The organism is Mesorhizobium sp. M4B.F.Ca.ET.203.01.1.1 (assembly GCF_004791025.1).
In the GTDB taxonomy this organism is placed as follows: Bacteria; Pseudomonadota; Alphaproteobacteria; order Rhizobiales; family Rhizobiaceae; genus Mesorhizobium; species Mesorhizobium abyssinicae.
On record NZ_SRUO01000004.1, the window covers coordinates 269,425 to 326,664 of the forward strand.

51 protein-coding genes (2 of these 51 cut by a window edge) are annotated in these 57,240 nt (G+C 64.9%); 26 read left to right on the plus strand and 25 right to left on the minus strand.

Annotated elements, in window-relative coordinates:
- On the minus strand, positions 1–148 hold the 5' portion of the coding sequence (locus EN846_RS11220) for a hypothetical protein (protein ID WP_127392425.1). 476 nt of this gene lie to the left of the window's left edge; 148 of the gene's 624 nt are visible here — the first part of the coding sequence; it begins with the start codon at positions 146–148; the stop codon falls past the left edge of the window.
- Positions 149–164: 16 nt separating this feature from the next.
- On the minus strand, positions 165–860 hold the full coding sequence (locus EN846_RS11225; protein ID WP_127392426.1) for a TetR/AcrR family transcriptional regulator: 696 nt from the start codon (positions 858–860) through the stop codon (positions 165–167).
- An 85-nt stretch (positions 861–945) separates the two neighbouring features.
- On the opposite strand from EN846_RS11225, the gene EN846_RS11230 reads away from it, so the two are divergent.
- From EN846_RS11230 to galE, 3 genes are all read left to right on the plus strand, one after another.
- A complete protein-coding gene (locus tag EN846_RS11230; protein WP_187331187.1) occupies positions 946–1,425 on the plus strand; it encodes a carboxymuconolactone decarboxylase family protein in 480 nt (159 codons plus the stop codon).
- A 935-nt stretch (positions 1,426–2,360) separates the two neighbouring features.
- The gene (locus tag EN846_RS11235; protein WP_245478165.1) at positions 2,361–3,389 is read left to right on the plus strand and encodes a UDP-glucuronic acid decarboxylase family protein; all 1,029 of its coding nucleotides are present in this window, start codon (positions 2,361–2,363) and stop codon (positions 3,387–3,389) included.
- Complete coding sequence (gene galE / locus EN846_RS11240; RefSeq protein WP_127283589.1) at positions 3,386–4,471, plus strand: UDP-glucose 4-epimerase GalE; 1,086 nt, start codon at positions 3,386–3,388, stop codon at positions 4,469–4,471. Before EN846_RS11235 ends, galE begins: the two co-directional genes overlap by 4 nt.
- A gap of 193 nt (positions 4,472–4,664) precedes the next feature.
- Here the strand turns inward: galE and EN846_RS11245 are convergent, their stop codons facing one another.
- Positions 4,665–5,162: a DUF995 domain-containing protein gene (locus EN846_RS11245; RefSeq protein WP_245478163.1), complete on the minus strand. Its 498-nt coding sequence runs from the start codon at positions 5,160–5,162 to the stop codon at positions 4,665–4,667.
- 400 nt (positions 5,163–5,562) lie between these two features.
- On the opposite strand from EN846_RS11245, the gene EN846_RS11250 reads away from it, so the two are divergent.
- The 3 genes from EN846_RS11250 (at position 5,563) to EN846_RS11260 (ending at position 8,605) form a co-directional block, all read left to right on the plus strand.
- The gene (locus EN846_RS11250; RefSeq protein ID WP_127392427.1) at positions 5,563–6,489 is read left to right on the plus strand and encodes a lysylphosphatidylglycerol synthase domain-containing protein; all 927 of its coding nucleotides are present in this window, start codon (positions 5,563–5,565) and stop codon (positions 6,487–6,489) included.
- Positions 6,486–7,529, plus strand: coding sequence for a glycosyltransferase family 2 protein (locus EN846_RS11255; protein WP_127283587.1), 1,044 nt, complete (start codon positions 6,486–6,488; stop codon positions 7,527–7,529). Before EN846_RS11250 ends, EN846_RS11255 begins: the two co-directional genes overlap by 4 nt.
- 92 nt (positions 7,530–7,621) lie before the next feature.
- A complete protein-coding gene (locus tag EN846_RS11260) occupies positions 7,622–8,605 on the plus strand; it encodes an NAD-dependent epimerase/dehydratase family protein (protein WP_127309363.1) in 984 nt (327 codons plus the stop codon).
- A 258-nt stretch (positions 8,606–8,863) separates the two neighbouring features.
- Here EN846_RS11260 and EN846_RS11265 read toward each other — a convergent pair whose 3' ends face one another.
- From EN846_RS11265 to EN846_RS11275, 3 genes are all read right to left on the minus strand, one after another.
- Positions 8,864–11,308, minus strand: a complete 2,445-nt coding sequence (locus EN846_RS11265; protein WP_127392830.1) for a sulfatase-like hydrolase/transferase — start codon at positions 11,306–11,308, stop codon at positions 8,864–8,866.
- Between the two features lie 234 nt (positions 11,309–11,542).
- The gene (locus tag EN846_RS11270) at positions 11,543–12,283 is read right to left on the minus strand and encodes a hypothetical protein (protein WP_127283584.1); all 741 of its coding nucleotides are present in this window, start codon (positions 12,281–12,283) and stop codon (positions 11,543–11,545) included.
- A gap of 145 nt (positions 12,284–12,428) precedes the next feature.
- Positions 12,429–12,947 (minus strand): hypothetical protein, encoded by a 519-nt coding sequence (locus EN846_RS11275; protein ID WP_245493338.1) that lies wholly within the window; start codon positions 12,945–12,947, stop codon positions 12,429–12,431.
- 234 nt (positions 12,948–13,181) lie between these two features.
- Here EN846_RS11275 and EN846_RS11280 point away from each other — a divergent pair, with 234 nt between their 5' ends.
- On the plus strand, positions 13,182–15,851 hold the full coding sequence (locus EN846_RS11280) for a DUF6212 domain-containing protein (protein ID WP_187331189.1): 2,670 nt from the start codon (positions 13,182–13,184) through the stop codon (positions 15,849–15,851).
- 126 nt (positions 15,852–15,977) lie between these two features.
- Positions 15,978–16,265: a hypothetical protein gene (locus EN846_RS11285; protein ID WP_127283581.1), complete on the plus strand. Its 288-nt coding sequence runs from the start codon at positions 15,978–15,980 to the stop codon at positions 16,263–16,265.
- Positions 16,266–16,293: 28 nt separating this feature from the next.
- Here the strand turns inward: EN846_RS11285 and EN846_RS11290 are convergent, their stop codons facing one another.
- Positions 16,294–17,298, minus strand: a complete 1,005-nt coding sequence (locus EN846_RS11290) for a glycosyltransferase family 2 protein (RefSeq protein ID WP_127393851.1) — start codon at positions 17,296–17,298, stop codon at positions 16,294–16,296.
- A gap of 141 nt (positions 17,299–17,439) precedes the next feature.
- Between EN846_RS11290 and EN846_RS11295 the strand changes: the two genes are divergently transcribed.
- The 3 genes from EN846_RS11295 (at position 17,440) to EN846_RS11305 (ending at position 22,175) form a co-directional block, all read left to right on the plus strand.
- Entirely contained in the window at positions 17,440–20,730 is a 3,291-nt protein-coding gene (locus tag EN846_RS11295; RefSeq protein WP_128346258.1) for a DUF6212 domain-containing protein, read from the plus strand.
- A gap of 82 nt (positions 20,731–20,812) precedes the next feature.
- Positions 20,813–21,589, plus strand: coding sequence for an OmpA family protein (locus EN846_RS11300; protein WP_127392977.1), 777 nt, complete (start codon positions 20,813–20,815; stop codon positions 21,587–21,589).
- A gap of 7 nt (positions 21,590–21,596) precedes the next feature.
- Positions 21,597–22,175 (plus strand): cation transporter, encoded by a 579-nt coding sequence (locus EN846_RS11305; RefSeq protein WP_127392978.1) that lies wholly within the window; start codon positions 21,597–21,599, stop codon positions 22,173–22,175.
- A 76-nt stretch (positions 22,176–22,251) separates the two neighbouring features.
- Here the strand turns inward: EN846_RS11305 and EN846_RS11310 are convergent, their stop codons facing one another.
- Together EN846_RS11310 and EN846_RS11315 are read right to left on the minus strand one after the other, a co-directional pair.
- Positions 22,252–22,842: an NAD(P)H-dependent oxidoreductase gene (locus EN846_RS11310; RefSeq protein ID WP_127392979.1), complete on the minus strand. Its 591-nt coding sequence runs from the start codon at positions 22,840–22,842 to the stop codon at positions 22,252–22,254.
- A 109-nt stretch (positions 22,843–22,951) separates the two neighbouring features.
- A complete protein-coding gene (locus EN846_RS11315; RefSeq protein WP_127285222.1) occupies positions 22,952–23,320 on the minus strand; it encodes an antibiotic biosynthesis monooxygenase family protein in 369 nt (122 codons plus the stop codon).
- A 95-nt stretch (positions 23,321–23,415) separates the two neighbouring features.
- On the opposite strand from EN846_RS11315, the gene EN846_RS11320 reads away from it, so the two are divergent.
- Complete coding sequence (locus EN846_RS11320; RefSeq protein ID WP_127392980.1) at positions 23,416–23,892, plus strand: MarR family winged helix-turn-helix transcriptional regulator; 477 nt, start codon at positions 23,416–23,418, stop codon at positions 23,890–23,892.
- Positions 23,893–24,090: 198 nt separating this feature from the next.
- Positions 24,091–25,251, plus strand: coding sequence for a hypothetical protein (locus EN846_RS11325; protein WP_128346259.1), 1,161 nt, complete (start codon positions 24,091–24,093; stop codon positions 25,249–25,251).
- A 45-nt stretch (positions 25,252–25,296) separates the two neighbouring features.
- Here EN846_RS11325 and EN846_RS11330 read toward each other — a convergent pair whose 3' ends face one another.
- The 8 genes from EN846_RS11330 to EN846_RS11365 form a co-directional block, all read right to left on the minus strand.
- Complete coding sequence (locus EN846_RS11330; RefSeq protein ID WP_127392981.1) at positions 25,297–26,295, minus strand: Rieske 2Fe-2S domain-containing protein; 999 nt, start codon at positions 26,293–26,295, stop codon at positions 25,297–25,299.
- Positions 26,292–27,437 carry a GNAT family N-acetyltransferase gene (locus EN846_RS11335; RefSeq protein ID WP_245493339.1) on the minus strand — a complete coding sequence of 382 codons (1,146 nt, stop codon included), beginning with the start codon at positions 27,435–27,437 and terminating at the stop codon, positions 26,292–26,294. Before EN846_RS11335 ends, EN846_RS11330 begins: the two co-directional genes overlap by 4 nt.
- A complete protein-coding gene (locus tag EN846_RS11340; protein ID WP_135858045.1) occupies positions 27,434–28,690 on the minus strand; it encodes a F390 synthetase-related protein in 1,257 nt (418 codons plus the stop codon). The genes EN846_RS11335 and EN846_RS11340 overlap by 4 nt, the downstream gene beginning before the upstream one ends.
- Entirely contained in the window at positions 28,687–29,526 is an 840-nt protein-coding gene (locus tag EN846_RS11345; protein WP_127394192.1) for an MBL fold metallo-hydrolase, read from the minus strand. Before EN846_RS11345 ends, EN846_RS11340 begins: the two co-directional genes overlap by 4 nt.
- Positions 29,523–30,506: an NAD(P)-dependent oxidoreductase gene (locus tag EN846_RS11350; protein WP_127394191.1), complete on the minus strand. Its 984-nt coding sequence runs from the start codon at positions 30,504–30,506 to the stop codon at positions 29,523–29,525. The genes EN846_RS11345 and EN846_RS11350 overlap by 4 nt, the downstream gene beginning before the upstream one ends.
- Positions 30,507–30,508: 2 nt before the next feature.
- Positions 30,509–31,498, minus strand: coding sequence for a 3-oxoacyl-[acyl-carrier-protein] synthase III C-terminal domain-containing protein (locus EN846_RS11355; protein ID WP_135858047.1), 990 nt, complete (start codon positions 31,496–31,498; stop codon positions 30,509–30,511).
- 177 nt (positions 31,499–31,675) lie between these two features.
- A complete protein-coding gene (locus EN846_RS11360) occupies positions 31,676–32,125 on the minus strand; it encodes a DNA polymerase III subunit chi (protein WP_127392418.1) in 450 nt (149 codons plus the stop codon).
- Between the two features lie 19 nt (positions 32,126–32,144).
- Positions 32,145–33,629 (minus strand): leucyl aminopeptidase, encoded by a 1,485-nt coding sequence (locus tag EN846_RS11365; RefSeq protein WP_127392417.1) that lies wholly within the window; start codon positions 33,627–33,629, stop codon positions 32,145–32,147.
- A 348-nt stretch (positions 33,630–33,977) separates the two neighbouring features.
- Between EN846_RS11365 and lptF the strand changes: the two genes are divergently transcribed.
- The 6 genes from lptF to rsmA all read left to right on the plus strand — a co-directional run bounded on the left by lptF (position 33,978) and on the right by rsmA (position 41,752).
- Positions 33,978–35,174: an LPS export ABC transporter permease LptF gene (gene lptF, locus EN846_RS11370; protein ID WP_127392416.1), complete on the plus strand. Its 1,197-nt coding sequence runs from the start codon at positions 33,978–33,980 to the stop codon at positions 35,172–35,174.
- 2 nt (positions 35,175–35,176) lie between these two features.
- On the plus strand, positions 35,177–36,259 hold the full coding sequence (lptG, locus tag EN846_RS11375) for an LPS export ABC transporter permease LptG (RefSeq protein WP_127392419.1): 1,083 nt from the start codon (positions 35,177–35,179) through the stop codon (positions 36,257–36,259).
- On the plus strand, positions 36,259–38,670 hold the full coding sequence (locus EN846_RS11380) for an LPS-assembly protein LptD (protein ID WP_187331191.1): 2,412 nt from the start codon (positions 36,259–36,261) through the stop codon (positions 38,668–38,670). Before lptG ends, EN846_RS11380 begins: the two co-directional genes overlap by 1 nt.
- A 185-nt stretch (positions 38,671–38,855) precedes the next feature.
- Positions 38,856–39,779, plus strand: a complete 924-nt coding sequence (locus EN846_RS11385; RefSeq protein ID WP_127287107.1) for a peptidylprolyl isomerase — start codon at positions 38,856–38,858, stop codon at positions 39,777–39,779.
- 89 nt (positions 39,780–39,868) lie between these two features.
- A complete protein-coding gene (pdxA, locus tag EN846_RS11390; protein WP_127392414.1) occupies positions 39,869–40,897 on the plus strand; it encodes a 4-hydroxythreonine-4-phosphate dehydrogenase PdxA in 1,029 nt (342 codons plus the stop codon).
- A gap of 24 nt (positions 40,898–40,921) precedes the next feature.
- Entirely contained in the window at positions 40,922–41,752 is an 831-nt protein-coding gene (gene rsmA, locus EN846_RS11395) for a 16S rRNA (adenine(1518)-N(6)/adenine(1519)-N(6))-dimethyltransferase RsmA (RefSeq protein ID WP_127392413.1), read from the plus strand.
- Between the two features lie 213 nt (positions 41,753–41,965).
- On the opposite strand, the gene gmk is transcribed toward rsmA, so the two are convergent.
- From gmk to fabD, 7 genes are all read right to left on the minus strand, one after another.
- Positions 41,966–42,640: a guanylate kinase gene (gene gmk / locus EN846_RS11400; protein WP_245478501.1), complete on the minus strand. Its 675-nt coding sequence runs from the start codon at positions 42,638–42,640 to the stop codon at positions 41,966–41,968.
- Positions 42,641–42,645: 5 nt separating this feature from the next.
- Positions 42,646–43,536, minus strand: a complete 891-nt coding sequence (locus EN846_RS11405) for a YicC/YloC family endoribonuclease (protein ID WP_127285716.1) — start codon at positions 43,534–43,536, stop codon at positions 42,646–42,648.
- A gap of 228 nt (positions 43,537–43,764) precedes the next feature.
- Positions 43,765–45,000: an endolytic transglycosylase MltG gene (mltG, locus tag EN846_RS11410; protein ID WP_127311673.1), complete on the minus strand. Its 1,236-nt coding sequence runs from the start codon at positions 44,998–45,000 to the stop codon at positions 43,765–43,767.
- A gap of 201 nt (positions 45,001–45,201) precedes the next feature.
- On the minus strand, positions 45,202–46,464 hold the full coding sequence (gene fabF / locus EN846_RS11415; protein WP_127393661.1) for a beta-ketoacyl-ACP synthase II: 1,263 nt from the start codon (positions 46,462–46,464) through the stop codon (positions 45,202–45,204).
- A gap of 34 nt (positions 46,465–46,498) precedes the next feature.
- Complete coding sequence (locus EN846_RS11420) at positions 46,499–46,735, minus strand: acyl carrier protein (protein WP_006203723.1); 237 nt, start codon at positions 46,733–46,735, stop codon at positions 46,499–46,501.
- A gap of 213 nt (positions 46,736–46,948) precedes the next feature.
- The gene (gene fabG / locus EN846_RS11425; RefSeq protein ID WP_127285713.1) at positions 46,949–47,686 is read right to left on the minus strand and encodes a 3-oxoacyl-[acyl-carrier-protein] reductase; all 738 of its coding nucleotides are present in this window, start codon (positions 47,684–47,686) and stop codon (positions 46,949–46,951) included.
- Between the two features lie 59 nt (positions 47,687–47,745).
- Complete coding sequence (gene fabD / locus EN846_RS11430; protein ID WP_127393660.1) at positions 47,746–48,687, minus strand: ACP S-malonyltransferase; 942 nt, start codon at positions 48,685–48,687, stop codon at positions 47,746–47,748.
- Between the two features lie 269 nt (positions 48,688–48,956).
- Between fabD and EN846_RS11435 the strand changes: the two genes are divergently transcribed.
- A complete protein-coding gene (locus EN846_RS11435) occupies positions 48,957–50,885 on the plus strand; it encodes an LTA synthase family protein (RefSeq protein WP_128346509.1) in 1,929 nt (642 codons plus the stop codon).
- A gap of 21 nt (positions 50,886–50,906) precedes the next feature.
- On the opposite strand, the gene EN846_RS11440 is transcribed toward EN846_RS11435, so the two are convergent.
- Positions 50,907–52,538, minus strand: coding sequence for a pilus assembly protein (locus EN846_RS11440; protein WP_127393176.1), 1,632 nt, complete (start codon positions 52,536–52,538; stop codon positions 50,907–50,909).
- Positions 52,539–52,979: 441 nt separating this feature from the next.
- Between EN846_RS11440 and rpsF the strand changes: the two genes are divergently transcribed.
- From rpsF to EN846_RS11470, 6 genes are all read left to right on the plus strand, one after another.
- Positions 52,980–53,471 (plus strand): 30S ribosomal protein S6, encoded by a 492-nt coding sequence (gene rpsF / locus EN846_RS11445; protein WP_127311714.1) that lies wholly within the window; start codon positions 52,980–52,982, stop codon positions 53,469–53,471.
- Positions 53,471–53,719 carry a 30S ribosomal protein S18 gene (rpsR, locus tag EN846_RS11450; RefSeq protein WP_006203718.1) on the plus strand — a complete coding sequence of 83 codons (249 nt, stop codon included), beginning with the start codon at positions 53,471–53,473 and terminating at the stop codon, positions 53,717–53,719. Before rpsF ends, rpsR begins: the two co-directional genes overlap by 1 nt.
- 216 nt (positions 53,720–53,935) lie before the next feature.
- The gene (rplI, locus tag EN846_RS11455) at positions 53,936–54,520 is read left to right on the plus strand and encodes a 50S ribosomal protein L9 (RefSeq protein WP_127393175.1); all 585 of its coding nucleotides are present in this window, start codon (positions 53,936–53,938) and stop codon (positions 54,518–54,520) included.
- A 275-nt stretch (positions 54,521–54,795) separates the two neighbouring features.
- Positions 54,796–56,085, plus strand: a complete 1,290-nt coding sequence (locus EN846_RS11460; protein WP_127393174.1) for a cyclopropane-fatty-acyl-phospholipid synthase family protein — start codon at positions 54,796–54,798, stop codon at positions 56,083–56,085.
- A gap of 92 nt (positions 56,086–56,177) precedes the next feature.
- Complete coding sequence (locus tag EN846_RS11465; protein WP_127310952.1) at positions 56,178–56,501, plus strand: YnfA family protein; 324 nt, start codon at positions 56,178–56,180, stop codon at positions 56,499–56,501.
- Positions 56,502–56,504: 3 nt separating this feature from the next.
- On the plus strand, positions 56,505–57,240 hold the 5' portion of the coding sequence (locus EN846_RS11470; protein WP_127310953.1) for a small ribosomal subunit Rsm22 family protein. The gene runs 233 nt beyond the window's last position; the window shows 736 of its 969 coding nt (coding positions 1–736); its start codon is at positions 56,505–56,507; its stop codon lies off the right edge, out of view.

The window sequence follows — 57,240 nt, forward strand, 5'->3', positions numbered from 1 at the left end:
CAAGCGGGATCGTCACCGGCCGGAAGCGGCCTTGCTCGTAGACCCGCCAGGTGCCGATCTCGTGGCCGGAGAAATTGCTCATCGCCCAGGGATAGAGGACGCCGATGGCGACGCCGGCGAGGAGAACAAGAACGAAGAGAAAGCGCATCGAGGGCCTTGGCTAGCTAATTGCTGTGGCCGCGATCGCTTCCAGCTTTTGCGGTCGCGGCCCGGGCACCATCGCGAATCCGCTCCATCTCGTCCAGCAGCATCTCCAGGCCGAGATCGAAGGTCTTGTCGAAACCGGTGGTGCCGAAATAGGCCCCGGCCGCCACGACGCTGGGAAAATCCCGCGCCATCTCCTCGCTGCTGACGGTGGTGACGGCCGACGGGCCCTTGGCATAGCCGGCGGTCTCGTCGAGGATCCCCCCCATCAGGTAATAGCCAGCGGCACGGAACAGCCGGGCGCTGAGCTCGGGCCCGAAGCCGCCCGCCTCGAACAGGCCGATGATGCTGTTCAGCTTGGCCAGACATGGCGGCGAGTTCATGCGGTAGACGACGATGAACGGCGCGAAGGCCGGATGCTCGGTCGCGACGCGGCGGAACTCCTGCATGCCGATGCGGACCCGTTCGCGCCAGGGCAGGCCGTCGCCGGGGATCACCAGCGCGTTCATCTGCCGGTCGACCAGCGCCTCATAGAGATGCGCCTGCGAAGGATAGTGATGATAGATGCTCATCGCCTCGCAGCCGAGCGCCGCGGCGAGTTTTCGCATCGAAAAGCCGGAAAGGCCCTCCCGTTCGATCACCTCGAAGGCGGCGTCCTCGATCATCTCGCGGGACAGCCGGCCGCGCGCTCGCTTTTTTTTGATCGATGAGTCCATGGCGTCGCTTGACAGCTTACACTGTAAGGTTCATTTTCTGCCCTACCTTACATCGTAAGGCTAACAAACACCAGAGGAGAAAAACATGTCGGCCCGTCGCACGCTTTCGATCACACAGTCCTCCCTTCGCCTTGCCTCCGCATCCATGCTGGCTACCGCTTGCGCGCTGACCCTGACCCTGGCCTCGGCGCCCGCCCAGGCCGACGACTACGACGCCACCATCAAGGACATCCAGTCGACCATGGGCGGCGTGCCAAGCTTCGTGAAGCAGTTCCCGAAGGCCGGTCTGCCCGGCGCCTGGGCCGAGGTCAAGGCCATCGAGCTCAGCGACAAGACGGCGCTGCCGCCCAAGGTCAAGTCGCTGATCTCGCTGGCGGTCGCCGCCCAGATCCCGTGCAACTACTGTATATGGTCGGACACGCAGGACGCCAAGCGCGCCGGCGCCACCGACGAGGAGATCCAGGAGGCTGTGGCGATGGCTGCGCTAACCCGCCACTGGAGCACCATCTTCAACGGCATGCAGGTCGATTTCGAGCAGTTCAAGAAGGAAATGGGCGGCGAATAGGAGAGGAATGGGGCGGCGGGCAGCCCGCCGGCAGCAAGGATCTGGTTGATCGACAAGGCCCGTCATCGGCGGGCCTTGCTTGCTGCCGCCGATGGCTACCGCGCTCTTCCTCCAACTCGCGCGGCGCGGCATGCTGCGCCCTTCGGTCGCCGGATCAAGCCCGGCCGTTCAATGCATCCCAGAGTGGCAGACCTCACGCCGTTCCGGTTGAAACCGGGCCGCGGCGCCCGGATGACGGGCACGCCCGCCTGCCCGGCGAGATATGCGGCAGTCGCCGTCCGGCGCCGTCGCGCCTGTTTGCGATCCGGGCGAGTGCTGACAGAAATCGCGCCAACTCTTTACCGACATAGAACGGAGCCTGGTCAAGAAAACCTGTATTTCCCAAGATTGAGCAAAGCACATCCGCAGCGCACGGAAAGACAGACACCCGCTGCATTTGCCGGTTCGATAAGTCGACACCTTCAAGTCCGCTGGCCCCTTCGCCAACAAGCTTTGCGAGGCTCCCAGAGAGCCTGCCTCGCCGGGGGCCGCAGCCGATTTCGCCCACCATTCCGGACCGGCAGGCAGCCCGATTCGTAAGGTGCATGATTAACCAATCACCAATGTATGAGGTTAACGGATCGCTAATTTAGTTGACTACAATCGCCATAGGTATATTTTTATATGCGTTGGGTGTGCAATTTGGGCGAGCAAGATCGGCGATGGTGGCAACCAGACGCGTGATCGCGATTCACGGGGCATAGCGGGCTGAGCGGCAACCAATAAGCCGTACGGCACTGCTCCCGCAAACTCAGACGTTTTTACGCACATCATGGGTGATGGCGCCTCGGCTTACGCTGAGGGTCGCTACTGTTTCGGGACTTGGTCGAGCAACGCTCTTGCTTGGCCGGGGTGGTGGTGCGCGTGCTGCGTAAGGGGGAGTCATGAGCAGGGTGATGAAGGTCGTGAAGCTCGACCCAAGGGGTGGTCGCAAGGGTGCCAATACCGATCGCGGCCGGGCGCTGGTCGCTGGCGGCGCCGGGTTCCTGGGTTCGCATCTGTGCGAGAGGCTGCTGCATGACGGATACGAAGTCGTCGTCCTCGACAACTTCCACACCGGAAAGCGCTACAACCTCAACGGCATGCATCGCGATCCGTTCTTCACCTGCATCAAGCACGACATCGTCGACGCCTTGCCGATGGATCTCGCCGTCGACGAGATATACAACCTCGCCTGCCCCGCCTCTCCGCCGCACTATCAGGCCGATCCGATCCATACATTCAAGACGAGCGTGCTGGGCTCCATCAACCTTCTGGAACTCGCCCGGCGGCACAATGCCAAGATCTTCCAGGCTTCGACGTCGGAGATCTATGGCGACCCGCTGGTGCACCCGCAGCCCGAAAGCTATTTCGGCAACGTCAACACGCATGGCCCGCGCTCCTGCTATGACGAGGGCAAGCGCTCGGCCGAGACGCTGTTCTTCGACTATTCGAGGACATACGGTATCGACGTGCGCGTCGCGCGCATCTTCAACACCTATGGCCGCCGCATGCAGCCCGATGACGGGCGGGTGGTGTCGAACTTCATCGTCCAGGCGCTGCGCGGCGAAGACATAACCGTCTACGGCAGCGGCATGCAGACGCGCTCGTTCTGCTACGTCGACGACCTCATCGAAGGCTTCATCCGGCTGATGAACGCCCCAACTTCGCCCGCCCATCCGGTCAATCTCGGCAACCCCGTCGAATTCACCATCATGGAACTGGCAGAGCTGGTCATCGACTATACGAATTCGCGCTCGCGGATCGTGCACCGGCCGCTGCCGGTCGACGACCCCAAGCAACGCAAGCCGGACATCTCCTTCGCCAGGCAGCATCTCGACTGGGAGCCGAAGATCAGCCTGAGAGAAGGGCTCGCCCATACCACGCAGTATTTCGACGCCTTGCTCGGCAGTCGCCGGCCCGTCAAGGAGGCTGTCACGTCATGAAACGCCGCCCGATCCTGGTGACAGGTGGGGCCGGATACATCGGCAGCCACACCTGCAAACTCCTGTCGGAGGCGGGCTACCTGCCGGTGGCGTACGACAATCTGAGCCGCGGCAATGAGGGGTCCGTAGCCTGGGGTCCTTTGATCGTCGGCGACGTCCGCGATCGTCGGACGCTCGAGCGGGCGATCACGACCCGCCGGCCGCAGGCGATCATCCATTTCGCAGCGCTGGCCTATGTCGGGGAGTCGGTCAGCGAACCGGCCGACTATTATTCGACCAACGTGGCGGGAACGATCGCGGTGCTCGACGCGGCGCGGGCAAACGGCATCGACAACATCATCTTTTCCTCGAGCTGCGCGACCTACGGCGTGCCGGCGTCGCTGCCGGTCAGCGAGACCTCGCCGCAGCGCCCGATCAGCCCCTATGGCCGCACCAAGCTGATGGGCGAAGAGATCATCCGCGACTATGCCTCGGCCTATGGCATGAAGTACGCGATCCTGCGCTATTTCAACGCCTGCGGCGCCGACCCGGACGGCGAGCTCGGTGAATGGCACACCCCCGAAACCCATCTCCTGCCCAGGGTGCTGATGGCTGCGTCCGGCATGATCGATGCGATCGAGGTCTTCGGCACCGACTACGACACGGCGGACGGCACCTGCGTGCGCGACTATATCCACGTCAGCGATCTTGCCCGTGCCCACCTGAAGGCGCTCATTCATCTGGAAGCGGGCGGCGACAGCCTGTCGGTCAATCTCGGCACCGGCCGCGGCGTTTCCATCAGGGAGATCCTGGAAACGGTCGCCCGGATGACGGCGCGACCGGTTCCGGTCGTCTACCGGCCGCGGCGTCCCGGCGATCCGGCCGAGCTCTATGCCGATCCGAGCCTGGCGCGCGAGCAACTGGGCTTCGTGGCGGAACTGTCCGACATCGACACCATCGTCAGGACGGCCGCGCCCTTCTTCGGTCTCGGCCCGGCAATGCCGGCGCCCGCAATTTCCGCTCCGGATCCCGTGACAGCGCCGCGCACTGCTGCGCGGGCACCGGTAAACACCAGCCCACAAGGCTGGCAGTCGTCCCTGTGAGTAATGTGTCGGGGCGTGGGCTCGCTGAGTTGGGTTGAAAACTCGCTCAGCGGGCCTCTTCTTTTTGCTGATTGCTGCGGTGGGCCGACCAGTGCCTGACGGTCACGGTTTCCACCGAAACGGAGAACCGCTCTATCTCTTGTTTTGTCGCAATTCCGGACGGAAAACCGCCTCACGCGTTTCCTGCAATTGCTTAGCCCTTGGGATCCACCAGCTTGCGGGCCGTTTCGAACTCTATGTTCTTGGCGTCGCCTTCCTGGAACTTCCGGTGCTCCCCGGAAGCATCGTCCGAAGCGTGCTTGAAGCTGTACCAGCCGCCGTCCGGATCCTTGCGCTGCTCGACGTTGCCGTCCTGGATGCGATGGCTGAAGCAGGTGCGGATCGGCGTCGCGGCATAGGCCGTGGACCGCCAGACGAGCTCCATGCACATCTTGCCGTTGCTGGTCAGCAGCCATCTGCCTTCGGCGATGGAGGTCGAATCCGGTCCGGCGGTCCAGGCACGCAAACGCCTGTCCTGCGCGAAATAGGCGGCTCCATCCTGCCAGTTCCACGTGCGGTCCGCGTAGAACAGCTGCATCTCGAACGCCGTCGGAACGGTGGCGGTCTGGGTAGGCGCTCGATCCTTCGCGGCGGCCGTGTGCGCAACGCCGGCAAGCGCCATTTCGCTGCAGGCGACGAGGGCGATCAGCAAGGCGTGCCGCGCAAGCGGCCGGCCCCTTCCGGCTCGTTGAATTGTCGGCATGATAGACGGTCGCATGTCGGTGTTCGCCTCCCCCATCCGGCGCCAACACGCACACGCAAGCCTTCGCCCCAAAGGCATCGCGGTTGCCGCCCCCGCCTGCTATTAACCGCGAGGCAAGGAGCGGTGTCAATCGCTGTTGCCCACGGATCCACGACACCGTCTCGACGGGCGGGACCAAGCTTGTGGATTCGAACAGGCTGCTGGTCTATAGGAGCAGCCGCCACCACAAGGAGCCGCGACCTTTGGGCTTAGGGGCCGCGGACAATCGGCAAGGAACCCGATGCCGGGCATCTCGGATCTTCCCGATGAGCCCACCGGAACGCGGCGGCGAAAGCCTGCGGAGAATTGGTTGAAACGAGCAATCTCGATAGTCGTTACCCTGGCGCTGCTGGCCTGGCTTGCCAGCGACGCGCGCTGGAAGATGGTGGGCGATGTCTTCGACCGCGTCACGCCAGCCACCTTCGTGGCTGTCGCCCTTACTCTGTTCGTTACCTATGGGCTGCGGGCGCTGCGCGTCTGCGACGAATTCCGCGACGAGGTGCATGGTCGTTTCGGCGCCTGCCTGCGCGTCATCCTGATCCACAATGCGATGATCAACGTCGTGCCCTTCCGCGGCGGCGAGACCGCCTTTCCGCTGCTTTTGCGCCAGGTCTTCGGCATCTCGATCATGCGCGCCAGCGCCTCGCTTTTGTGGTTCAGGCTGCAGGACGCCTTCGTCGTCGGCATCCTCGCTTGCCTGGTCTGGCCAGGGTTGCACCCAGCGCTGAGAGCCGCGGGGATCGCGGCGCTGATCGCCGCCGCCTGGTACCTGCCGCGCTGGGCGCGCGCGCCGCATGACTGGGACGGGCGGGGCCGGCTGGTGGCCAAGCTCGGCCGCATTCGCGACATCTTCACCGAAGCGACCGGACGCTCGCGCTATGGCTGGTGGTGGACGGTCGCCAACTGGGCGCTGAAGCTTTCCGTTCAGGCCTGGCTGCTGGCGCTGATGCTGGGGACATCCTTCACGACCGCCTTTCCGGGCGTGGTCGGCGCCGAGGGCGCCGCCATCTTGCCGGTGCAGGGCGTTGCCGGCTTCGGCACCTATGAGGCGGGCGCGGCGGCGGCGCTGCTCACCTCCGGCATCGCCATGAAGAGCGGCCTGCAGGCGGCGCTGGCGCTGCACCTGTTCATCTTCGGCTCGGCGATCGCCACCGGCGCGATCGCCTGGCTGTTCCCCTCCAAATCGACGCTGCCGGAAAGCCCGGCGGCGGAACCTGCAAGGAAGCCCTCGCTATGAGCCTGCTGCCCATCCCTGCGTCAGGTTTGCCCGACGGCGCGGTCATGCCGGAACATATGCTGTCGATCGTCGTGCCCATGTACAACGAGGCCGAGAATGTCGAGCCGCTGCTGGCGCGCATTCACCAGGCGATGGAGCACTATAGCCAGCCCTGGGAGGTCGTGCTCGTCGATGACGGCAGCACCGACGCGACGGCAAACGAAATCCGCCGCCTGGCGGCGCATTACGGGGCGCATGTGCATGCGGTCGAGCTGGTGCGCAACTACAAGCAGACCGCTGCCATGCAGGCAGGGCTCGATGCCGCGCGCGGCGACGTCATCGCCACCCTCGACGGCGACCTGCAGAACGATCCTTTCGACATACCGCGCATGGTCTATCGCCTGCTGACCGAGGACCTCGATCTCGTGGCCGGCTGGCGCAAGGACCGCCAGGAGGGCTTTTGGATGCGCCGGCTGCCCTCGCGCATCGCCAACAGGCTGATCGGGCGCGTCACCGGCGTGCGGCTGAAGGATTATGGCTGCAGCCTGAAGGTCTTCCGCGGCAGCGTCATCCGCAGCGTCCGGCTCTATGGCGAAATGCACCGCTTCATCCCGGCCTGGCTGGCGACGGTGACGACGCCGCGGCGCATCGCGCAGGAAGTGGTGACGCATCATGCGCGCATCTACGGCCAGTCCAAATACGGCATCTCGCGCACCTTCAGGGTCGTGCTCGACCTGGTGTTCATGTACTTCTTCATGCGTTACCGCACCCGGCCCGGACATTTCTTCGGCGGCATCGGCATCGTGCTCGGCGCGCTGGGTTCGCTGGTGCTTGCCTATCTCTTCTGCGTGAAACTGTTCCTCGGCCAGGACATCGGCACGCGCCCGATGCTGTTCGCCGGCTTCTTCCTGCTCATCGCCGGAGTGCAGATGGTGACGTCCGGCGTGCTGGCGGAAATGCTGGCGCGCGTCTATCACGAGGCGAACGGGGCGTCGGCCTATGTTGCGCGGCCGCGGCCGGATGAACAGGAAAGTGACGGCTGGCGTCGCCCGGCGTCATGATTTGACCGGACTTCCATGGAACTTGCGCCAGCAATGATCCCGCCAATACGCAGGCGCGGCAGTGCGCTTGCCGCCTCGCCGCAGGAGGTTCGATGTCGATAGTGGTGACCGGAGCCGCCGGCTTCATCGGCAGCCATGTCTGCCAGCGGCTGCTGGCGCGCGGCGACGATGTCATCGGCATCGACAATATGAACAGCTATTACGACCCGGCGCTGAAGGCGGCGCGGCTGGCGCGGCTTTCCGGCAGGAAAGCATTTTCGTTCCACCAGCTCGACATCGCCGAGCCGGGCGCCCTGGCGGCAGCGCTGGGCAAGCGGCCGGTGCGCGGCATCGTGCATCTGGCGGCGCAGGCGGGCGTGCGCTATTCGCTCGAAAATCCGCGCGCCTATATCCACGCCAACATCGCCGGGCAGCTCGAAATCCTGGAGCTCTGCCGGGCCTCCTCCGGGCTCGAGCATCTGGTCTATGCCTCGTCGAGCTCGGTCTATGGCGGCAACACGAAAGTGCCGTTCGCCGAGAGCGACCGCGTCGACGACCCGGTGTCGATTTACGCGGCGACGAAGAAGGCGGACGAGCTGATGAGCTCGACCTACGCGCATCTGTTCGGCCTGCCGCAGACGGGCCTGCGCTTCTTCACCGTCTATGGCCCGTGGGGCCGGCCAGACATGGCGAGCTGGATCTTCACCGAGGCGATGCTCGCCGGCAAGCCGATCCGCGTCTTCAACCATGGCGAGATGTGGCGTGACTTCACCTATATCGACGACATTGTCGAGGGCGTCGTCGCCGTCCTCGACAAGCCGCCCGCGTCCGACGGCCCGCGGCACAGGCTCTACAACATCGGCAACAGCCAGCCGGTGCATCTCGGCCGCTTCATCGACACGCTGGAGAGCCTGCTCGGCGTCAAGGCGATACGCGACAACCTGCCCCTGCAGCCCGGCGAGGTCGAAAAAACCTATGCCGACACCAGCGCGCTGGAGCGGGATTTCGGTTTCAGGCCGAAGGTGCGGATCGAGGAAGGCCTGCGGAAATTCGTCGACTGGTACCGGCAGGAATGGCGGCCGGAGGGCAAGAGGTAAGGCGCAAGGCCTGCGCCAGCCTCTCGCCCTCGGCTCGCGCCCCCCGGCGAAGGATCAGTGTCGCGAGCGGCGGCTTGAACGCCAGCCGCTCTTTTCCACTGCCCTTCCATATTAGTCGACGCTGATTAAAATTCGGGCAAGCGGCGTGGTGAGCACCGTCTTTCGCCATTGCGCCAGATATTGTTAAAATGCCACCTATTGGCTTTGCTGCCCGCCCTCGGAAGGCGGCGCGTCAACGCGGTACGCAGATCCTCGCTCCTACACGCATCCGTCGACGAAGGGACCGCCGACCCATAGCGAGCCGTTGTTGTACATGCTGGTGCCGCTGCCATCGGTGTAGCCGGTGGCCCGGTTGTCGATATGCAGCCTGCTGTTTGGGACCAGCTGGCCGTTCACCTTAATGCTCTTGATGAACAGGTTGCGATCGCCTGGCTTGCCCTGCCCGGCCCACAGATCATTGGCAAAGCGAAGCTCGATCAAATGCGGACTGGCCACGGCGCTGAGGTCGACGAAGAATGGCTTCGCATCGGCCGACGCCGCCTGCAGCTCGGCGCCGATCTGGTCGGGCGTTATGGCCTTGCTTTGCACGCCCGAAACGTTGATCTGGGCGACGGGCTTGCCATCCACCAGGACATCCAGGCGCGGCGGTCCTTCGAACTCCGTGCCGGTGGCGTCGATCTCCAGGTTGGTGACGGTGCAGCGCGCAGTGTCTTTGGCCTCGGCAGCGACCAGATCGGCGACGCGCCGCCGCTGCGACTGCACCCATCCGGCGATTGGCTGCAGCAGCGCGTTGCGATCGCTGGCGTCGTTGAAGAGATTTGTCCGCTCGTCGGGATCGGCCTTGAGGTCGTACTGCTCGACCTTGCCGGTGGTCGCGTTGAAGACGACCTTGCGGTCGTCCTCGCGGTAGCCGAACAGGAAGCCAGCCCAGGGATTGAAGAAGAAGGTCTTGTTCGGCCGCTGCTCGCTGAACAGGCTGCGCCCCTGCCACTGCTTGGGCAGCGGAAGACCGAGTATGTCGAGGATGGTCGGGGCGATGTCGACGATGCCGCCGACGGAATGTACGACCTGATCGTGGAAGAGATGCTTGTTGATCATGATCAGCGGGATGTGGACGTTCTCCTCATAGATCGCGCTGGCATGGACATAGTCGTCATGCTCGCCGAACGCCTCGCCATGATCGCCAAGGATCACGACCAACGTTGAATCGAGCTTGCCCGACTGCTTCAGCGACTCGAGGATTTCGCCAAGCGCCGTATCGCCGACCTTGAGGGCATTGAGGTAGGCATTGAATTTTTCGTCGTCCGAGTAGTGGACCAGCCCGGTGTGGGAGGACGGCGCCATCTTCGAGAACATCGGGCTGTCGGTGATGTAGGGATAATGGGTCATCGCCGTGAACATGATGGCGAAGAAAGGATTGCCCTCGTCCTTGTTCATCCAGTCGATGGTCGACTGCGCCGTGCACAGATCACTGTTGTAATCCATATTCTTCCACTGCTCGGAACTGAGCTTGAAGGTGGGAGTGGCGCATTTCTGCCCGCGATAATCCTGGATCGTATCAAGCCCCTTGTTGAGCAGGAATTCGTCGACGCGCTGGAACCGGGAATCCGCGCTCCAGAAGAAGCCGGTGCGAAAGCTGTGCGCGGAAAGGATGTTGGAGATCGAGTCCAGCGGCAGATACGGGTGCTGCATCGTCATGCCGTAGTATGAGATGTCGTTGTACATCGAGGTAAACAGAGAAAATAGCGAGTAGTGCGTGGAAGGGGCATGCGCATAGATGTTGTCAAAGCGCACGGAATCCGCCGCATAGCTTTTTATGTTTGGCGTGACGGGGTATTTACCGCCAAAGGTCTCGATATATTTGGATGGCACCGACTCCATCATGAAAATCAGCACGTTCTTGATCGGGTTCGGTACTGGCGCCTTGAAGCTCGAGGTTTCCGGCGGCCGCTCCGCGACGCTGGCGGTGTCGGGGTCATTGGCGCTGGCGTTCATCGTCAGGACCACCGGCGTCGGACTGAGCAGGGCCGATTCGACGAAATGCACGATCGGATTGTCGATCTTCGCCGCTGGCAGCGCTTCCGCATGCACGTGATAGGCCGTGCCGGCCAAGGCGCCGGCGACGCCCAGCACGAGCGTGGCCAGAAGGACCCTGTGACCGACGACACCGAGCCGCAGCCACAGTCTGGCCGCCGCGTAGCCTAGGACAAGCACCAGAAGGATGGACAACGACACGATGGCGACGTCCCTGGTGTTGAGCGCGTCGCCCATGGCGTTCCGGGCGTCGGCATTCTGCAGGAAGTCGCCATAGACCAGCCATTGGAAGGTGAACGGTTCGCCCAGCATCTTGACGAGATTTATGTTGGCAAAGCCCCAGCCCAGCGACACCAGGACGGCGAGGTAGAAAATGAAGCCGACAACAGCGCAGCCAAGCCGGCTGGCCTTGACCGGAAAAAGAAGGATCAAGGCCGTCACGGTCAGGGACGCCATGACGATCAGGTCGTAGTAGCTCGATGCCAGTCCCTTGGGCATGGACGCGACAAGGCCGCCAAGCGTCGTTTGCGGATCGACGATGACGCCCCGGTAGACGCCCAGAAGCAGCCACGACAACAAGCCTGTGCAAATGATCTGCAGGCTCATGCGCCGGAAGCGCGTGTCCCGCGACGACGCTGGCGGCTCGTTCGACACCATACGGCCGCTCACGGCAATGCCCTGCCCGGCGTGCCGGAACGGCTCGCCCAGCCCGTGCCGCCAATGACGCCGGCAATCGCGAAAACACTCATAGGACTATCCGCCGCCAGTTTGCGCTTCGGCCCAGCCACGGCCGAAAGCCTTCAAACCCCCATGACAGAATCGGTCCGAGCTAAAAAAGAGTCAACAAAATCAAGTATTCGTTAACCAAACTTGTCGTGAACTGGTTAACCGGACGCGTTGACCTCACCCGAACGCGTAGAGGGCTTCCGTGGAAATGGCCCTGAAGTAGGCGGTGAATTCCCAGTAATTCTCGATGCGCTCGGCGAACGGGCGCGATGGCGGCTTCAGGATGTCGGTCTCGAAACGGTCGAGGCGCTGAGAGCCGCCGAGATAGGCTATGATCGCGTTGCCGACCAGCGGATCGGCGATGTCGCTGTAGTGGATCGGGAAATAGGGCTGCCCGGTTTCGAACAGTACGGATTTGATCTTGGCCCGAAACAGGTTCAGTTCGTGGAGATAGGCATTGAAGCGGTCGATGTCGAAACGCACCTTTTTCCGGTAGTCGCCGGCGGGCAGCGGATCCGAGGCATGAACCGCCCAGACTCCGGACGCCTCCGCCTCGAGCAATGAAACGAACGACGCGACCGGGTTCCTGACGAGCCAGAGTTTCTTGACGCTCTGGTCTTCCAGAACCGGAAGAATGGCGGGGCGCGTCTGTTCGGGGAATATGTGGAAGCCGACAAAGCGGGCCGCCGGGTCGTCGAAAATCCGCGCTATGAATTGTTCTGGGTCGGCGTCGCGCATCTCGACGCCTTCACGCGGCAGGCTCAGCTTCTCGTGGTAGTCGCTGCGCAAGCCGACAAAGCCCGCGTTGAAGATCTCGCCATGCATCACCATCCCCTCATACTGGTTGAGATGGCGGTTGAGCGCTTGCGATCCTGTCCTTTGCGAGGCGAGAAGCACGAACTTTTGGCAAGACTGCATTCGCACCAGGCCCGTGACGAATAAGACGGCTTCGAAAATACACCAATGACTTCTTGGATCAAATGCGGGCAGCCGCGGGCATGAATCGGCTGTGGCGGGCCTGCGCCCGCCACCCGTCAATGCCTTTCAGTACTGGTTCGCAGGATCAGCCGCCACGCAGGCGCGTCGGGCCGAAGCTGGCAATGGTCGTGCCGCGCTGCTCGGAAGGACATGTCGGCAGAAAGCGGCTGGCATCCGCATATGTCATGGTCGCGATCGAACCCTTCAGTCCGCCGCGCTTGGCGATCCAGCCGCGAACCCAGCCCGGATAGTTCTTCATCATGAAATTGGCGGCGACCTGGTTGCCCCGCGCCCCTGCGCCATAGGGCAGGTGGAAGCCGAAAGACGCGCGCTGCGTGACGCACACCTTGCTCTTGGGCATCGACAGATAGAGCGTGCAGGCCGAGTCGCACGCACCGTTGAAACGCACGAAGGTGCCGCTGCGGCGCATCTTCAGCGCACGGATAGCATAGTCGATCACATAGCCGCCGCGGTCGCCGCTGATCGTCTTGACGTTGGCACTGCCGAGGTTGATGCGCGGCCGCAAAAGTTGGTCGGCGGAGCTCGCCGAGACCGTTGCGCCCATTACGACGAGCGCACCGAGAAACTTCATTGTCGTTTTCATTTGCGCCTCCTGATATGCCGTCATGACTAGCCAGGAGCCGTAAAGATTGCTTATGCCGGGTCGCTAAAGTTGTAACAGTCGATTGTTTGCACAGTCATTTTAGCACCTGCTTGACGAGTTGGTTTACCGATGGCGCAAAAGCATGATCACCGAAAAGTAAACCTGACGCGGGCATAATGGCGGGTGGACCGCGTCGCGAAGGGCGCTGTCGGCGGGACCGAACAGGGAATTTCGATGGTCGTTGGTGGCAAGGAGCTGGGGCCGGTGGAGCCGGAAGGCAAGCCTCGCCGCGTCTGCGTCGTGACGAGCGTGATCGGCCGTCGCGGCGAGGACGATGCTGCCATGCCCGAGCTGGCCAGGCTCTTCGCCGGAGACGGCGACGACGTCACCCTGGTTTGGGTGCCGGGCCCGGACGCGCCGTCTTCCGAGGTGGTGGCGACACACCGCGGCGAGTTGGAGGCGGCCTCCATCCGGCTGCAGGTCCTCGACCGATCGGATCAGCTGCTTCCTTGGCTGGCGACGCCCGAGAGCCGGTCGGCCGCCCTGCTGCACTACCTGGAGCGGTCCGGCCATGACCTGGTCTATGCGCCGCTCGAGGGCGGATTGCCCTACTTCACCTTGCTCGCGGCCGAGACGGCGGCGTTCGCCGCACCGCCCATCGTGGCCGTCGCCCATGCCCCCAGCGAGTGGGCCGATGAAGCCGACAAGGCGTTCATGGACAGTACCGAGGCGATTGCCGTCGCCCATATGGAAAAATACTGCGCCGAGATGGCCGACAGCACGGTCTGTGCGTCGGCCGCCCTGCGAAAATGGATGTTGTCGCGGGGCTGGAAGGTCAGGAAGGCGACAGTGGCGCCGCTGCTGCGCGATCCGCGCGACGCGGCCGGCGCACGCACGCCGATTGCCAGGAAAAGCGCGAGCGAACTCGTCGTCCTCGCCGGGTGGCGGGTTCGCGATGGCCTGACGCTGCTCTGCGATGCGCTGGACACCCTCGCGCCGACCGCGCCCGAAGGCCTTACGGTCACCGCGTTCGGCCCGTTCGGAAGGATCATGGGCGAGCATAGCGGCGGACTGCTTCTGCGGCGCGCCGAGCGATGGCCGTTCAAGCTCAACCTTTTGCCGGACGCCGACCTGAACGCAAGGCTCGACCACGCCGCGCGGACCGGGGGGCTCGCTGTCGTTCCCGCGCGGGCGGCATCGACCGGCGGGGTCGTCGCTGCCTGCATCGCGGCGGGGTTGCCGGTCGTTGCGACCAATGTTGGCGCGAACGCCGAGGCCTGGATCGCCGAGGCCGGTCAGCCCGGGCTGGTCGATCCCGATCCCGCCGCGCTGGCGCGGGCGATTTCGGCCGCGCTCGACAGCCCGCCACGCCCCCAGCGGATCGTGCGCCAAAATCGCCAGGCCTGGTTGGATACGCGCGAAGCGCCGCGCAAGCGGACCCGCAGGGGCGCCGGCCCATCGCCGCTGGTTTCGATCGTCATGGCCCATCGCAATCGGCCGCTCTATCTGAAACAGGCGATCGCGGCGATCGAAGCGCAGACTTACCGGGATCTCGAGCTGGTGCTGGTCGACGATGGCAGCGACCAGGACGGGGCCAGGCGATTGCTGGATGCGCTGGAACCGGACTTCCGCCGGCGCGGATGGAAGATCCTGCGCCGGCCGCACCGGCATCTCGGCGCGGCGCGAAACGCCGGCGTTCGCGCCGCCAAGGGCGAGTTGATCCTGTTCGCGGACGACGACAACGCATTGTTCCCGGAGGCGGTGGACCATTTCGTGCGCGCCATGGCAGCAACGGGCGCGGACATCTGCACGGCGTTCCAGCTGATTTTCTACGAGGACGTCGTGCCGGAGAAGCGGGCCGACGGGCTGATCCAGTATCTGCCGCTCGGCGGCCCCGACGCGCTCGGCCTGATCCACAACGTCTATGGCGACGCCAATGCGATGGTGCGCCGGTCGGTCTTCTCGCGGATCGGATTCCTGGTCGAAGAGCCTGGCTACGCCGTGCACGACTGGGAATTCTTTGCGCGAGCCTCGCTTGCCGGGCTGAAGATCAGGCCGATCCCGAAGCCGCTCTACTGGTACCGCTCGAAACCGGATAGCATGTTCCGGACATCGAACTGGTACGATAATCGCCGCCCTGTCCTGGAGACATTTGGCTCCGGCCAGTTCGATGGCGCCGGGCCGCTCTACCAGCTCGCCATCGCCCAGAACACGACGCGATCCGAACTGGAAAGCGCGCGCGAAAACCTGAGGTACACACCCGCCTATCGAGACTATCTGGAGCTCTGCGATCTCGAGCCGAACAGCGATGTGGCCCTGAAGAAACTGGCGGGCATTGCCGGCTCGATCGGCCGTCCCGAGACCGTGGCCGGCCTGCTTGGACGGCCTGCCACCATGGCCGTTGATGCCCCCGGTCGTCCGCGCGACGGCGGCGGTTCAACCACCCTCGCCTACGAAGTGCTGCGGAGCGCCAGGTTGCTGACGCCACGCGCCTCGGCCCTGCCACTGTTGCTTGTCGCGCCGGATGGTGGCGGCGTGTTCCTGCGCCCGCACGCGGACGGCGTCGTCGCGGCCTCGCTTGATCTCCATTTTCCGCCCTTCTTTCGAAGGGTGGAGGCAACGGTCGAGATCGCGCATGCCGACGCGTCGGCATTGGACTTCGCGCTTGCGCTTGCCCGCCCCGATCAAACCATAGACTGGCAGGGGGATATCGCCTCCCAGACCTTTGCCTTCTCAGGCTGGACGACCGTCGAGGAAAAATTCGTGCGCCACTCGCTGGTGGCGGCGCTTCGCGCGCGGCGCAAAATGCCGCTCTCGATCGCGCTTGCGGTTCGTTTCGCGGGAAGGCCGAATGGTTCGCCGACCAATGCCTTCTTTCGGCAGCTTGTATTGTTCAGCGACTAGCGCCTTCGCGGCGGATTCGGACGTTAACCTTGCGCCAGGATGGGGCACGGCACACCCGCAGTTATGGTTGACAAAATGCTAACAAAACAATAAATTCAATATGGTGCGTGGTGAAAGGGGTTAGTTATGCGTAAGATCCAATCGCTACTGTTGGGTGGGCTTAGTATTCTTGGTGTAAGCGTCGCTTTCTCGGGCGCGGCGCAGGCGCAATTCGAAGTCGGGGTCAAGGAGGCCGAGCTCGCATGTGAGCAGGCCCTCAGGATCGGCACGATCGAGGCGCTCGAGGACTATCTGCATCGCTATCCGAATGCTCCGACGGCATGCAAAGCGCTTGCTTTGAACAGCCTGGCGCAGTTCGGTCCGGATGGCGACGGCGGAGATCATGGAGAGGGTGGCGGCGGCTACGGCGGATAAGTCCCGCCGCAGTTTCCAGTTCGCTATGTCAGGTGGCCGTGCCTTGGCGCGGCCCGACGGCGTTTGCGACGAACTCGGCGTAGCGATCCGAGGTTTTCATCCAGCCGAGGTCCACAAGCTGCGCGGCGTCGTGATAGCGAACGGAGCGATGGTTCCGGAGCGACAGTTTCGGATTGCGCTCCAGCGCCTCCATGTAGGCGGCGCGCTCCTCGAGCGTCTTTTCCTTAAGCTGCGTGTTCTCGCTCAGCGACGACGCTGATTTCTGGCGGAAGCCCCAGACGAATTTGAAGTGCAGCAGCGCGACGCGGAGTTCGCTGAACCGGACCTTGCTGATCGTGTGCTGCGCCACGTGATAGTGCCTGCCCCGCTCCCATCGCACGATCGGAACCTTGCTCAGGCACGGTGGAAAAGTCTGCTTGAACCGGCCGTGCCAGAAGACGCGCTCCCGCACGCCGCCGAACATCTGCTGCGGCGGATACAAGCCGTCACGCGCACGCAGCCAACCCGGCTCCGGATCGAAATAGGGTGAGGCCTCGATAAGCGGGATCTTGCCGTCATAGCTGCACTCGGCCAATGGGCCGTCGGCGTACATGTCGATCATGGAGCCAATCACCGCTTCCGAGCCGGTCGCGTCGAGATAATCGCAAAGCCGATGCAGATCCACCCGCTCGAAATCCGGGTAGACGAGCAGTTCGTCGGCGTCGATCGACAGACACCAATGGCCGGTGCCGAAGACGTTCATCAGCGTGTTGATCCACCGCGGTGGATCGATGTTTTCGGCGAAATGCGATCCCTCGGTGTGGAAGCAGTGGCTGTCCGCCTGCTCCAATATCAGTTCGCGCGTACCGTCGGTGGAGCCGTTGTCCAGGAAGAAAAACCGATCGACGCCGAGGCCGCGATAGTGATCGAGAAGCTTGGGCAGCAACGTCGCTTCGTTGCGCAGTCCGACAAAGCACAGGATCTCGCCAGCGGCCATGTCGATCGGCCGCTCGTCCAGTCGCGCGAGGTGTTTTGGGGATTGCAGGCCAACCATCGGAACGTCATCAATCCGGTTACGCGAACGCGTGGGAGCGCTATTGTGAGCCGCAAAACAATTATCAAAGTATTATCCAACTGTTGGCAAGACTGTTTCGAGCGCGGCGGCAGGCTGACAGTGGACCGATAGGGGGACCGATTGAGCGTTGGTTCGAAGGCAGGCACGGCGCCCAAAGGCAAGCGGCAGGCAAGCCGGAAGCCGCGCAATGTATGCATCGTTTCGGAGGTCGAGTTCGGCTCAACGGTGACCGCCGATCCCGGGTCGGCGACCTACGCGCTGGCGCAGCATCTGGCGGCGACCGGCGATACGGTGACGCTGCTCTGGGTGCCGAGCCCCACAGGCACCCAGCCGAACGAGCAGGAGATCGCCAGGCTCGGCAAATGGTGTTTCGACAATTTCCTGGTTCGGCTCGAATTGTTGCCGCCATCGCCCGAATTGCTGCGTGGGTACGATTCGAGCGACAAGCACTCCGTGGCCGTCTACCACTATCTCAAGCAGAACGCGTTCGATGTCGTCTATTTCGCGCTCGAAGGCGGACTGGCGCATTTCCCGACCGTTGCCAAGCGCACCGGCGTCTTTCCCGATCCTCCCGCCATCGTCGTGCTCGCCCACGAACCGCTGATGTGGAAGCTGCAGGCGAACGGTCGGGCGGTCGAGCGCAAGGAGCAGATGACCGTCGCGCATATGGAACGGATTTCGGCCGAGACCTGCGACCATCTCGTCGTCAGCGGCCAGTCACTGCTCGACTGGATGACCAAGGCGGGGTGGAAGCTGCCGGCCAGCCGCCATGTTGCCGCTCCGCTGGTGCCGGAGGAATGGCGTTCGAACTTCCACTCCGATCATTATCGGCCGCGACAGCGGCTGACCACGGAAGTGGTTCATTTCTCGGGGACCGAAGCGCGCGGCGGCCTGACGCTGTTTTGCGATGCGCTCGACCGTCTGGCCGACAGCGGCATCACCGATCTGGCGGTGACTGTCGTGGGCGCCTTCGGGCATGTGCTTGGCGAGCATTCGGGCGGCATGATCGTGCGGCGCGCGCAGCAATGGCCGTTCAAGCTCAAGCTGCTGCCGATTCGCGACGAGCCGGACATTTTCAGGTATCTGCGGCAGAGCCATGCGCTGGTGGCGATCACCCATGCGGCGGCACAGCTGCCGATGGATGTGGTGGCCTGCATCGATGAGGAGATCCCGTTCGTCGCCACCGATGTCGGCAGCGTACGCGACATGCTGCAGCCAAAGTCGGCCGATGCCGTCCTGATGGCGCCTGCCGCTTCCGCCATCGCGGCCAAAATCGCGACGGTGCTGGAAAACCGCTCGATCGTCGCGGCGAAGCCGCTGCATGGGCGCGAGGCCCGCGCCAAGGCCTGGAGCCGGCTGCACGAGAAATTCGGCCGCGAACCGCGCAAGACCGCGAGCCCGCGCCGCAGCCGGCCGCCGCTGGTTTCGATCATCACCGCGCACTACAACCGGGCGCCGCTGTTGCCGCAGGCGATCGCCTCGGTTCGCCGCCAGGACTATCCGAACATCGAATTGGTCGTTGTCGACGACGGCAGCACCGATCCGGACGCGGTTCGGCTGCTGGCGGAACTCGAACCGGAGTTCGAGCAGCGCGGCTGGCGGATCATTAGGCAAAAGAACGGCTTCCTCGGCAAGGCGCGCAACACCGGCATCCGCGCCGCCAAAGGCTCGCTGATCCTGTTCCTGGACGACGACAATGCGCTGTTCCCGAACGCCGTCAGCACGCTTGTCGCCGGCATGCAGAACTCCGGCGCCGATATATGCACGACCTTTGCCAAGTGGCTCAACGAGCCCTTCGTGCCGCCGGATACCAAGAGCGGCTACATGCTCTATTTCCCGGTCGGCGGCCCCACCGACATCGCCCTGATCACCAATCCCTATGGCGATGCCAATGCGATGTTCCGGCGCGAGGTGTTCGACAAGATCGGCTATCTCAACGAAGAGCGCGGCTTTTCCGCGAGCGATTGGGAATTCTTCCTGCGCGCCGACCTCGCCGGCCTGGAGGTCGTTACCGTGCCAGAGCCGCTCTATTGGTACCGGTCGGCGCCGACAGGCATGAACCGGAATGCCGAGTGGCTGAGGAACCGCAGGCCGATCATCGAGGTCTTCCGCAAGCACAAATTCGCGCGAACGGACATGTTCGTGCAGCTCGGCATCAGCTCGAACACGGCCAGCCACGAGAAGGACCTCAACCTCTGGAATCTGGAACTGCGGGTCAAGGACGAGCGGTATCTGAGGCTGAGCGCGGGTTCCGCCAATGCCCCGGACGCGATGCAGCTGCTGGCCGAGATCGCGGCCCGTGAAGGCCGGGCGGACACCGCGATTTCGCTGCTCGCCCATGCGGGGCGATCCGACTTTACGCTTGGCGTGGTCGACATGCTCAAGGCAGCCGCCGACGAAACCGTGCCGGAACTGCATTCCTCGCTCTATCGCGAGCACTACCTTTCCGTCGAGCCGCTGCGCCTGGCGCATGTCGGTTCACATCCGGATGCCGATGCCAATCCGCTGAGCTATGTCGAACAATCGCCGGATCAGCTGTTTCTCGAAGCCAAGGGCGGCAACATCACCATGGCCTTGCTGAAGGGCGTCTGCCCGCCGGGCGCCATCGGCGCGAGCTGCTGGGTCTATCTCGACGAGGACCTGACCGAGCCCGCGCAGTTCCAGCTGGCGATCGTCGACGCGGAAAACCAGACCTTCGGCGACCTCGCCAAGGTGCTGGAGAGCAATGGCGGGAGCGGCTGGGCGGATGTCAGCCGGGCGCACGAGGCGCGCGAGATCCAGGCGGCCGTCAGCTCGCCGTCGTTTGCCAGGCGCGACCTGCTGCTCGCGGTACGGACTGCCGGCAGCCGCGTGCTGGGAGGCTTTTCGAGCATCCAGGTTCGCCATGCGGTTTCGAACGGCGCGAGACACCCGCGTCTCAACGCGCCGCAACAGCGCCAGCGCATGCGCCGGATAACCAATGACGAGCTCAAGCATGCGGCGCTCGTCACCAACCATCCCTCCGACCTGCCGACGCTGCTCGTCGCCGGCGACAGTGGCGGCATATTCCTGCGGCCGAACACGCATGGCCCGGTCGTCGCCGCGCTCAATTCAGCCTTCCCGGCCTTTGCCAGAAGCGTCGTGGCAACGGTAGAGATCGCTCATGAGGAGGCGTCTCCTTTCGAGTTCGCCATGGCGCTGGGCAAGCCGGAGGAAAAGCTCTCCTGGAAAGGCGATGCCCCGACCGGCGCCCTCGCCTTCTCCGGATGGACACGGGTTTCGAGACCTTTCGAGCTGCAAGACTTGAAAGTCTCGATCCGCGAGATAGATCGCAAATGGCTGACGATCTATCTGGCCATCCGCCTGCCGCGCGGCTCCAAGTCGATGCCGTCCAATGCCTTCTGGCGCAAGCTGCTGCTCGTGTGGGACTGACGAACGCCGGCCGCGGTTTGCCCACCTTGCCGCAGTAAAGAGCGGGGCGTTAGACTAAGCCGCAGCAGGAGGCGCCAAGAAAATGAAGAAATCATTCATTCTTGTTCTGGCCTTTATTAGCGCTGTCGCAAGTACGGTAACTTTCAGCGCAGTCGCCCAGGAACGCGACGTTGGCCCGAACTGCACGCAGTGGAACTCCTATCGCGTCCTCTTCAAGAAGGGCGACGGCAAGATAGCGGAGGATTCCGCCAACGCGTTGAAGGCTTTCATCAAGGACGCCGGGAAGGATTGCGGCTACAGGCTCTATGCGACGGCGAGCAAAGAAGGTGGCTACGACAAGGCTGACGGCATTGCCGGCCGCAGGCTGAACGCGACCAGCGACTTCCTCAAGGTACAAGGCGTCAAGCCGGAAATGGTGCTGGCGCTCTCGCATTGGGTCGACGACAGCGCCACAAACACGAACACGGCGCGGAGCGCGATCGTGTACACCTTGCCGAAGCAAGGCATATCGTGCCGGCAATATGAGAGACGCGCAGCTGTCCAGGTCCATCTGTTTTTCGACAGCCAGTCCTCTGTGATTTCATCGCGGATCAAGAATGACCTCGAGAAGTTCGCCGCGAGCATCAAGGACTCGCGCTGCAACGTCGAACTGACGGCCTTGGCGGCCAAGGAATTCAAAGGCGCCAATGCCGCAAAGACAAACAAGGCACTGGCCAGGCAGCGTGCGAAGGCGATCGTGGACATCCTGACCGCGGCTGGGATCGACGGTGACCGGCTCATCGACACGAACGTCGAATATGTTGGCGACAGCAAGCCGAACGTCGCCAGGAATCGCCTGGCGATCGCCTCGTTGATGTAGCAAAAACATGACTGGCAACCTGAGCAGGATCGTGCGTTTGGTGGCGATCCTGAACCTTGCCTATTTCGGGATAGAATTTGCCATTGCCGTCCGGATCGGGTCCGTATCGCTATTTGCCGACAGCATCGATTTTCTGGAGGATGCGTCGATCAATCTCCTGATCCTGGTCGGGCTGGGTTGGGCGGCCCGCAATCGGGCGCGGCTTGGAATGCTGCTCGCCGGCGTACTCCTGGTCCCGGCTTTGGCCACGCTATGGACCGCATGGCAAAAGCTCCATCTTCCGGTTCCGCCCTCGCCCGTACCACTCACTCTCACGGCGATGGGTGCGATCCTCGTGAACCTGTCATGCGCACTCATGCTCGCGCGTTATCGCCATCATGGAGGAAGCCTCTCCCGCGCCGCGTTCCTGTCGGCGCGCAACGATGTCCTTGCCAACGTAGCGATCATCGCTGCCGGTCTGGTCACGGCATTCCTGTGGAATTCGGCCTGGCCCGATATCATCGTCGGGCTTGCCATCGCTGTCTTGAACGCCGATGCCGCCCGCGAGGTTTTCAGTGCCGCGAGGCGCGAGCAGGCCGAAAGTTGAATCCGACATGACACATTCAGGCGGCCTGGTTGTGATGCCTCTTCCCCGAAGATCGTGCCGGGCACGGCAATGGAACTCAGAACGTATCGAAGCGACGCTCCACCTCGCGCGCGAACATTTCCCGCTTTTCGTCCGATATGCTGTGAACGGAGTATCGCGACAGGTACAGATGCCGCACGTCCCGGCCGCACATGGTCTTCAGGCCGCGCAGCAGCACCTTCTTTCCGGGGTTCTGCATATAGAGTTGGGTGTACCACCACGGCGACCCGCATGTGGTGACCACGCCCATGCGGCGGATATTGAGCAGCGAAGGCTTGATCAGGCCGTCATCGGGCGGCACCTCGTAAGCGATGCCTGGGCGCCATACGCGATCGAAATAGCCTTTCAGTATGGCGGGCATGCCCGACCACCAGGTCGGAAAGCAGAAGACGCATGCCTCTGCCCATAACAGCGCATCGACATAGACCTGCAGATCCTTCGGCACCTGGGAGGGATCGTAATGGCCACGCCATTCCTCGGGCAGCATCGCCGGATTGAAACCCATCTTGTACAGGTCGAAGTCGATGACTTCGTCGCCTCTCGCCTTGAGCGTCTTGACGATGCGCTGGTGAAGCGACGCCAAATAGCTGTCAGCCGCCGGGTGCGCGTAGAGTACGTTGACCTTCATCGGATGACGCCCTCAAGCCTTCCACCTCCGAAGGTACTAGTCGAAGCTAATAGGCTTGCCTAGCTGCCGAGGCACGCCCTTGCGTTTGGCGTCATCCTTGCCGCTTCGGCTAGGCCACGCAGATCCCCGGCACCGCGACCTTCTCGAACAGATGCGGCGACGCGACGGCCGAGGACGGATAGGCCGAGATCTTCGCCCTGAACTGCGGATGCGTGAAGGCGGCACGGAAGGCGGCGGTCGATTCCCACACGGCATAGTTCAGGTAGGTCGGGCTGTCGCCGATCGCGCGGTGAAGCTGGGTCGAGATGAAGCCCGGCTGCTGCTTCATGAACACGGCGTCGTCCTGCCAGACGTCGAGGAAGGTCTGCTCGTCGGCCTTGTCGAGCGTGAAGACGTTCACCAGCACGACGGCGGTGGCATCGATGGCGACCTGGCGGTCGATCGGGAAAGCGGGGTCGAGGGGGCGCATATGGGTCATGAGGGTTTCCTTCAATTGGTGTTATGATGTCAATCTGTTACGATGCCTACATATGCATTTGACAACATGATGTCAATATCGATACAAGGTGACAAATGTCCAGCACGAAACGAACACCGCCCGGCAAGGCCTTGAGCGACCTCATCCTTGACCTGTTCAGGTTGAACAGCCGCATCAGCGCGGCCGGCGACAGGCTGGTCGCAGATCTCGGCCTGACCAGCGCTCGCTGGCAGGTGCTGGGCGCCATCGTCGCCGCCGCGCATCCGCAGCCGGTGGCGTGGCTGGCGCGGGATCTCGGCGCAAACCGCCAGAACGTGCAGCGCATCGTCAACGATCTCGAAAGCGAAGGGCTGGTCGCCTTCAGGGTAAACCCGCATCACCGGCGGGCGCAGCTTGTCGTGCTGGCCGACAAGGGGCGTGCAGCCTACGACGCGGCCATGCGCCTGCAGGCCCCCTGGATCAACAACCTCGCCGACGGGCTTTCGGTCGAGGACATCAACACCATGCACGGCGTGATCACGGCGCTGCGCAAAAAACTGGAAGGCAACGACGACGCTGAAGAGCAGAGCTGACCGCTGCGGAACGGTGGCTGTTCCATCCACTTGCTGAGCGCCGTCCCGATCCTGGCGCTGCTCGGTTCGCAGGATCGCCGGCTTTGGACCGCCCGAGCCGGCTGACGATGGCGCGGCTCCGTTGCCAAGCGCGCCGATTTCGCGCAACGGTTCCGCCAACCGCAATCACCGCCGTGGGCTTGCCGATGCCAATGTCCCGTGCCCGATAGCACTGTCCTCGTTACCGGAGCGCGCGCGCCGGTGGCGCTGCATCTGGCGCGGCTGCTGCATGGCGCCGGGCGACGCGTGATCCTGGCCGACACCCCTGCCCGGCCGATCGCCGCCGCCAGCATAGCCTGCGCGCTCTATCGCCGCCTGCCGCCGCCGCGCTTCGAGCCGGCGGCCTATGCCGAGGCCGTCGAGGCGCTGGTGCGCGCCGAAGGGATTGGCCTGGTCATCCCGACCTGCGAGGAGGTTTTTCATCTGGCGCTCGCCTGGCGCGGCCGCGCGATCTCGGCGCGCCTGTTCGCCCCCGGAATCGAGCTGCTTGCCGAGGTCCACAACAAGCATGCCTTCATCCGGCTGGCCGAACGGCTTGGCCTCGCCGTGCCGCAAACGACGCTGCTGCAATCCAGAGCCGATCTGGAAGCGGTGCGCGGCCGCGCGCGCGAACTGGTGTTCAAACCGGTATGGTCGCGCTTCGCCAGCCAGGTGCTTTTGCGCCCCTCGCCCGACGAACTCGATGCCGTCAACCCCTCGCCCGCCATGAAGTGGGTAGCGCAGCGTTTCGTGACGGGCGAGGAGATCAGCGCCTATGCGGTGGCGCGCGCGGGCAAGCTCAAGGCGTTCGCGCTCTATCGCTCGCTCTACCGTGCCGGCAAGGGCGCCGGAATCTTCTTCGAACGGATCGAGGATGTCTGGGCGCGCGAGCTGGTCGAGCGCATCGCCGGTGGCACGTCATGGACCGGGCAAATCTCCTTCGACCTGATGCGGCAGGCGGACGGAACAGTGCTGCCGCTGGAGTGCAACCCGCGCGCCGTCAGCGGCCTGCATTTCTTCCGCGATCCGGCGCGCTTCGCGGACGCCGTGCTGGGAGACGGGCCCGAGGTCAGACCCGATGTCACCGCGCCCCAGACAGTGCGGCTCGCCATGTGGATCTACGGGCTGCCGGCGGCCTTGCGCTCCGGTGGCCTCGGCCGCTTCAGCAAGGCGATGCGCGGTGCGGAGGAACTGCTCGACTGGCCCGGCGATCCTGCACCGGTCAAGGCGCAGTGGCCGGCGCTGGCCGAGATCGCCGGCATCGCGCTTCGAGGACGCATCGGCCTGCAGGCGGCGTCAACGCGCGACATCGAATGGAACGGGCCTGAGGAGCTCTTCTGAGGTCCGGCCCGAAGGAACGACACGCCGAGTTCTCCAATGCACCGTCTAAAGCTCGATCTGGTGCACGCGCGGCTCTTCCGCTGCCGGGGGCAGCTCGCCCGCGATGATCGCGGCGATGTCTCGGCGCAGGAAATCGAGCGGCCCGATCACCGGCAGCGCTGGCGGGGCAAAACGGGCGTTGTCGCTCGCCGATTTCAGCACGCGGCGATCCTGCTGCAACGCGATGTTGAACAGCGGTTTGAAGGCAAGCGCCTTGATCCCGCCGAACCAGCCCTGGCGCGGGCCGATCAGCCAGTCGACGCCCTCGACGGTGCGCTCGTCGGCCTGGCGCAGATGGAAGGTGGTGGCGAGCGCAAGCCCATCCTTGCCCCAATATTCGAGTTCGGCGATGCCGGGGTAACGGAAGCGGCCGATGGTTTTCGCGCGCTCGCCTTCCAATAGCCGGCTGATCAGCCCCTGCTGTCGATCCTCGCCGGTGTAGCAAGCCTCGACCCAGCCCTCGCCGCCGGTCACTTCGACGCGCACGAGATGGCGCTTCGAACCCAGGCCACGCAGCAGGCCCTTGTGGGTGAAGTGGGTGTGGGTGGCATCGAGGATGTTTTCGGCCGCGTCGATCACCGTCGATTGCGTCGAGCTGCGCACCCGCCGCACGACGACGTTCTTGCCCTGCATGCAATGGAGATAGGGTTCGGCCTCGGGCGTGCCCGACGAGACGAAGACGACGCCGTCGCGCTCGATGGCGCCAAAGCGGCGCACCCGGTAATGCGGCATCTCGCCGACATGACCGGGGATGGCGGTGCAGCGCCCTTCCCCGTCATAGCGCCAGCCGTGATAGGGGCACTCGATCTCGCCGCCGACGAGCTTGCCGGTCGACAGTTCGACCAGCCGGTGCGGGCAGCGGTCGAACAGCGCCGCAATGCCTTGCGCCGAGCGGAACAGCACCAGCGGCTGGCCGTCGAACAGGATGCGCTTCGGCTTGCCCCTGATGTCGCCCGACAGCGCCACGGCCTGCCAGTGATCCTTCCGCTTTTGGCGCTCGCTCAAAGTTCGAACCTCCTGAGCAGGGGAATGCCTACCCGCGCCAGCACGGTTTCCATGACGCGGATCGCCACGCGTCGGCGACGCGGCAAATGACCGGCATAGACGGCGTTGTATTCGATCGCCGCGACGGCGCCGCGCCGTCGCTTGAAGCTTGCGGCCCCGGCGCTCATGTTGAAGAACAGGCCGCGCGCCGTGGCATGGTCCTGCGCCATCGCCATCACCATGCGATAGAGGCCCTCCTCTATCGGCAGCCCGGTGTCGTAGCCGACGATCGGCTGGGTCAGCGTGCCGCCGTTCTCGAACAGGCCGGTGACGGCGACGAGTTCGCCGCCCGGCCGACGCAGGCCGACCAGGCTGAGAACGCCGCGCCGGTGCATCTCGGCGATGTAGCGAGCGGTGTAGTGCGGGTTGAGCGGCGTGTATTTTTCCAGATAGAGCATGCTGTAGAGCTGTTCCGCGCGCGCATAGTCGGGATCGCTGAAATCGGCATCGCCGACGCGCTTGAAGGGCGTGCTGCCGAGCCGCTTGCGGTCGCGCTTCATGTCGTTGCTCATGGCCGGCGCCGAACCGCGGTCGGCGAAGATGTAGATCTGGCGCGCCGCCAGCATGCGAAAGCCTTCCGCTTTCAGCGCCGCGATGGTGGCCGGGTCGGCGATCTCGTTCAGCGAACGGATGACGATGGCGCGGTCCGGGAAGCGCGCCGCAAGGTCGGCGCGCAAGGCGGCGATTGCGGCACGGTCGAGCAGCGGCACCGGGTTGGTCGAGTAGAGCCAGTTGTTGAGCTGAACCTGATGGTCGAGGCCGCTCGCCCGCACCAGCGGCGCGCAGGCGCCGATCAGCGCCTTGAGCGAGCGCCGCAGCGACGGGTGCGCGATGAAGTTGCGCGTCTCGTCGACGGCATAGTCGATATAGGCGCCGGACGGGCAGCAGATGTAGCAGTTGGGCGCGTCGCTGGTGTCGTTCAGCGTCAGCGGGAAGGTGCGGCCGGCGACCTCCACGCTTTCGACCGACGTGGTAAGGTTGGCAACGAGATCGCGTACCGGCACGTCGTTGAAGAGCCGGACGAAAGCCTCGACCTTGCCGGGGCTGTTCTGGACCCGGTCCGCCTGCTGAAGCGGCCTCTCCATCATGGCGGCCGGGCTCACGGCGCCACTCCCAGCCGGCATTCGACGCGGCGCAATTTGCGGTCGGTCTCCAGCGGCAGCGGCGCCCGCACCAGATCGACCGTCGCCATCGCCTTGCGCGCCGCGAGCAGCGCGAGCACCGCCTGATGCGCGGCAGTCGCCGCCTCGTCGGCGAGATCCGGCGCGAGCCTCAGCTCAATGGCATCGGTCGCCGACTGCACCAGCCGGAAATCGTCGATGCGACGGTCGGCCTTGAGCACCGCATTGCGCAGTATGTCGGGGGTGAGCAGGACCTGGCCGGCGGCCGATTCCAGCCGGAAGACGTCGTCCATGCGGCCAACGATCTCGTCGACGCAGCGCAGCGGCGAACCGCATTTGCAAGGCTGCTCAGAGAGCCGCAACAGGTCGTTCATCCGGTATCGCGCCATGATCTGGGTCTGACGACGGAAGGCCGTGACCAGCGGCGTCACCAGCCCGTCGCCGGCCGGCTCGAATTCGAAGAACACCGAATCCTCGGCGAGATGCAGGCCGCCCTGCCGGCAGGTCACCGCGAACAGGCCCTCCGTCGCCATGTAGATCTGGTCGAGGGGCAGCCGGAAGAAATTCTCGATAACCGGACGGTCGACCGGATCGAGCGTCTCGGCGGCCGAGAGGACGCGTTGCGGCGAGAGCCGAAAGCCCGACGCCGCGAAATGCCGCAACATCTTCGGCGGCGCGATGATCACCGTTGGCTGAAAGTCCTCGAGCGTCGCGCGCCAATGTTCCGGGCCGAGCGTCAGGCCGAAGAAGCGCAGGTCGATGCGCCGCGATTTGCGGGCGCTGTCGTACAGTCCCGTGTTCTGCGGCAGGATGACGGCGACGCGCATTCCGCGCCACAGAAGATCGGGTGCCGCCTTGGCGAGGAGCGTACCCAGCCAGCGGTATTTTTCCGCCTCGGAGATGACGAACAGGCCGCGATTGCCGGATGTACCGGTACTCGCGCCAACCGTCAGGTCGCCGAGGCGGCAGTCGGCGGAAGCGGCGGCCCAGGCATCGCGGGCCGACACGCCGCCGATATTGAAGCGCTCGAAATTCGCCATCAGCAGCGCCTTGTCGGTCACAGGCAGGTCGCCGAGCTGTCGCGGCGCCTGGCCATAGAACGGCGCCAGCGGCAGGTCGTGGTCGAGCCAACGACGCAGGGTGGCCGCTTGCCAGCGCTCGAAGGCCGGCCGGCTTTTGCGCGAAACCCAGCGCGTCAGCACGAAGGAACCGATGGCTTCCGTGAGCCCGTTCATCCGGCCCCCGCCGCCAGTTCGTGCGCAGTCAGGTCGTACTGCGTCATAGCAGGGTCGTGGCAGAGCATCACCTGTCCACCCGCCGCCTGGAAGCGACGCAGCGTCTCGCAGGTCGGGCCGATGACGGCAACATCCTCGGCGATGAGGCTGGAGGGAAAGCCGGGGGCGCGCTTCGGATCGAGTGCGGCGAGCAGCCATTGCGCGTCGACGGCATAGAGCAGCGGCCGCTCCAGCCCGGCGAACAAAAGGCCGAACTGGCCGTCGGCATGGCCGGGCAGATCGACCGCCACGACGCTCCCGTCGCCGAAGAGATCGGCTCCGCCTGGCACGCCGCCGCGCGTGTCGATCCGCCGCTTCATGGACAGCCCGTCGAGCCTTGCCTCGAAGTCGGCCGGGAAGAGTTCGGTGAAGACGCCGTGGCGGAGGTTCTGCCTCGGCGTGCGCGCCTTGACGCGAGCCCAGGCGGAGCCGCTGGCGATGAAACGGGCGTTGGGAAACAGCGACAGACCCGAGATGTGGTCGGCGTGGAAATGGCTAACGATGACGGCGCGGACATCGCCGGGCGCAAGGCCGAAGCGCTGGAGCACCGTCAGCACCTGCTCGGTCGCGTTGAGTTCAGGCCTGAGCACCGCTCCGTAGAGGCGCAGCATCCAGCCGCGCCCCTCGCCCGTGACAGACTCCGGCGTGTAGCCGGTGTCGACCAGCACCGGCCCGGCCTGCGGATGCAGGATCAAGCCGTAGCGGACGCGCAGCCGCACACTGTGCCAGCCGCCGCCGCGCAGGATCAGCCGTTCGGCGGCACTGACCCAGGCACTGTTGGCAAAGTGGACCTTCATGCCGGGCCTCCGCCGGCGAAGGTGCGGTCGAGCCCCTGCGCGAAGGGGATTTTCGGCGCCCAGCCGAGCAGGCGGCGCGCCTTGGCGAGGTCGAGACTTTGCGCGTAGGCGAAGAGGCCGAGCCCATAGCGCGTCACCGGCGGCTCGGGACGGCCGGGAAGAGCGAGCGCTACCGCCTCCATGGCGCCGGCGGCCAGCATCGCCGGCCAGAGCGGCATCCGCCGCCAGCGCGCTGTGATACCGGCGCGGGCGCAGGCCTCGTCGGCGATGCGGCGCACCGGCAGCGGCTCGCCGCCCGAGACGTTGAAGACCTCGCCTTCCGCCTCCGGCGGCGCCGCAAGCGCCACCATCACCGCATCGACGACATCGTCGACATGGGTGAGATCGATGCGGGCGCGGCCGTCGCGGAAGACCGGCAGCGGGCGGTTCTTCGCCGCCTTGATGAGGCGCGGCAGCAACGCGCGGTCGCCGGCGCCGTAGATGCCGCGCGGCCGCAACACTACCGGGTGGATGGCGGGCGCCGCCAGCACCAGCCGCTCAGCCTCGCGTTTGGTGCGGGCATAATGGTTGACCGGATCGGGCAAGGCGGCGTCCTCGGTGAGACCGAGCTGGTCGCGAAAGGCGAAGCACACGGACGGGCTTGAAATGTGGACGAAGCGGCTCACACCTTGCCGGGCCGCGAAATCGAGCAGGTTTTTCGTCGCCGTGACATTGGCCGCCTCGAAATCCGCCAGGCGCCCGAAAGGCGCGGAGAGTGCCGCGCAATGGATGATCCGCTCGACCCTGCCCAGTCTCGGATCGAGCGCGCTTTCGAGCGGCCGCGACAAGTCATGGCGGATGATCCGATGGCCGGCGGCCTCCAGCGCAGCACAACATGCCGCATCGCGGCCGAGCCCGAGCGCCAGCGTGCCGGACGCGGCCAGCCTTGCCAGCACATGGGAGCCCAGAAAGCCGCTGGCGCCGGTGACGAGCACGGCCATCGTCAAACCTCCAGCGCCATGCCGCCGAAGGACACGCCGGCCGAGGTGCCGAGGAACAGCAGCCTGGCGCCCGACGCGATCCGGTCCCCGCGCCGCGCGACATCGAGCGCGAACGGAATGGAGGCGGCGATCTGGTTGCCGTAGCGGGCGGAGATGTCGACGAGTTTTTCCGGCGCGAAGCCGGTCTGGCGCGCCATATGCGCCAGCGCGAACGGGCTTGCCTGATGCGGCACGACGAGGTCGACATCCGCGTGCCGCCAGCCGGCGCGCTGCAAAAGCTCGGTTACGAAGCCGCCGAAATGGCGCGCTGTGACGCGGAACAGTTCCTTGCCGTCCATGTGGAACAGGCTGTGGCGGGCGAATTCCTCCGGCTGGCGATGGAAGTCGAAACGCGTGCCGCCCGAGCCGATGCCGCAGGCCTCGTAGGCCGAAGGATAGGTGCGCATCAGATTGGCCACCACCCTGCCCCCGCCCGGCCCTGCCTTCTGCAACACCGCCGCCGCCGCGCCGTCGCCGAAGAGAGCGGCGACCTCCGGCTGGTCGCGCCACGGCAGCGCGCGCGAGGCGACCTCCGAGGAGAACACCAGCGCCGTGCTGAATTGCCCGGCCTCGATCAGGCGCGAAGCGGTCTCGAAGGCGGTGAGGAAGCCGAGGCAGGTGCTGTTGACGTCGAAGGCGGCGGCCGAACCGTCTGGCAGGCCAAGGCGCTGCATGACGAGTGGCGCGGTCGCCGGCAGCGGCTGATACGGCACGCCGCAGCCGCCGATGATCAGATCGACCTCACAGGCTTCCAGCCCGGCATCGGTCAGCGCCAGACTGGCCGCCGCGCAGGCCAGATCGATCTGCGATTCGCCTTCGCAGACGTAGCGCTCGACGACACCGGTGGCGGCTTCGAGCCGACCTTGGGCAAGGCCAAGCCGTTCCTCCAGCGCGCGCGAGGTCACGCACTGGGCCGGCACCGCCCCACCGGTTCCGATGATCTTGATACGCATTCTCAACCCGCCGAATGAGTTCGCGTCTATCTAATCCATAAAGCGGATCAGGGGCGATGGCCATGATGGTGGCCCAAGGGTGGGAGCTATCCGGGGGGCTCGCATCGCCCCAGAAATCGTCTATCGGCGCCGCGCCGACGTTTCCTATCTAATGATTGGCGCCCATCAGTATGGAACCTACGCCTTGCGCTCCCAGCGCCGATCCGGCGTCTGCTGCCAGTAGGTCACCGTGTGGCCGGCCTCCTTCATCGTTTTCCAATGGCTGCGCGCCCCATCCAATTGCGCGGCGTCATGGCCGTCGAACAGGAAGACGGCGCGCTCGTAGCCCGAGAGGTCGGCAGGCGCCGCGCCGTCGACCAGGAAACGGATCTGCGCGGCATTCGGGTTGCCCTCGCCGGTGGTGAGCAGGATCGGCTGCTCGCCCGGATAGGCTTCACGGTCGGTGGCATGCGCCAGGAAGGAATCGTCGCGGAACGTCCACAGATGCTGGTCGAGCGCGTCGCGCCGCTCCTCGGTGCCGGTCTGCACGACGGCGCGCCAGCCGCGGTCGACGCTGCGCTCGAGCAGGCCGGGCAGCGCCTCCTCGAGCGTCGATTCGGTCAGGTGGTAGAACAGGATCTCGGCCATGATCGCGCCTCGAACGGCCTTACCCCTCGTAGTGGTCGCGCACGAGACGGTCGAGCAGCCGCACGCCGAAGCCCGAGCCCCAGGACTGGTTGATCTCGCTCGGCGGCGAGCCCATCGCCGTGCCGGCGATGTCGAGATGCGCCCACGGCGTCTCCTTGACGAAGCGCTGCAGGAACTGCGCGGCGATGATGGCGCCGCCGTAGCGTCCGCCGATGTTCTTCATGTCGGCGTTCTTGGAATCGATCAGCTTGTCGTATTCGGCGCCGAGCGGCATGCGCCACAGCCGCTCCTGCGTCGCCTGCCCGGCGCCGGAGAGCCGGTCCGCCAGCTCGTCATTGTTGGAGAACAGGCCGGCATAGTGCTGGCCGAGCGCGACCATGATGGCGCCGGTCAGCGTCGCCAGATTGACCATGAATCTCGGCTTGAAGCGGTCATTGGTGTACCAGAGCGCGTCGGCCAGCACGAGGCGGCCTTCGGCATCGGTGTTCAGAACCTCGATGGTCTGGCCCGACATCGAGGTGACGATATCGCCGGGGCGCTGGGCGTGGCCGTCGACGGCATTCTCGACCAGGCCGATGACGCCGATGACATTGGCCTTGGCCTTGCGGGCGGCAAGGGCGTGGATGAGCCCGGTGACGGCGGCGGCACCGCCCATGTCGCCCTTCATCTCCTCCATGCCTGAGGCCGGCTTCATCGAATTGCCGCCGGTGTCGAAGGTGACGCCCTTGCCGATGAAGGCGACCGGCGCGTCCTTGGCCTTGCCGCCCTTCCAGTGCATGACCGCCATGCGGGCGCCGCGCGGCGAACCCTGCGCGACGCCGAGCAACGAGCCCATGCCGAGCTTCTTCATCTCCTTCTCGGTCAGAATCTCGACCTCGACGCCGAGCGCCTCCAGGTCCTTGGCGCGCGCGGCGAACTCCACCGGGCCCAGCGTGTTGGCGGGCTCGTTCACAAGATCGCGCGCGAGAAGCACGCCGTCGATCACCGCCGCCTCGTCGGTGAAAGCCTTCTTTGCCGCGGCGGGATCGGCGCAGTGGATGGTCACCTTGACCGGCTTCTTCGGCTCGTCCTTGTCCTTCTTGGTCTTGTACTTGTCGAAGGAATAGCTGCGCAAAAGGATGCCAGCGGCGAGGTTCGCGGCCTGCCTGCCGCCGGCCTCGGCGCCCGGAACATCGAGCACGACGGCGACTTCCGTCGCCTTGCGCAGCAAGGCCGCGATGGTGCCGCCCAGCCTCAGCCAGGCCTGGTCGTCGAGGGCGGCGGCCTTGCCGGCGCCGACCGCCACCAGGCGGTCGAGCGAAGTCCCCTCCGGCGCCAGCACCTCGGCGACGGTGCCGAACTTGCCGGAAAAGTCGGCCACCGGGAACGCGCGCGCGAGCGCGCCGCCCGGATCGCAAGCCTTGCCGGCTTCGCCAACGGCGCCATCGTCGGCCGCCAGCACGAAGGCGCTGCCCTTTTTCGGCGCGGCAAATTTGGCGAAGGCAATCGAAGGTGTCGAAGTCATCAGAACCTGCTTTCGGGGATAGGCGCCGCACAACGGCTTTCAAGAGTGCGCGACATTTGGTCGTTTTCCATCATTTGGCAAGACTTTGGCCGAAATCGCAGCCTATATCGCCGCCGCAACCATCAGTGGATTCGTCGCGGCATGGCCCCGCATTCCTGCCGTAACCTCTTGTTAACCACCAATGTTTTGCATTTCTTATGCATTGCCTTGGACACTCCGGCCAGCCGGGGCGCGTGATGTGGAACGGGAACCAGATCGAGCCGCCAATGCAGCCAGTTGTACTGCCGTCGCCGGATGACTACCTTGTCGGCGGGCATGATGCCGTTCGGCAAAATCGAGAAAGCCTTCATGAAGGTCGTTGAACGCTACATCATGCGTCGCGCAGCGACGGTCTTCGTGGCCGCGCTGACCTGGACGCTGGCGATCGTGTGGACGACGCAGGTGCTCGCCAAGATCGATCTCGTCACCGACAGCGGCCAATCGGCGCTGACCTTCTTCGAGGTCGCGGCGCTGATCATCCCGTCGATCATCCCGATCGTGGTGCCGTTCGCGCTGGTGGTGGCGGTGGCGCAGACGCTCAGCGTCATGAACACCGATTCGGAACTGGCCGTCATCAATGCTGCCGGCGCCTCGCGCTGGACCATCGCGCGGCCGATCCTCCTGCTGGCGCTCGCGGCCAGCGTCTTTTCCTTTGCCGTCGACAATGGCGTCGACCCCTATGCCAGGCAGAAGAACCGGCAGCTGGTGGCGTCGTCGCGCGCCGACCTTCTGTCGCTGATCATCCAGGAAGGAACGTTCCGCAAGATCGACGACGGCCTGTTCCTGCAGATCGGCGAACGCCTGCCGGACAACAGGCTCGGCGGCATCTTCGTGGCCGATTCGCGCGAGGAAGGCGCCAACCTGATCTACTACGCCAAGTCCGGCAGCATCGTCGAAAAGGGCGACGAGAAGGTGCTGATGATGAATGACGGCGTCATCAACCGCAAATCGCTGACCGGCGACCTGTCGGTGATCCGCTTCACCTCCTATGCCTTCGACCTCTCGGCCTTCATGTCGGCGGCGAACGAGATCACGCTGCTGCCCAAGGACCGCACGACGCAGTACCTGCTCAACCCGGATCCCAACGACAAGATGTTCCAGCGCAAGCCGGGCAGCTACACCGCCGAGCTCGACCAGCGCTTCTCCGAATGGTCCTACCCGCTGGTGTTCGCGCTGATCGCGCTGGCGGTGGCGGGCGACGCGCGCTCGCACCGGGAAGCGCGGATCCATCCGCTGATCACGGCCATCGCGATCGCGCTGTTCGTGCGCTGGCTCGGCTTCTTCGCCGCCGGCAAGGCCGACAAGGTGCCGCTCTATGCCTATATGGTCTACGGCGTGCCGATCGTGGCCTCGGCTGTCGCCACCTGGTTCATCGTCTCGTCGAGGTCGATGGAACTGCCGGCGGCCTGGGCGGACTGGATGACCAATCTCGCCGGCCGCGTCAGCGAGACCTGGACGGCCATCAAGCTGCGTCTCTCCCGGCGCGCCTCCGGCCAGGGGGCATGACGATGGGCTGGACGCTGGGCCGCTACTTCTTCTTCCGCTACGTGTCGATCACCATCTGGTTCTTCCTAGGCCTGCTGGCGCTGGTGTTCCTGATCGACTTCACCGAACTGTCCGGCCGGACCACCGGCCTGCCCGGCTTCACCTACGGCACCGCCTTCGCCATTTCGGCGCTGAGGATGCCGATGATCATGCTGCAGACCGTGCCGTTCGTCGGCCTGTTCTCGGCGATGGCGACGCTGGTCTCGCTCAACCGCAAATACGAGCTGGTCATCGCGCGCTCGGCCGGCGTTTCCGCCTGGCAATTCCTGCTGCCCTGCTGCATCGGCGCGCTCATGTTCGGCGTGCTGTCGGTCGGCGTGCTCAATCCGATCGCGGCGCACGGCTTCTCCTGGTCCGAGCAGATGGAAAACCAGCTGCGCGCCGGCAATTCGAACGCGGTGCCGGCCGACACGACGCCTTGGATCCGGCAAAAGACCGCTTCCGGCGACACCATCATCGGCGCCCGGGCGATTCTCAACCAGGGCCTGGAAATGGCCGACGCGGTGTTCTTCGTGCTCGACCAGCAAGGCAACATCGTCGAGCGCAAGGACGCGGCGCACGCCTTCCTGCGCGACGGCTATTGGGAGTTGCAGGACGTCAAGGTGTTCAAGGACGGCACTATCCGGCCCGCGACATCCGACCGGGTCCAGACGAACCTCAAGCCTGAATTCGTGCAAGAGCGGCTGGCGCGCCCGGAAACCATTCCCTTTTACGACCTGCCCGGCAAGATCGAGGTTGCCCGTTCCTTCGGGCTGAAGGCAAATGCCTTCGCCATGCAGTTTGATTCGCTGGTGGCGCTGCCGTTCCTCCTCGTCGCCATGACGCTAATTGCGGCAACAGTTTCAATGCGATTTGCGCGTATGGGGCAGTCGGCGACGATGATTCTGGGTGGCGTCCTCGCCGGCTTTCTGCTTTATGTCGTTTCGGTATTGGTCAAGGCATTCGGCGTGGCGGGATTCGTCCCTACGGCGGTGGCCGCATGGGTTCCGGTTGTCGTGGCTATGTTCTTCGGGGTGACGTTTCTGCTATACAAGGAAGACGGCTAGTGAGGGAGGCGGTTTTGCGCAGCCATAGGCACGCCGGTTTGGCACGCCTCTATGGGGCGACCGCCTTGGCATGTCTGTTCGCCTGCGCGGTGCCGACGGTACCGGCGCTGGCGCAGGACATTACGGCGAATCCCGTTCCGTCCGGCACGCAGATGCTGCTTGCCGCAGATACGCTCGTCTACAACAACGACAACAACACGGTGACCGCTGTCGGCGGCGTGCAGATCGACTACGGCGGCAACAAGCTGGTCGCCCAGCGCGTCGAATACAACCGCAACACCAAGCGCCTGGTCGCGAGCGGTGCGGTCGAGCTGATCAACAGCGACGGCACCAAGATCAATTCGGACCATATCGACATCACCGACGACTTCGCCGACGGCTTCGTCAACGCGCTGCGTGTCGAGACCGTCAACAAGGCCTATTTCGCCTCCGAGAGCGCCGAGCGCATGGGCGGCGTTCTGACCACCTTCCACAACGGCGTCTACACGGCCTGCGAACCCTGCGAGGACAAGCCGGACAGCGCGCCGACATGGCGCGTCAAGGCGCGCAAGATCATCTGGAACGGCGAGAAGAAGACGGTCCGCTTCGAGAATGCAAATTTCGAGTTCTTCGGCTTCCCGCTCGCTTATCTGCCGGCTTTCGAGATCGCCGACCCGACGGTGAAGCGCAAGAGCGGCTTCCTGATCCCCGGTATCGTCTACAAGAGCGACCTCGGCGTCGGCGTCAAGATCCCCTATTACTTCGCCCTGTCGCCGACCTATGACCTCACCGTCACCGGCACCGGCTACACCAAGCAAGGCTTCCTCGGCGAAGCCGAATGGCGCCAGCGCTTCAACAATGGCGAATACAGCCTGAAGATCGCCGGCATCCATCAGCAGGATCCCGACGCCTTCATCGACAACGGCGTGCGCAATGTCGATTCGGGCGCGGCGGGCGATCCGAACAAGTTCCGCGGCATGATGGGCACCAAGGGCCAGTTCGCCATCAACGACCGCTGGAACTTCGGCTGGGACGTGCTGCTGCAGACCGACAAGAACTTCTCGCGCACCTATGCCATCGACGGCTACAGCGACACCGTCCACCAGTCGTCGATCTACCTGACCGGCCTCAACGACCGCAACTATTTCGATGTCCGCGCCATGCGGTTCGAGGTCCAGGAAAACACGCTCTCCAGCGACGCGACGGCGCGCGCCGGTGAACAGCCCTGGGTGCTGCCGTCGCTCGACTACGCCTACATCCCCGATATGGCCGTGGCCGGCGGGCAATTGTCGCTCAACGTCAATGCGCGCGTTATCAGCCGCGACCGGCTCGACGTGGCGCTGGCGGATCCTCTCGATGACACCTCGATCAACAATGTGCGCGGCATCGAAGGCCAGTCCAGCCGGCTGACAACCGAGGCTGAGTGGAAGCGTACCTTCACCACCGATGGCGGCCTGCAACTGACGCCGCTGCTGGCGCTGCGTGGCGACGCCGGCTATGTCAACGCCAATACCGCCTCGCTGAACGCGATCAACCAGATGGCGACCAATCTGGGCGAACAGGACGACATGCGCACCTCGCTGGCCCGCTACATGGCGACGCTAGGCCTCGAAATGCGGTGGCCGGTGCTGTTCTCGATGGCGAGTTCCAGCCATATCGTCGAGCCGATGGCGCAGGTATTCGTGCGTCCGAACGAGCAGTATGTCGGCGGCCTCGCTGTTCCCAACGAGGATGCGCAGAGCTTCGTCTTCGATGCCACGACGCTGTTCGAGCGCGACAAGTTCTCCGGCTACGACCGCATGGAAGGCGGCACGCGCGCCAATGTCGGCTTCCGCTATTCCGGCGCCTATGAGGGTGGCTGGAGCACCAACGCCATCTTCGGCCAATCCTACCAGCTGGCCGGCCAGAATTCGTACACCGCGCCCGACCTGGTCAATGTCGGCGCCTATTCGGGCCTCGACAAACCGACTTCGGACTATGTCGGGCTGATCGGCTTCAACAGCCCGAGCGGCTTCTCCGGCTCGCTCAGCGGCCGCTTCGACGAGCAGACCTTCGACGTCAGGCGCGCCGAGGTGAAGGCCGCCTATTCCGGCCTGCCGGTTTCGCTCACTGCCAAATATGCCTTCATCCAGGCGCAGCCACTCTACGGCTTCGAAACCGATCGCCACGAGGTCACGCTCGGCGCTTCGACCCACCTTGCCGAGAACTGGCGCGTCTTCGGCACCGGCACCTACGACATCAAGCAGAGCGTTCTGGTCAAGGACGGCGTCGGCTTTGCCTATAATGATTCCTGCTTCACCTATTTGATGACGTTCTCGGAATCGCGCGACCTTGTGACCAAGGAAGTGTCGCAGAATGTCGGCTTCAACCTGTCGTTCCGCACGCTTGGCGATTTCGGGTCGTCGACCAGCGCCATCGACACCATCCAGTGACGGCTGGCTGACGACATGGTTTCGCCGCATAGGGCTGGCAGGGGTTTCGGTCACATTGCGCATGACCCCGAAACCGGAAGACATTTGCCGAAGGATCATGCGCCAGATCAATTGCCATAGCGTCTGCCGCGGGTCCGAGGGGACGCTCGGCGCTGTAGAAGCGGGACAGAATTGGGATACGTGAGATGAGGAAATACCTGTTTTCAGCAGGCTTCGCGCTGCTGGTGGCGGCGACCTCGGTTTCGATCACGGCGATGACGCCGCCTGCCTTCGCCAGCACGATCAAATATGTCGTCAACAACGTACCGATCACCACCGGCGACATCGCGCACCGGGCCGCATTCCTGAAACTGCAGCGCAAGAAGGGCGATGCTGGGCAGGAAATGATCGACCAGACGCTGCGCATGGCCGAGGCCCGGCGGCTCGGCATCCGCATCACCGATGCCCAGGTCGATGCGGCGTATCAGCGCTTTGCCACCAACAACAAGATGCAGCTCAAGCAGCTCGACGGCATCATGGCGCAGTCCGGCGTCACCAAGGAGCACTTCAAGGACTTCATCCGCGCCCAGATGGCCTGGAACCAGGCGTTGGGTGCCCGCTATCGTTCCGGCGAGGGCGGCGCGGTGACAGAGCAGGACGCGGTGCGGCGCATGCTGGACAAGGGCGGCGCCAAGCCGACCGCCATGGAATACATGCTGCAGCAGGTGATCTTCGTGGTGCCGGCCTCCGAGCGCAGCGCGACACTGGCCAAGCGCAAGCGCGAGGCCGATGCCATGCGCGCGCGCTTCAACGGCTGCGACAGCACGCGCCAGTTCGCCAAGGGGCTGCTCGACGTCACCGTGCGCGATCTCGGCCGGGTCCTGGCGCCTCAGCTGCCGGCTGACTGGGCCGACCAAATCAAGGCGACCAAGGTCGGCGGCGCCACCGCCACCCGCGAGACCGAGCGCGGCATCGAATTCATCGGCATCTGCTCGTCGCGCGAAGTGTCCGACGACAAGGCGGCGCAGATGGTGTTCCAGAGCGAGGGCGGCAACGACAAGGACGCCGACGAGCTCTCGAAGAAATATGTCGACGAGCTGCGGAAGAAGGCCAAAATCGTCGAGCGCTAGATTGGCAGGGTTTTGGGCGTGAGTGAACGAGACGACAGAGCCACCTCCTGTCCATACCCGGGCAGATCGCCCCGCAAGACGGCCTAGACATGCGCAAGACCGATGCCCCGCTGGCAGTGAGCGTCGGCGATCCATCCGGCGTCGGCCCGGAGATCGCCATCGCCGCCTGGCTCGCCGGTGAAAGCGCCGGGGTGCCGCCCTTCTACCTGCTTGCCGATCCGACACTGATCGAGGCGCGCGCGCACCACATCGGCGCCAGGATAGCCATCGCCGAAACGCTGCCGGCGCAAGCAGCGCGGATGTTTTCGCGGGCGCTGCCGATCGTGCCGCTCGATGCCGGCCATGTCGACAATCCCGGGCGGCCCGACATCGCCAATGCCGCAGGCACCCTCGAAGCCATCGATCGGGCCGTGGCCGATTGTCTTGCCGACCGCGCCGCGGCCGTGGTCACCTGCCCCATCGCCAAGAAGCCGCTCTACGATGCCGGCTTCCGCTTTCCCGGCCACACCGAATATCTGGCGCATCTGGCGGGACTGCACACGGGCGCCGAGGTGACGCCGGTAATGCTGCTTGCCGGCCCGGAACTGCGCACCGTCCCGGTCACCATCCACATCCCGCTCGTCGACGTGCCGAAGGCGCTGACGAGCGAGCTGATCGTCACCACCGCACGCATCACCGCCGCCGACCTGAAAACCCGCTTCGGCATCGCCAGGCCGAGGCTCGCGGTCGCCGGCCTCAACCCGCATGCCGGCGAAGGCGGTGCAATGGGGGTGGAGGACAGGCGGGTCATCCAGCCGGCGATCGAGCAACTGAGGGCGGAGGGCATCGACGCCTTCGGACCGCTGCCGGCCGACACCATGTTCCATGCACGGGCGCGAGCCGGCTACGACGCGGCACTTTGCATGTACCACGACCAGGCGCTGATCCCGGCCAAGACGCTGGCCTTCGACGAGGCGGTCAACGTCACGCTCGGCCTGCCCTTCATCCGCACCTCGCCCGACCACGGCACCGCTTTCGACATTGCGGGCCAGGGCATCGCGCGCGCCGACAGCCTGATCGCGGCCCTGAGGCTCGCCCGCCGGCTTGCCGACAGCGGGACCGAGGCCGTGGCCGCATGAGCGCATTGCCGTGAGCCTGACCGCATGACGATCGACGGGTTGCCGCCGCTGCGCGAGGTGATCGAACGCCATGGGCTGCAGGCGAAGAAGTCGCTCGGCCAGAATTTCCTGCTCGACCTCAATTTGACCGGCAAGATCGCGCGCTCCGCCGGCGACCTCGCTGACGCCACCGTGATCGAGGTCGGCCCCGGCCCCGGCGGATTGACGCGGGCGCTGTTGTTCAACGGCGCCAGGCGGGTCGTCGCCATCGAACGCGACGAGCGCTGCCTGGAAGCGCTGGCGGAGGTCTCCAATCACTATCCCGGCCGTTTGCACGTCATTCCCGGCGATGCGCTGAAGACGGACTTCGCCGCGCTTGCCGGGGAAGCCGGCGGACCGGTGAAGATCGTCGCCAACCTGCCCTACAATATCGGTACCGAACTCCTGATCCGCTGGCTGACGATTGCCGAATGGCCGCCCTTCTACCAATCGATGACGCTGATGTTCCAGCGCGAGGTAGCCGAGCGCATCACCGCCGCCCCAGGCAGCGATGCCTATGGCCGGCTCGGCGTGCTCGCCGGCTGGCGCACGCAAGCCAGGATCGCCTTCGACGTGCCACCGCAGGCCTTCACCCCGCCGCCGAAGGTGACGTCATCGGTGGTGCATCTGGTGCCGCGCACGGCCCCCTTGCCGGTAGAAGCGAAAAAGCTCGGCCGCGTCACCGAGGCCGCCTTCGGCCAGCGCCGGAAAATGCTGCGGCAAAGCGTCAAGAGCCTCGGCGGCGAGGCCTTGCTGGTCCGCGCCGGCATCGACCCGACGCGGCGGGCGGAGACGCTCAGCGTGGACGAGTTCGTAAGGTTGACGAACGCGGTGTAGTGCTGCGGCCTCTCCTTCTCCCCTTGTGGGAGAAGGTGGCCTCGCGAAGCGAGGTCGGATGAGGGGTGTTGGACGGATCGCTACGCAGAAGGGCGTAAGCGCAGAAAAGCCTTCTGCTTTTCACGCCTCATTTCTTCCAGCACCCCTCATCCGTCTCGGCGCTGCGCGCCGATCCACCTTCTCCCACAAGGGGAGAAGGAGAGGCGCACCGCCTCACTCCGTCTTCTCGTCCAGCAACCCCGAAACGAAATCGAACAGGCCCGGCCGCCTGTCGCGCCGCAGCCGCTCGGCGGTGACGATGCCGCGCACCTCGGCGAAGGCGCGGTCGAGATCGTCGTTGACGATGACGAAGTCGTATTCCTTCCAGTGCTCGATCTCGAGGCGGGCGTTCTTCAGCCTGGTCTCGATCACCGATTCCTGGTCCTCGGCGCGGCGTTTCAGCCGCGCCTTCAATTCCTTCATCGACGGCGGCAGGATGAAGATCGAGACGATGTCGGCGCGCATCTTCTCCTTGAGCTGCTGGGCGCCCTGCCAGTCGATGTCGAACAGCATGTCGCGGCCCTGCGCCAGCGCCAGCTCCGCCGGCTCGCGCGGCGTGGCGTAGCAATTGCCGTGCACCTCCGCCCATTCGAGCAGGGCGTCAGAATCGCGCAGCCGCTCGAACTCGCGCATGGTGCGGAAGTGATAGTGCACGCCTTCGATCTCCGAGCCCCGGCGCGGTCTGGTGGTGACCGAGACCGACAGCTCGAGACTGGAATCGCTTTCGAGAAGATTGCGCGCGATCGTTGACTTGCCGGCGCCCGACGGCGACGACAGAACCAGCATCAGCCCGCGGCGGCGGATGCGGGACCCCAGATCCCTGGCAACCATCGGCTCCTTGGCAACCATCCGGGTCACTCCAGATTCTGAACCTGTTCGCGAAACTGGTCGACGACCGCCTTCAGCTCCAGCCCGATGGCGGTGACCGCGGCAGCGTTCGACTTCGAGCACAACGTATTCGATTCGCGGTTGAATTCCTGTGCCAGAAAATCGAGCTTGCGGCCGATGGCGCCGCCATTGGCGAGCAGCACACGCGCGGAAGCGACATGGGTCTTCAGCCGGTCGATCTCCTCGCGGATATCGGCCTTGGTGGCGAGGAAGGCCGCCTCCTGGTGAAGCCTGCTGGCGTCGAGATTGGCCGAAGCATCCAGCAACAGGCGGACCTGCTCGGCGATGCGTTCGCGGATCGCCGCCGGCTCGCGCGACGGATCCGCCTCGGCCTTCAGCGTCAGCGCCTCGATGGCGTCGATGTGGCCGGCAAGCAGCGAGCGCAGGGCGGCGCCCTCGCCCTGACGGGCCATTTCCAGGCCTACCAGCACCGTTTCGAGCGAGGCCAGGATGGCGCCGTCGAGCGCCGCCCGCGCCTCCTCGGTTTCGATCGTCTCGGGAATGTCGAGCACGCCGCGCAACGCGAGCAGCCCGTCGGCGGTGGCGGGGGCGGCGCCGAATTGCTCCTGCAGGCGCTTGGCCAGCCCGGCCAGATCCTTGAGGAAGGACTCGTTGACCACCGGCTGCACCTGCTGGCCGGCGGCGCGGCCGACCGTCAGCGTCGCCTGGAAATTGCCGCGCGAAAAACGCTTCTGGATCGTCTGCCGGACCGCCGGCTCGAGCCGCTCGAAGCCTTGCGGCAGCCGCAGCCTCACCTCGACGCTCTTGCCGTTGACCGATTTCACCTCCCAGGCGATCGAGGTGCCGTCATGTTCGGCGACCGCCCGTGCAAAACCGGTCATGCTCTGCAGATTCATAATGCCCTTGCGCCCCCTTGCGCGCGGTCGCGGACGTTGCGCGACCCTGAGCGGTTGATGGCATCGCCGAACCGCTCTAACTATTTGTTTCTACGCAATTCCGAACGGAAAGCGTTGCACACTTTTCCTGGAATTGCTCCAAAAAACCACGGCGCCCCCTCGAAGCGTACGCCGCCGTCAAAATATCAACGCCCCCTTGCAGCCGGGCGCAAGTTCAAAAGCGTTTGTCTATTGGGCGGCGCCCGCATCGCCACCGGCGTCACCGCTATCGTCGCCGGTGGCCGGCGCGTCGGTCTGGCCCTCGACCTTGGCGGCGCCAGCCTTGGCGGCGTCCTCGGCCTGCTTCTTCTGTAGTGCCCGGTAGCGGGCGACGTTCTGGTTGTGCTCTTCGAGCGTCGCGGCAAAGACATGGCCGCCAGTGCCGTCGGCGACGAAATAGAGATCGTCGGTCTTTGATGGATTGGCGACGGCCTCAAGGGCCGCACGGCCGGGATTGGCGATCGGCGTCGGCGGCAGGCCGTTGATCAAATAGGTGTTGTAGGGAGTCTGCTTGTCGATGTCCGACTGGTAGATCGGACGGTCGGCGGGTTTGCCCTTGCCGCCGAACAGGCCGTAGATGATGGTCGGATCGGACTGCAGGCGCATGCCCTTGGCGAGACGGTTGAGGAACACGGAGGCCACGCGCGAACGCTCGTCCCCCCTGCCCGTCTCCTTCTCGACGATCGAGGCCAGTGTGACGAAGTCCTCGACATTGGCGATCGGAAGGTCCGGCGCGCGCCGCTCCCAGACATCGTCCACCAGCTTCTTCTGGTCGGCAAGGAGCTTGTCGATCATCTGCTGGCGCGTGGCGCCGCGGGTGAAGCGCAGTGTGTCGGTGGCGAGGCTGCCCTCCGGCGGCATGGCCGCCGGCATGTCGCCGGTCAGCGCATCCTGCTCGGAGATGCGCTGCAGCGCCTGCTCGACTGTCAGCCCCTCGGGGATGGTCAGCGAATACATCACCGACTTGCCGCTCTTCAGCATTTCCATGATGTCGAGCATCGAGGCGCGCGGCTTGATCTCGTATTCGCCGGCCTTGAGCGCGGAATCATTGCCGGTGGCACGCACGCCGAGGCGGAAGATGCGCGCGTCGCTGATCAAGCCGCGCCGCTCGAGCTGGTCGGCGATGTCCTGAACGCCGGTGTTCGGCTTGACCAGGAAGGTGTCGCCATTGGCCGACGGGCCGGGTTCGGTGAACGCCTGCTTGCCGAAATAGAGCGCGGCGCCGGCCGCCAGGATCATCAGCATCACCAGCGAGATGACGAAATTCATGAACACGACGACCTGGCTGCGCGAGGCGCGCGAGCGTCGCGGCGGCGGCGTGCCGGCCTCGGGACGCAGCGCCTCGGCCGCCGTCTTCGGGACGATCGGACCAGTTGCGGCCTGCTGCTTGCCGAAATCTCCGCTGCCGCCCGGATTTGTGTTCATAGCGCCCTACCATCTGATCTCTTGGAGAGGCGCACGTCCCAGCGGACGCGCGGACCACGCTCCAACATTTCAACCCTGCGCCTCGTGCCTTGCGAAAACCGGCCGCGGTTTTCTGTCCGACGCGCGAATCCCCAAGGGCAGAGTAGGGGCGAATATGGCAAAATTGACGACAGGCCGCGCGAGCGGCCGCCGGCCCCACACTCAGCCATTGTAACGCTGGAAGACGAGCGAGGCGTTGGTGCCGCCGAAGCCGAAGGAGTTGGACAGCGCCACGTCGATCTGGCGGGCGCGCGGCTTGTTCGGCACGAGATCGATCGCCGTCTCGCGCTCCGGATTGTCGAGGTTGATGGTGGCGGGGGCCGTGTTGTCGCGGATGGCGAGGATCGAGAAGATCGCCTCCGCCGCGCCCGCCGCGCCCAGGAGATGGCCGATCGACGACTTGGTCGACGACATCGAGATCTTCGAGGCGGCATTGCCGACAAGGCGCTCGACGGCGCCGAGCTCGATCGTGTCGGCCATGGTCGAGGTGCCATGGGCGTTGATGTAGTCGATGTCGGCGGGCGAGAGCTTCGCCCGCTTCAGCGCCGCCGTCATGCAGCGGAAGGCGCCGTCGCCGTCCTCGGCCGGCGCGGTGATGTGGTAGGCATCGCCGGTGAGCCCATAGCCGGTGACCTCGGCATAGATCTTGGCGCCGCGCGCCTTGGCGTGTTCGAGTTCTTCCAGAACCACGACGCCAGCACCCTCGCCCATGACGAAGCCGTCGCGGTCGCGGTCATAGGGACGGGAAGCCTTTTGCGGCGTCTCGTTACGCTCGGTTGACAGCGCGCGGCAGGCGGCGAAGCCGGCCAGCGAAAGCCGGGTCACCGGCGCCTCGGCACCGCCTGCCAGCATCACGTCGGCATCGCCGAAGATGATCAGGCGGGCGGCATCGCCGATGGCGTGCGCGCCGGTCGAGCAAGCGGTGACGACGGCGTGGTTCGGGCCTTTCAGCCCGTGCCGGATCGACACCTGCCCGGAGACCAGGTTGATGATGTTGCCGGGGATGAAGAACGGGCTGATACGGCGAGGCCCGCGCTCGTGCAGGATCAGCGCATTCTCGGCGATGCCCTCGAGCCCGCCGATGCCGGAACCGATCATGACGCCGGTGGCGCAGCGCTCCTCCTCGGTGCCCGGCTGCCAGCCGGAATCCTTCAGCGCCTCGTCGGCGGCCGCGATCCCGTACAGGATGAAGTCGCCAATCTTGCGCAGTTCCTTCGGCTCGAGCACGGCTTCGGGATTGAGCGTGCCGTTGGAGCCGTCACCGCGCGGAATGACGTGGGCGATCTTGCAGGCAAGATCCTCCACTTCGAACTCGGTGACGCGCTTGGCTGCGCTGCGGCCGGTCAGCAGTTCCTTCCAGCTGTGCTCGAAGCCCATGCCAAACGGCGAAACCAGGCCAAGGCCCGTGACGACGACACGCCTCATCGCAGGTCCTCCCCGGTGATGCCCGCGAAAAGCCTCAGGCCGAGGCCTTGTCGATGTACTTCACCGCGTCGCCGACGGTCAGGATGGTCTCGGCGGCATCGTCCGGAATCTCGACGCCGAATTCTTCTTCGAACGCCATGACGAGTTCGACCGTGTCGAGGCTGTCAGCGCCCAGATCGTCGATGAAGCTCGCCTGCTCCGTCACCTTGTCGGCATCGACGCCCAGGTGCTCGATGACGATCTTCTTGACGCGCTCTGCGGTGTCACTCATTTGGGGCATCCTCGTCTTATGTTGAGTTGTCTTCGTTAGCGGGCGGAATGCCGCTAATCAAGCTGAAATATGGTCTTGCGGGTAACGCAACGCCACAGGACCGGTTTTTGCCCGAACCGCCGGGTTGCCGGCCGCATTACACGAAAAATGCGGGAGGTCCAAGCCGAAATGGCGCTTTTCACAACCGCCGGACCATAGTCGGAACAAGGCTGCTCAGATCATCGCCATGCCGCCATTCACATGAATGGTCTGGCCGGTGACATAGGCCGCTTCGTTGGAGGCGAGATAGGCGACCGCGGAGGCGACTTCGGCACTGGTGCCCATGCGCCGGGTCGGGATCGCCGCCATGATCGTCTCCTTCTGCTTGTCGTTGAGCTTGTCGGTCATGGCCGATTCGATGAAGCCCGGGGCGACGCAGTTGACGGTGATGTTGCGGGTGGCGATCTCCTGCGCCAGCGACTTGGAAAAGCCGATCATGCCGGCCTTGGAGGCGCAGTAATTGGTCTGGCCGGGATTGCCGGTGACGCCGACCACCGAGGTGATGTTGATGATGCGGCCATGGCGGCGGCGCATCATCGGATGGGTCAGCTCGCGCGTCAGCCGGAACACGGCGGTGAGGTTGACCTCCAGCACGCTGTCCCAATCGGCATCCGACATGCGCACGAACAGGCCGTCCTTGGTGATGCCGGCATTGTTGACGAGGATGTCGACGCCTTCGAGATCGGCTTCCGCCTTCTGGCCGAGCGCCTTGACCTCGTCGCGGTCGGACAGGTTGGCCGGGAATAGTTTCACGCGGTCGCCGAGTTCGGCGGCCAGCGCCTCGAGCTTCTCGAGGCGGGTGCCGTGCAGGCCGACGATGGCGCCCTGGCTGTGCAGCACGCGGGCGATCGCCTCGCCGATGCCACCCGATGCGCCGGTGACGAGCGCCTTGCGGCCGGTCAGTTCGAACATGTTGGTCTCCTGATCTCAGAGAGCACCCTTCACACGGGTGCGTTCAAATCGCCAGTGGATTATGCGAGCGCGGCCAGCGCCGCCTCGACATCGGCCGCCGTGCCGACGGCGCCCGCGGCAACGTCGCGGTTGATCCGCCGCGCCAGGCCCGACAGCACCTTGCCGGCGCCGACTTCGTAGAGCGTGGCAACTCCGTTGGCGGCGAACCACTCCACCGTCTCGCGCCAGCGCACGCGGCCCGTCACCTGCGCGACAAGGCGCCGGGCGATCTCGTCGGGATCGCTGGTCGGGGTGACCGTGACGTTGGAGACGACGGGAACCACCGGCGAATTCTTTGCCACGCCGGCCAGCGCCTCGCGCATGATTTCGGCGGCAGGCTGCATCAGCGCCGAGTGGAAGGGGGCGGAGACCTGCAGCATCAGCGCCCGCTTGGCGCCCTTTTCCGTGCACAGCTTTGCCGCCAGCTCGACCGCCGGCTTGGCGCCGGAGATCACCAGCTGGCCGCCGCCATTGTCATTGGCAACCTGGCAGATGGAGCCTTTTGCAGCCTCGGCGCAGGCTGCCTCGACATCGGCCTGCTCGAGCCCGATGATTGCCGCCATGGCGCCCTCGCCCGCCGGCACCGCCGCCTGCATGGCATTGCCGCGCACGCGCAGCAGGCGCGCGGCGTCCGCCACCGAAACGAAGCCGGCGGCGGCAAGCGCCGAATATTCGCCCAGCGAATGCCCCGCCACGTAAGCGACCTTGTCCTTCAGCGAAAAGCCGCGCGCTTCCAGCGCGCGGATCGCCGCCAGCGACACTGCCATCAGCGCCGGCTGGGCGTTGGCGGTCAGCGTCAGCGTCTCTTCCGGCCCTTCCCAGATCAGCTTCGACAGTTTCTCGCCGAGAGCGTCGTCCACTTCCTCGAACACTCTGCGCGCCTCGGGAAAGGCGTCCGCCAGGTCCTTGCCCATGCCGACGGCCTGGCTGCCCTGTCCCGGAAAGGTGAATGCGACGGCCATATCGAGGCTCTCCAATGGCTGATTTTACCTGCCTGTGGCGCAAGGCGGACGGGCAAGTCAAGCCCGCGCCACCCTGTCCGGGCGCGAAATCACCACCCGAGTGCCTGTTCCAAAAGGCTTTTTGGCGATCACTGATGATGAAAACCGCTCACGATTCGTTTGCTGGCTCTTCTTATTTTCGCCACAGGCGCTAGCTTTGCGTGACAGTTCAATGACAATTCAATGACGCCGATCGGATTGGCGCGCAGCGTGGGCCGGGGAATATCGAAGTGGCACGGATCAGGAAAGGCGCCGGGAAGGTGGCGCCGCAGTTCTTGGAAGACGATCCATCCACCGGCTATCTGCCGGGGCGGAGATGGCCGATCGTCCGCTACGGCCTCGTTACCCTGCTCGCCTCCGCCATACTGGTGTTCGCCATCGAATGGATCGTGCGCGGCGATTTTTCCGGCACCGTCGCCTTCTTCCTGCAGCCCTTCAAGCCGGGCTGGACCACCATCATCGTCTTCGCGCTGGTGCTGATCGGGCTGGACGCCGTGCTCGGCCGCAGCCACCAGAGCCTGATGATCGTGGCGCCGCTGACCCTTGCGCTGGCCTTTGTCGGCCACCAGAAGTCGCACTATCTCGGCGATCCGCTCTACCCGACCGATTTCCTCTACTCCCGCCAGATCATGGCGCTGATGCCGCTTCTGGTGCGCGAGCGGCCGCTGACCGCCGTCGCCATCGCCATCGCCATCGTGGCCGGCCTGTCGCTGCTCGTCTATGGCTGGCGCCTGTGGCGCCGCAAGGTGCCGATCCTCAGCCGCAAGGGTCGGCTGGCGCGGCTGACGCTGACGGTGCCGCTGCTTGCCTTCTTCGTGTCGATCATGGACTACGCCACCTTCTCGTGGACCCGCGACCGGCTGCAGATCATCCCGATCATGTGGGACCAGAAGGAGAACTACGCCTCCAACGGCTTTGCGCTTGCTTTCGCGCTCAACGTGCCGATGGCCCATGTCTCGGCGCCGGCCGGCTATTCCGACAAGGCGATCGCGGCGATCGCGAGACCTGACGTGACGGCCTCGGTGCCGGACGAGAAGCCCGACATCATCATCGTCATGAGCGAATCCTTCTGGGATCCGACCAAGCTGCCCGGCGTCACCATAACGCCGGACCCGATCCCCAATGTGCGGGCGCTGCGCTCCGGCTATATGTTCTCGCCGGAATTCGGCGGCATGACCGCCAATATCGAATTCGAGGCGCTGACCGGCTTCTCCAATGCCTTCCTGCCGGCCGGCTCCATCCCCTACCAGCAGTATGTGCGCACGCCGACGCCGTCGCTGGCGACCTTCCTGAAGAGCGAGGGCTACAGGGCGCGCGCCATCCACCCCGGCACCAACTGGTTCTGGAACCGCGGCGCCGTCTATGCCGATTTCGGCTTCAGCGACTTCCGCTCGGAGGAGACGCTGCCGCCGATGCAGAAGCGCGGGCCGCTGGCCTCCGACGCGGCGATGACCGACGAGATCATCCGCGAGGCGGACGCAAGCGAGGACCCGGTCTTCCTGTTCGCCGTCAGCCTGCAGAACCACGGGCCCTACGAGCCGTACCGCTATTACAATCCATCCCACAAGGTCGCGGCGCCGATCAGTTCCTGGGCGCGTGAATCGCTGCTGAGCTATGCCGAAGGCTCGGCCGACGCCGACCGCGGCCTGGAACGGCTGGTCGAATGGGCAAAGAAGCGCCAGCGGCCGACGGTGATCGCCTTCTTCGGCGACCATCTGCCGCCGCTCGGGCCGGTCTATGTCGAGACCGGCTTCCTCAAGGACAACGTCGCGCCGCGCAAGGAGCCCTCGCCCGAAGCGGCACTCGAGCACCACCAGACGCCGCTGATCATCTGGTCCAACCGCACCGGCCCGGCCGAGGAGATGGGCGCCGTCAGCCCCGCCTTCCTGCCCTACCATATCCTGACCACTGCCGGGATCACGCACCCCTACTATACCGGCTTCCTCGGCGCCCTGCGCGAGCGCTACCGCGTCGTCGACCGCAACCTTCTGCTGTCGCCGGCCGGCGAGGCGACGCCCGACTGGGCGCGGCAGAAGAAGATCGACCCGGCGATCAACGATTTCCGGCTGATCCAGTACGACATGATGTTCGGCAAGCGAAGCGCCGCACCGGACTTCTTCCCCGAAACGGTCGACAAGGTCGTCGCCCACACAAGCTGAGCCGGCGGGCGAACCCGCCGTTCAGTTCGTCAGCTGCAGCTTCGAAAATTTGCTGGCGATGGTCTGGAAGACGTTCGGCAGCTTGCTTGGATCATTGACGGCGTAATAGTCGCTCGGATCGGAGGCGCAGGCGCTGTAGAGCGCGCGGTTGGCCGCCGTATCGGCCTGCAGCACCATGGTGTAGACCTGCACGCCCTGGCTCTTCAGCTGCGTGCAGACATCCTTTGTCCAGCCATCGACATTGCGCGCAGCCGCCGTCTGGTTGTCGGAGCCGAAACGGCCGCCTCCAAGATAGCCGTAGGAGGTATAGTCCGACTTGGTCGGCTGGCCGCTGGCGCCGTAGACGACGTTTTCGCCGTCGGTCAGCAGCATCACGACCTTGCTGACGCCCGAGGTCTTCCAAGGCGTGGCGTCGGTATAGGGCGGCTGCGGCGACAGCACCCGCATGCCCCAGGCCAGCCCTTCCGAGACATTGGTGCCCGAACCGTTCCATTCGCTCATCTGGGCTGCGGCGGCGCGCAAGCTGTCGAAATCGTTGGTCAGCGGGACGATCGGGGTCGGGCAGGCGCGATTCGGACCGACGGTGATGGTGTTGCCGGTCTCGGTCACGATCTTGTTGGTCGAGGCAACATAACGCGCGACCTTGCTGACATTGGCGTCGAGAACGCCACTAAGGTCGATGCCGAGGACGTTGGCGCCCGGCAGCGCCAGCTTGATCTTGTCGATTGTGTCGTCAAGATAGGAGTTGTTGTAGCCGGTCGACGAATTGCCGTAGGAAGCGGACGGCTTGCGGGCGACGTCGGGATCGTCCGGCGCGAGGTAGGGGACGAACAGCGTGTCCGGGTTGGACGGATCGGGTGGCGTGTCGGAGATGTTGTAGGCGCCCGGCCGCGCCTCGACGCAGCCTTTCCAGCCGGTCCCCTTCCAGCCGGTGTGCTTCAAGGCCGGAACGTCCTGCTGAAGCTGCTTGAACAGCGACATATGATCTGGACGTTTGCCTTTTACTGCCGGGAAATTGATGCCGTTGGTGGACGACTTGCCGTTCAGGTCGATCCAGGACGGGTCGAAATCGGGGCCATTGACGTTGACGGCGGTGACAAACGGCACCAGCGAGGCGCGCACCTGGCGAGTCGGCGACTTGGCCGCCTCGAGATAGTCGATCAGCGACTTGGTCGCCTGCCTGAGCGCGCTGATGCGCGCGCCGGCCATGGAGCCGGTGTTGTCGAGCACCAGCACGACTTCGAGCTGGTTGTTCGATTCCATCGCCGAGGCATCGACAGTGATGTGCCTGTCGTCGCCGAACAGGAAAGCGAAGTTCAGATTGACGTCGGCCGAAGCGACTGCCTTGGTCTTGATGTAGGTGACGCCCTTGTCGACGCTGAGCGTGGCCTGGGCATTGGACAGTTCGCGGTGGGTCGCGACATTGGCCTGGAAATAGCGGTTGAAGGCATCGCTGCGCGAGATGTCGATGTCGCCGAGATGCGAAGAGGCCAGGTTGGCCGCGTCAAGCGCGTTCTGCAGATTGCTCCTGGCCTTCATCAGTGTCGAGACATCGGTGGCGAAGGCCACGGCGGTGAGGATCGCCGGCACGCCGAGCGCCAGCACCAGCGCGAAGTTGCCGCGCTTCGAGCGCCAGAAATTCTTGAGAAGCATCCTACCCCCGGATCGCCAAGCAGACCGCCCCCGCGCGGTCACCCGATTTCGTGCGCTTCTCGTCGTGAATTTGAGGTTACAACACAAAACAACCGCTTATGGTGGTTAAAGCCCGATTACCGGAAAATCGATAAAATAGCTTGCTCCCGAATGTTGGCGTTTTTTCCTGACTGCGACGGCAAGGACCGACGTCCTCCCTTGCCTTCCCCGGGAATTGCTGTATAGACCCCCGCAATCTGCCGGTCCTTGCTGGGGGCTGTACGGAGGGCCGCAGGCTTATCGAAAGCCTGCGTGTGAAGCCAGAAGCGCTTCCGCCTCCCGTGTCTCCGCTCTCGACCGTCTCGTCATGCTCCTTTCTTCCCCGCTTCGCGGGTCAGAGAAGTTGCAGAGGCTTTAGCCGCGAGGAACCGGGAGAGAAACGAAGAAAGGCACCGATACACTATGGCTCTATACGAACATGTGTTCCTTGCCCGGCAGGACCTCTCGCAGCAGCAGGTCGATGCGCTTGTCGAACAGTACAAGGGCGTCATCACCGCGAATGGCGGGTCCGTCGGCCGGGTCGAGAACTGGGGATTGAAGTCCCTCACCTACCGGGTCAACAAGAACCGGAAGGCTTACTACACGCTGATGGACCTGACCTGCCCGCCGGCCGCGCTCAACGAGATGGAGCGCCAGATGGGCCTGTCCGAGGACGTGCTGCGCTTCCTGACCATCAAGGTCGAGGCGCATGAGGAAGGTGCGTCGGCGATGATGCAGAAGCGCGAAGAGCGCTCCGAGCGCGGCGGCTTCGGCGACCGCGACCGTGGCGACCGCGGCCCGCGTTCGTTCGGCGACCGCGATCGTGGCGACCGTGGCGATCGTCCGCCGCGCAGCTTCGACGGCGAGCGCGGTCCGCGCCGCCCGCGTGAAGGCGCTGAAGGGGGTGCAGAATAATGGTCGACATCAACCAGATCCCGACCCGGCGCCCGTTCCACCGTCGCCGCAAGACCTGCCCGTTCTCCGGCGCCAACGCGCCAAAGATCGACTACAAGGACGTGCGTCTGCTGCAGCGCTACATTTCCGAGCGCGGCAAGATCGTGCCGTCGCGCATCACCGCCGTCAGCCAGAAGAAGCAGCGCGAGCTCGCCAAGGCGATCAAGCGCGCCCGCTTCCTCGGCCTGCTGCCCTACGTGGTTCGCTAAGACTTCCGAAGCGGGCGGCCAGCCGCCCGCTTCTTTCCCCACGGCGACGGGCGCCGCAGGGTTGGACATCAAATCCCGGGTTGAGGCCGAAAGCCTCTAACTGCCGCGACAGGCAGGACAGCGACACGGCGGCAACGCCCCCTTTGCTTCCTGACCTGTTCCAGATCAATCCTGCGCCGATCCCCGCGATCGACGCCAAGACGAAGGAACAAAACCATGGAAGTCATTCTTCTCGAACGCGTTTCCCGCCTCGGCCAGATGGGCGACACCGTCAAGGTCAAGGATGGGTTCGCCCGCAATTTCCTGCTGCCGCAGGGCAAGGCGCTGCGCGCCAACGAAGCCAACAAGAAGAAGTTCGAAGGCCAGCGGACCCAGCTCGAAGCGCGTAACCTCGAGCGCAAGTCGGAAGCCTCGCAGGTTGCCGAAAAGCTCGACGGCAAGAGCTTCGTGGCCGTGCGTTCGGCCGGCGAGACCGGCCAGCTCTACGGTTCGGTGTCGACCCGCGACATCGCCGACCTGCTGACGGCGGAAGGCTTCTCGGTCAACCGCAACCAGATTCAGCTCAACCACCCGATCAAGACCATCGGCCTGACCAATGTGGCCATCGCGCTGCATCCGGAAGTCGAAGTCACGATCACGCTCAACATCGCCCGCACCGCCGACGAGGCCGAGCGCCAGGCCAAGGGCGAGACGCTGACGACGGCCGAAGCCATCTACGGCGACGACATCAACGACAATGCGCGGCCGGAAAACTTCTTCGACCCGAACGCCGAGTTCGAAGGCGGCGAAGACAACGCCTGACCAGGCACGATCGAGCGCCACAGCGGCGCTCGAAACGCCTTGACTGCCACCGGTTTCGACTGGACCAACGCCCGGGCCTCGCGCCCGGGCTTTTTTGTGCCAAATGGAACTTTTCGAACCCCTATATCTTGATGCAGACTACAGCGTCGCGCGTCCTTTGGACGCACAAAGGACGTCGTAGTCCTTTGACTTGGCGCATGATCCCGCCGCGAAATCGATAGCGATTTCGGGACCCTGCGTCAGGCCATCCTGTCTGACGTTGGGGACATTTGGTCATGAATATTCTCTTGAAGCGCCTTCTCGACCGCCTGGTGCGCACCGGCAATCTCAAAGTGACCGGGCCGAAGGGCTCGACGGTCACCTTCGGCGACGGCAGCGGCGAGCCGGTGCACATGCACATCAAGACAAAGCACGCCGAACGCGCCATCAGCTTCGATCCGATGCTGGCGGTACCCGAAGCCTATATGGACGGCGAACTCGATATCCTCGAAGGCGGCGTGCTTGGGGTGATGCGCATCGCCTTCCAGAACATGGGCAGCGGCGGCATCGATGCGACCTGGTCGAAGGCGATCGAAGGCCTGCGCCACGCCTTCCGCCGGCTGCAGCAGATCAACACCGCCGCGCGCGCGCGGCGCAACGTGCAGCGCCACTATGATCTCTCAGGCGACCTCTACCGGCTCTTCCTCGACGAGGACATGCAGTATTCCTGCGCCTATTTCGAGCAGCCCGACATGACGCTGGACGAGGCGCAGGCGGCCAAGAGGCGGCACATCGCCGCCAAGCTGCGGCTGAAAGCCGGGCAGACGGTGCTCGATATCGGCTCCGGCTGGGGCGGGCTCGGCCTCTATCTCGCCAAGGCCTTCGACGTCGACGTGCAAGGTGTGACGCTGTCGATCGAGCAGCACGGCGTCGCCACAGACCGGGCCCATGTGCAAGGGCTGCAGGACAGGGTGCATTTCGACCTCAAGGATTATCGCTCGCTCAACGAACGCTTCGATCGCATCGTCTCTGTCGGCATGTTCGAACATGTCGGCGTCAACCACTACCGCACCTTTTTCGAGAAGTCGGCGACATTGCTCAAGCCCGACGGGGTCATGCTGCTGCACACGATCGGCCGCTCCGGCGTGCCGTGGGCGACCAGCGCCTTCGTCCGCAAATATATCTTCCCGGGCGGCTACATCCCGGCGCTTTCCGAGGTGATGCCGGCGATCGAGAAGTCGGGCCTCGTCGTCACCGACATCGAAATGCTCAGGCTGCACTATGCAGACACGCTGAAGCATTGGGGCATGCGCTTCGCCGCCAACCGCGACAAGGCCAAGGCGATCTACGACGAGCGCTTCTGCCGCATGTGGGAATTCTACCTCGCCGCCTCGGAAGCCGCCTTCCGCTGGCAGGACCTGGTGATCTTCCAGATCCAGCTCGCCAAGAGGAACGACACGCTGCCGGTCACCCGCGACTACATGGCCAAATGCGAGAAGGCGTTGGAAATGCGCGACATCGGCCACCGGCCCGAGCCGACCGTCGCCAAGCCCGCCCGCCGCCGGAAGGTGGCGGACGGGGAGTAGGAAGCCGGCGGCATCGCGGCCAATCGGCCCATTATCCTTGCCATAGCCGGCCCAAGCATGAAAAAGGTCTCGTTATCGCGAGACCTTTTTTCATGACCTATCTCATCTACATCGCCGCCGCGCTTGCCGAGATCGCCGGCTGCTTCTCGTTCTGGGCCTGGTGGCGGCTGGAGAAGTCGCCGCTGTGGCTGGCGCCGGGGCTCGTCTCGCTCGCTTTGTTCGGTTTCCTGCTGGCGCTGGTCGACACATCGGCCGCCGGCCGCGCCTACGCCGCCTATGGCGGTATCTACATCGCGGCATCGCTCGGCTGGCTGCGGCTGGTCGAAGGCGTGCGCCCCGACCGCTGGGACCTTGCCGGTGCGGCGATCTGCATCGCCGGCGCTTCGGTCATCCTTCTCGCACCCCGGGGAGCGTGACGCGTGGAACTCCCCGCCCCGCTCCGGCAAGGCGTCGAGCGCCTGCTCGAAAATGTGCCCTTGCCGGCGCTCAAGCAGGCGGCGCGGACGCTGTCCGACCGCTACCGCGCGGAGCTGCGCGACGGCCGCCTGCACATGGCCGAGGACATGGCGGTCAAAGCCTATCTGGCGACGCGGCTGCCGGCGACCTATGCCGCCGTCCGCGCCAGCCTCGACGCGCTGGCCGAGGCAAGGCCCGAGTTCCAGCCGAGGACCTTGCTCGATATCGGCGCCGGGCCTGGCACCATGCTTTGGGCCACGATCGACCTGTGGTCCGACCTCGAGGCGGCGGTGATGCTCGAGGCGAGCGCGGCGGTGCGCAAGATCGGCCAGACGCTGGCCGCCGAGACGGTCGCCGCCAGGACGGAATGGCTCGCCGGCGACGCCACGATCGATCTCACGGATCTTCAACCCGCCGATCTGGTCACCGCCGCCTATGTGCTGGACGAGATCGTGCCGGCCTCGCTGCCCAAACTGGTTGGCCGACTCTGGCAGTTGACCGCCGACACGCTGCTGATCGTCGAGCCGGGAACGCCGGCCGGCTGGCAGCGCATCCTTGCCGTCCGCCGGCAATTGATCGAGGCCGGCGCGCATGTGCTGGCACCCTGCCCGCACGAGGCGCCCTGCCCGCTCGTCCCGCCCGACTGGTGCCATTTCTCGCGCCGCGTCGCGCGCTCGCGCCTGCATCGCCTCGCCAAGG

Excerpts from the sequence above, each read along its gene's own strand:
- EN846_RS11270 (WP_127283584.1), bottom strand. The coding sequence starts at position 12,283 with ATGCAGTCTTGCCAAAAGTTCGTGCTTCTCGCCTCGCAAAGGACAGGA.
- EN846_RS11275 (WP_245493338.1), bottom strand. The coding sequence starts at position 12,947 with ATGAAAACGACAATGAAGTTTCTCGGTGCGCTCGTCGTAATGGGCGCA.
- EN846_RS11315 (WP_127285222.1), bottom strand. The coding sequence starts at position 23,320 with ATGACCCATATGCGCCCCCTCGACCCCGCTTTCCCGATCGACCGCCAG.
- mltG (WP_127311673.1), bottom strand. The coding sequence starts at position 45,000 with ATGAACACAAATCCGGGCGGCAGCGGAGATTTCGGCAAGCAGCAGGCC.
- EN846_RS11260 (WP_127309363.1), top strand. The coding sequence starts at position 7,622 with ATGTCGATAGTGGTGACCGGAGCCGCCGGCTTCATCGGCAGCCATGTC.
- lptG (WP_127392419.1), top strand. The coding sequence starts at position 35,177 with ATGGGCTGGACGCTGGGCCGCTACTTCTTCTTCCGCTACGTGTCGATC.
- EN846_RS11290 (WP_127393851.1), bottom strand. The coding sequence starts at position 17,298 with ATGGTTGGCCTGCAATCCCCAAAACACCTCGCGCGACTGGACGAGCGG.
- rsmA (WP_127392413.1), top strand. The coding sequence starts at position 40,922 with ATGACGATCGACGGGTTGCCGCCGCTGCGCGAGGTGATCGAACGCCAT.
- EN846_RS11280 (WP_187331189.1), top strand. The coding sequence starts at position 13,182 with ATGGTCGTTGGTGGCAAGGAGCTGGGGCCGGTGGAGCCGGAAGGCAAG.
- EN846_RS11460 (WP_127393174.1), top strand. The coding sequence starts at position 54,796 with ATGAATATTCTCTTGAAGCGCCTTCTCGACCGCCTGGTGCGCACCGGC.
- EN846_RS11230 (WP_187331187.1), top strand. The coding sequence starts at position 946 with ATGTCGGCCCGTCGCACGCTTTCGATCACACAGTCCTCCCTTCGCCTT.
- EN846_RS11465 (WP_127310952.1), top strand. The coding sequence starts at position 56,178 with ATGACCTATCTCATCTACATCGCCGCCGCGCTTGCCGAGATCGCCGGC.
- EN846_RS11360 (WP_127392418.1), bottom strand. The coding sequence starts at position 32,125 with ATGGCCGAGATCCTGTTCTACCACCTGACCGAATCGACGCTCGAGGAG.
- fabF (WP_127393661.1), bottom strand. The coding sequence starts at position 46,464 with ATGAGGCGTGTCGTCGTCACGGGCCTTGGCCTGGTTTCGCCGTTTGGC.
- EN846_RS11300 (WP_127392977.1), top strand. The coding sequence starts at position 20,813 with ATGAAGAAATCATTCATTCTTGTTCTGGCCTTTATTAGCGCTGTCGCA.
- EN846_RS11255 (WP_127283587.1), top strand. The coding sequence starts at position 6,486 with ATGAGCCTGCTGCCCATCCCTGCGTCAGGTTTGCCCGACGGCGCGGTC.
- galE (WP_127283589.1), top strand. The coding sequence starts at position 3,386 with ATGAAACGCCGCCCGATCCTGGTGACAGGTGGGGCCGGATACATCGGC.
- EN846_RS11225 (WP_127392426.1), bottom strand. The coding sequence starts at position 860 with ATGGACTCATCGATCAAAAAAAAGCGAGCGCGCGGCCGGCTGTCCCGC.
- EN846_RS11320 (WP_127392980.1), top strand. The coding sequence starts at position 23,416 with ATGTCCAGCACGAAACGAACACCGCCCGGCAAGGCCTTGAGCGACCTC.
- lptF (WP_127392416.1), top strand. The coding sequence starts at position 33,978 with ATGAAGGTCGTTGAACGCTACATCATGCGTCGCGCAGCGACGGTCTTC.
- EN846_RS11305 (WP_127392978.1), top strand. The coding sequence starts at position 21,597 with ATGACTGGCAACCTGAGCAGGATCGTGCGTTTGGTGGCGATCCTGAAC.
- EN846_RS11420 (WP_006203723.1), bottom strand. The coding sequence starts at position 46,735 with ATGAGTGACACCGCAGAGCGCGTCAAGAAGATCGTCATCGAGCACCTG.
- EN846_RS11440 (WP_127393176.1), bottom strand. The coding sequence starts at position 52,538 with ATGCTTCTCAAGAATTTCTGGCGCTCGAAGCGCGGCAACTTCGCGCTG.
- EN846_RS11345 (WP_127394192.1), bottom strand. The coding sequence starts at position 29,526 with ATGAAGGTCCACTTTGCCAACAGTGCCTGGGTCAGTGCCGCCGAACGG.
- fabG (WP_127285713.1), bottom strand. The coding sequence starts at position 47,686 with ATGTTCGAACTGACCGGCCGCAAGGCGCTCGTCACCGGCGCATCGGGT.
- EN846_RS11285 (WP_127283581.1), top strand. The coding sequence starts at position 15,978 with ATGCGTAAGATCCAATCGCTACTGTTGGGTGGGCTTAGTATTCTTGGT.
- gmk (WP_245478501.1), bottom strand. The coding sequence starts at position 42,640 with ATGGTTGCCAAGGAGCCGATGGTTGCCAGGGATCTGGGGTCCCGCATC.
- rpsR (WP_006203718.1), top strand. The coding sequence starts at position 53,471 with ATGGTCGACATCAACCAGATCCCGACCCGGCGCCCGTTCCACCGTCGC.
- fabD (WP_127393660.1), bottom strand. The coding sequence starts at position 48,687 with ATGGCCGTCGCATTCACCTTTCCGGGACAGGGCAGCCAGGCCGTCGGC.
- EN846_RS11405 (WP_127285716.1), bottom strand. The coding sequence starts at position 43,536 with ATGAATCTGCAGAGCATGACCGGTTTTGCACGGGCGGTCGCCGAACAT.
- rplI (WP_127393175.1), top strand. The coding sequence starts at position 53,936 with ATGGAAGTCATTCTTCTCGAACGCGTTTCCCGCCTCGGCCAGATGGGC.
- pdxA (WP_127392414.1), top strand. The coding sequence starts at position 39,869 with ATGCGCAAGACCGATGCCCCGCTGGCAGTGAGCGTCGGCGATCCATCC.
- rpsF (WP_127311714.1), top strand. The coding sequence starts at position 52,980 with ATGGCTCTATACGAACATGTGTTCCTTGCCCGGCAGGACCTCTCGCAG.
- EN846_RS11350 (WP_127394191.1), bottom strand. The coding sequence starts at position 30,506 with ATGGCCGTGCTCGTCACCGGCGCCAGCGGCTTTCTGGGCTCCCATGTG.
- EN846_RS11340 (WP_135858045.1), bottom strand. The coding sequence starts at position 28,690 with ATGAACGGGCTCACGGAAGCCATCGGTTCCTTCGTGCTGACGCGCTGG.
- EN846_RS11235 (WP_245478165.1), top strand. The coding sequence starts at position 2,361 with ATGAAGGTCGTGAAGCTCGACCCAAGGGGTGGTCGCAAGGGTGCCAAT.
- EN846_RS11385 (WP_127287107.1), top strand. The coding sequence starts at position 38,856 with ATGAGGAAATACCTGTTTTCAGCAGGCTTCGCGCTGCTGGTGGCGGCG.
- EN846_RS11310 (WP_127392979.1), bottom strand. The coding sequence starts at position 22,842 with ATGAAGGTCAACGTACTCTACGCGCACCCGGCGGCTGACAGCTATTTG.
- EN846_RS11355 (WP_135858047.1), bottom strand. The coding sequence starts at position 31,498 with ATGCGTATCAAGATCATCGGAACCGGTGGGGCGGTGCCGGCCCAGTGC.
- EN846_RS11365 (WP_127392417.1), bottom strand. The coding sequence starts at position 33,629 with ATGACTTCGACACCTTCGATTGCCTTCGCCAAATTTGCCGCGCCGAAA.